Annotated in this window: 50 protein-coding genes and 1 riboswitch (1 of these 51 running past the window's edge); of the genes, 15 read left to right on the top strand and 35 right to left on the bottom strand. The window is 69.2% G+C overall.

Annotated features, from left to right (window positions below; translation table 11 throughout):
* A protein-coding gene (gene dnaE / locus ABZ345_RS39485; protein WP_359860075.1) for a DNA polymerase III subunit alpha crosses the window boundary here: on the bottom strand, positions 1 to 3414 show its 5' portion. Its footprint begins 144 nt before the window's first position; the window shows 3414 of its 3558 coding nt (coding positions 1-3414); its start codon is at positions 3412 to 3414; the stop codon falls past the left edge of the window.
* A 199-nt stretch (positions 3415 to 3613) separates the two neighbouring features.
* Between dnaE and ABZ345_RS39480 the strand changes: the two genes are divergently transcribed.
* Positions 3614 to 4447, top strand: a complete 834-nt coding sequence (locus ABZ345_RS39480) for an AsnC family protein (RefSeq protein ID WP_359860074.1) — start codon at positions 3614 to 3616, stop codon at positions 4445 to 4447.
* Here ABZ345_RS39480 and ABZ345_RS39475 read toward each other — a convergent pair.
* Complete coding sequence (locus ABZ345_RS39475; RefSeq protein WP_359860073.1) at positions 4444 to 5217, bottom strand: inositol monophosphatase family protein; 774 nt, start codon at positions 5215 to 5217, stop codon at positions 4444 to 4446. The two genes, ABZ345_RS39480 and ABZ345_RS39475, sit on opposite strands and share 4 nt — an antisense overlap.
* A 14-nt stretch (positions 5218 to 5231) precedes the next feature.
* Between ABZ345_RS39475 and ABZ345_RS39470 the strand changes: the two genes are divergently transcribed.
* Complete coding sequence (locus ABZ345_RS39470; RefSeq protein WP_359860072.1) at positions 5232 to 6131, top strand: LysR family transcriptional regulator; 900 nt, start codon at positions 5232 to 5234, stop codon at positions 6129 to 6131.
* Here ABZ345_RS39470 and ABZ345_RS39465 read toward each other — a convergent pair.
* The 5 genes from ABZ345_RS39465 to ABZ345_RS39445 form a co-directional block, all read right to left on the bottom strand.
* Positions 6120 to 6725, bottom strand: a complete 606-nt coding sequence (locus tag ABZ345_RS39465; RefSeq protein ID WP_359860071.1) for an NAD(P)H-binding protein — start codon at positions 6723 to 6725, stop codon at positions 6120 to 6122. The genes ABZ345_RS39470 and ABZ345_RS39465 overlap by 12 nt on opposite strands.
* Before the next feature lie 73 nt (positions 6726 to 6798).
* The gene (locus ABZ345_RS39460; RefSeq protein WP_359860109.1) at positions 6799 to 7683 is read right to left on the bottom strand and encodes an RluA family pseudouridine synthase; all 885 of its coding nucleotides are present in this window, start codon (positions 7681 to 7683) and stop codon (positions 6799 to 6801) included.
* 41 nt (positions 7684 to 7724) lie between these two features.
* Entirely contained in the window at positions 7725 to 8576 is an 852-nt protein-coding gene (gene lspA, locus ABZ345_RS39455; protein ID WP_359860070.1) for a signal peptidase II, read from the bottom strand.
* A gap of 23 nt (positions 8577 to 8599) precedes the next feature.
* Positions 8600 to 9931: an aminotransferase class V-fold PLP-dependent enzyme gene (locus tag ABZ345_RS39450; protein ID WP_359860069.1), complete on the bottom strand. Its 1332-nt coding sequence runs from the start codon at positions 9929 to 9931 to the stop codon at positions 8600 to 8602.
* A 37-nt stretch (positions 9932 to 9968) separates the two neighbouring features.
* Positions 9969 to 10083: riboswitch (SAM riboswitch) on the bottom strand.
* 74 nt (positions 10084 to 10157) lie between these two features.
* Complete coding sequence (locus tag ABZ345_RS39445; RefSeq protein WP_359860068.1) at positions 10158 to 11636, bottom strand: potassium/proton antiporter; 1479 nt, start codon at positions 11634 to 11636, stop codon at positions 10158 to 10160.
* A 139-nt stretch (positions 11637 to 11775) separates the two neighbouring features.
* On the opposite strand from ABZ345_RS39445, the gene ABZ345_RS39440 reads away from it, so the two are divergent.
* On the top strand, positions 11776 to 12711 hold the full coding sequence (locus ABZ345_RS39440; protein ID WP_359860067.1) for a M28 family metallopeptidase: 936 nt from the start codon (positions 11776 to 11778) through the stop codon (positions 12709 to 12711).
* On the opposite strand, the gene ABZ345_RS39435 is transcribed toward ABZ345_RS39440, so the two are convergent.
* Entirely contained in the window at positions 12712 to 13245 is a 534-nt protein-coding gene (locus ABZ345_RS39435) for a TetR/AcrR family transcriptional regulator (protein WP_359860066.1), read from the bottom strand.
* Positions 13246 to 13302: 57 nt separating this feature from the next.
* On the opposite strand from ABZ345_RS39435, the gene ABZ345_RS39430 reads away from it, so the two are divergent.
* A complete protein-coding gene (locus tag ABZ345_RS39430) occupies positions 13303 to 13761 on the top strand; it encodes an SRPBCC family protein (protein WP_359860065.1) in 459 nt (152 codons plus the stop codon).
* Here the strand turns inward: ABZ345_RS39430 and ABZ345_RS39425 are convergent, their stop codons facing one another.
* The 3 genes from ABZ345_RS39425 to ileS all read right to left on the bottom strand — a co-directional run bounded on the left by ABZ345_RS39425 (position 13762) and on the right by ileS (position 18607).
* Positions 13762 to 14391, bottom strand: a complete 630-nt coding sequence (locus tag ABZ345_RS39425; RefSeq protein WP_359860064.1) for a class I SAM-dependent methyltransferase — start codon at positions 14389 to 14391, stop codon at positions 13762 to 13764. It lies immediately after the preceding gene.
* Positions 14392 to 14632: 241 nt separating this feature from the next.
* The gene (locus tag ABZ345_RS39420) at positions 14633 to 15382 is read right to left on the bottom strand and encodes a hypothetical protein (protein ID WP_359860063.1); all 750 of its coding nucleotides are present in this window, start codon (positions 15380 to 15382) and stop codon (positions 14633 to 14635) included.
* Between the two features lie 120 nt (positions 15383 to 15502).
* On the bottom strand, positions 15503 to 18607 hold the full coding sequence (gene ileS / locus ABZ345_RS39415; RefSeq protein WP_359860062.1) for an isoleucine--tRNA ligase: 3105 nt from the start codon (positions 18605 to 18607) through the stop codon (positions 15503 to 15505).
* A gap of 387 nt (positions 18608 to 18994) precedes the next feature.
* On the opposite strand from ileS, the gene ABZ345_RS39410 reads away from it, so the two are divergent.
* From ABZ345_RS39410 to ABZ345_RS39395, 4 genes are all read left to right on the top strand, one after another.
* Positions 18995 to 19339 (top strand): DoxX family protein, encoded by a 345-nt coding sequence (locus tag ABZ345_RS39410; protein ID WP_359860061.1) that lies wholly within the window; start codon positions 18995 to 18997, stop codon positions 19337 to 19339.
* Positions 19336 to 20487, top strand: a complete 1152-nt coding sequence (locus ABZ345_RS39405; protein ID WP_359860060.1) for a transcriptional regulator — start codon at positions 19336 to 19338, stop codon at positions 20485 to 20487. Before ABZ345_RS39410 ends, ABZ345_RS39405 begins: the two co-directional genes overlap by 4 nt.
* A 69-nt stretch (positions 20488 to 20556) precedes the next feature.
* Positions 20557 to 21003: a hypothetical protein gene (locus ABZ345_RS39400; RefSeq protein ID WP_359860059.1), complete on the top strand. Its 447-nt coding sequence runs from the start codon at positions 20557 to 20559 to the stop codon at positions 21001 to 21003.
* A gap of 12 nt (positions 21004 to 21015) precedes the next feature.
* Positions 21016 to 21480 carry a hypothetical protein gene (locus ABZ345_RS39395; RefSeq protein WP_359860058.1) on the top strand — a complete coding sequence of 155 codons (465 nt, stop codon included), beginning with the start codon at positions 21016 to 21018 and terminating at the stop codon, positions 21478 to 21480.
* A 13-nt stretch (positions 21481 to 21493) separates the two neighbouring features.
* Here the strand turns inward: ABZ345_RS39395 and ABZ345_RS39390 are convergent, their stop codons facing one another.
* The 7 genes from ABZ345_RS39390 to ftsZ form a co-directional block, all read right to left on the bottom strand.
* Positions 21494 to 22006: a hypothetical protein gene (locus ABZ345_RS39390; RefSeq protein WP_359860057.1), complete on the bottom strand. Its 513-nt coding sequence runs from the start codon at positions 22004 to 22006 to the stop codon at positions 21494 to 21496.
* 15 nt (positions 22007 to 22021) lie between these two features.
* Positions 22022 to 22840, bottom strand: coding sequence for a DivIVA domain-containing protein (locus ABZ345_RS39385; RefSeq protein WP_359860056.1), 819 nt, complete (start codon positions 22838 to 22840; stop codon positions 22022 to 22024).
* 47 nt (positions 22841 to 22887) lie between these two features.
* Positions 22888 to 23172 carry a YggT family protein gene (locus ABZ345_RS39380; RefSeq protein ID WP_359860055.1) on the bottom strand — a complete coding sequence of 95 codons (285 nt, stop codon included), beginning with the start codon at positions 23170 to 23172 and terminating at the stop codon, positions 22888 to 22890.
* A 9-nt stretch (positions 23173 to 23181) separates the two neighbouring features.
* Positions 23182 to 23838 (bottom strand): cell division protein SepF, encoded by a 657-nt coding sequence (locus ABZ345_RS39375; protein WP_359860054.1) that lies wholly within the window; start codon positions 23836 to 23838, stop codon positions 23182 to 23184.
* Positions 23839 to 23905: 67 nt separating this feature from the next.
* Positions 23906 to 24619 carry a YggS family pyridoxal phosphate-dependent enzyme gene (locus ABZ345_RS39370; protein ID WP_359860053.1) on the bottom strand — a complete coding sequence of 238 codons (714 nt, stop codon included), beginning with the start codon at positions 24617 to 24619 and terminating at the stop codon, positions 23906 to 23908.
* The gene (gene pgeF, locus ABZ345_RS39365; protein ID WP_359860052.1) at positions 24604 to 25308 is read right to left on the bottom strand and encodes a peptidoglycan editing factor PgeF; all 705 of its coding nucleotides are present in this window, start codon (positions 25306 to 25308) and stop codon (positions 24604 to 24606) included. Before pgeF ends, ABZ345_RS39370 begins: the two co-directional genes overlap by 16 nt.
* A 79-nt stretch (positions 25309 to 25387) precedes the next feature.
* Positions 25388 to 26695 carry a cell division protein FtsZ gene (gene ftsZ, locus ABZ345_RS39360; protein WP_359860051.1) on the bottom strand — a complete coding sequence of 436 codons (1308 nt, stop codon included), beginning with the start codon at positions 26693 to 26695 and terminating at the stop codon, positions 25388 to 25390.
* A 331-nt stretch (positions 26696 to 27026) separates the two neighbouring features.
* Between ftsZ and ABZ345_RS39355 the strand changes: the two genes are divergently transcribed.
* Positions 27027 to 27917, top strand: coding sequence for a hypothetical protein (locus tag ABZ345_RS39355; protein WP_359860050.1), 891 nt, complete (start codon positions 27027 to 27029; stop codon positions 27915 to 27917).
* Here ABZ345_RS39355 and ABZ345_RS39350 read toward each other — a convergent pair.
* Together ABZ345_RS39350 and crtI are read right to left on the bottom strand one after the other, a co-directional pair.
* The gene (locus ABZ345_RS39350) at positions 27914 to 28402 is read right to left on the bottom strand and encodes a DinB family protein (RefSeq protein WP_359860049.1); all 489 of its coding nucleotides are present in this window, start codon (positions 28400 to 28402) and stop codon (positions 27914 to 27916) included. The genes ABZ345_RS39355 and ABZ345_RS39350 overlap by 4 nt on opposite strands.
* Positions 28403 to 28429: 27 nt before the next feature.
* Positions 28430 to 29845, bottom strand: a complete 1416-nt coding sequence (crtI, locus tag ABZ345_RS39345) for a phytoene desaturase family protein (RefSeq protein ID WP_359860048.1) — start codon at positions 29843 to 29845, stop codon at positions 28430 to 28432.
* Positions 29846 to 29939: 94 nt separating this feature from the next.
* On the opposite strand from crtI, the gene ABZ345_RS39340 reads away from it, so the two are divergent.
* Entirely contained in the window at positions 29940 to 30062 is a 123-nt protein-coding gene (locus tag ABZ345_RS39340) for a hypothetical protein (RefSeq protein WP_359860047.1), read from the top strand.
* Positions 30063 to 30283: 221 nt separating this feature from the next.
* On the opposite strand, the gene ABZ345_RS39335 is transcribed toward ABZ345_RS39340, so the two are convergent.
* The 8 genes from ABZ345_RS39335 to ABZ345_RS39300 all read right to left on the bottom strand — a co-directional run bounded on the left by ABZ345_RS39335 (position 30284) and on the right by ABZ345_RS39300 (position 40697).
* On the bottom strand, positions 30284 to 31039 hold the full coding sequence (locus ABZ345_RS39335) for an FtsQ-type POTRA domain-containing protein (RefSeq protein WP_359860046.1): 756 nt from the start codon (positions 31037 to 31039) through the stop codon (positions 30284 to 30286).
* On the bottom strand, positions 31036 to 32418 hold the full coding sequence (gene murC, locus ABZ345_RS39330) for a UDP-N-acetylmuramate--L-alanine ligase (RefSeq protein ID WP_359860045.1): 1383 nt from the start codon (positions 32416 to 32418) through the stop codon (positions 31036 to 31038). The genes ABZ345_RS39335 and murC overlap by 4 nt, the downstream gene beginning before the upstream one ends.
* Positions 32415 to 33533: an undecaprenyldiphospho-muramoylpentapeptide beta-N-acetylglucosaminyltransferase gene (murG, locus tag ABZ345_RS39325; RefSeq protein WP_359860108.1), complete on the bottom strand. Its 1119-nt coding sequence runs from the start codon at positions 33531 to 33533 to the stop codon at positions 32415 to 32417. Before murG ends, murC begins: the two co-directional genes overlap by 4 nt.
* A gap of 17 nt (positions 33534 to 33550) precedes the next feature.
* Entirely contained in the window at positions 33551 to 35017 is a 1467-nt protein-coding gene (gene ftsW, locus ABZ345_RS39320; protein ID WP_359860044.1) for a putative lipid II flippase FtsW, read from the bottom strand.
* 247 nt (positions 35018 to 35264) lie between these two features.
* Complete coding sequence (murD, locus tag ABZ345_RS39315) at positions 35265 to 36632, bottom strand: UDP-N-acetylmuramoyl-L-alanine--D-glutamate ligase (protein WP_359860043.1); 1368 nt, start codon at positions 36630 to 36632, stop codon at positions 35265 to 35267.
* A complete protein-coding gene (mraY, locus tag ABZ345_RS39310; RefSeq protein ID WP_359860042.1) occupies positions 36632 to 37717 on the bottom strand; it encodes a phospho-N-acetylmuramoyl-pentapeptide-transferase in 1086 nt (361 codons plus the stop codon). Before mraY ends, murD begins: the two co-directional genes overlap by 1 nt.
* Complete coding sequence (gene murF / locus ABZ345_RS39305; RefSeq protein ID WP_359860041.1) at positions 37714 to 39174, bottom strand: UDP-N-acetylmuramoyl-tripeptide--D-alanyl-D-alanine ligase; 1461 nt, start codon at positions 39172 to 39174, stop codon at positions 37714 to 37716. Before murF ends, mraY begins: the two co-directional genes overlap by 4 nt.
* Positions 39171 to 40697: a UDP-N-acetylmuramoyl-L-alanyl-D-glutamate--2,6-diaminopimelate ligase gene (locus ABZ345_RS39300; RefSeq protein WP_359860040.1), complete on the bottom strand. Its 1527-nt coding sequence runs from the start codon at positions 40695 to 40697 to the stop codon at positions 39171 to 39173. The genes murF and ABZ345_RS39300 overlap by 4 nt, the downstream gene beginning before the upstream one ends.
* Positions 40698 to 40973: 276 nt before the next feature.
* On the opposite strand from ABZ345_RS39300, the gene ABZ345_RS39295 reads away from it, so the two are divergent.
* Positions 40974 to 41723 (top strand): universal stress protein, encoded by a 750-nt coding sequence (locus ABZ345_RS39295; protein ID WP_359860039.1) that lies wholly within the window; start codon positions 40974 to 40976, stop codon positions 41721 to 41723.
* Positions 41724 to 41735: 12 nt separating this feature from the next.
* On the opposite strand, the gene ABZ345_RS39290 is transcribed toward ABZ345_RS39295, so the two are convergent.
* Positions 41736 to 42890, bottom strand: a complete 1155-nt coding sequence (locus ABZ345_RS39290; RefSeq protein WP_359860038.1) for a putative glycoside hydrolase — start codon at positions 42888 to 42890, stop codon at positions 41736 to 41738.
* 258 nt (positions 42891 to 43148) lie between these two features.
* On the opposite strand from ABZ345_RS39290, the gene ABZ345_RS39285 reads away from it, so the two are divergent.
* On the top strand, positions 43149 to 43508 hold the full coding sequence (locus ABZ345_RS39285) for a pentapeptide repeat-containing protein (RefSeq protein ID WP_359860037.1): 360 nt from the start codon (positions 43149 to 43151) through the stop codon (positions 43506 to 43508).
* 1 nt (position 43509) lies between these two features.
* On the opposite strand, the gene ABZ345_RS39280 is transcribed toward ABZ345_RS39285, so the two are convergent.
* The 4 genes from ABZ345_RS39280 to mraZ form a co-directional block, all read right to left on the bottom strand.
* Positions 43510 to 45420 (bottom strand): penicillin-binding protein 2, encoded by a 1911-nt coding sequence (locus ABZ345_RS39280; RefSeq protein ID WP_359860036.1) that lies wholly within the window; start codon positions 45418 to 45420, stop codon positions 43510 to 43512.
* Positions 45420 to 46013: a hypothetical protein gene (locus ABZ345_RS39275; protein WP_359860035.1), complete on the bottom strand. Its 594-nt coding sequence runs from the start codon at positions 46011 to 46013 to the stop codon at positions 45420 to 45422. Before ABZ345_RS39275 ends, ABZ345_RS39280 begins: the two co-directional genes overlap by 1 nt.
* Entirely contained in the window at positions 46010 to 46963 is a 954-nt protein-coding gene (rsmH, locus tag ABZ345_RS39270; RefSeq protein ID WP_359860034.1) for a 16S rRNA (cytosine(1402)-N(4))-methyltransferase RsmH, read from the bottom strand. The genes ABZ345_RS39275 and rsmH overlap by 4 nt, the downstream gene beginning before the upstream one ends.
* Before the next feature lie 165 nt (positions 46964 to 47128).
* A complete protein-coding gene (gene mraZ / locus ABZ345_RS39265; RefSeq protein WP_086664612.1) occupies positions 47129 to 47560 on the bottom strand; it encodes a division/cell wall cluster transcriptional repressor MraZ in 432 nt (143 codons plus the stop codon).
* 456 nt (positions 47561 to 48016) lie between these two features.
* Between mraZ and ABZ345_RS39260 the strand changes: the two genes are divergently transcribed.
* Genes ABZ345_RS39260 through ABZ345_RS39250 form a run of 3 tightly spaced genes read left to right on the top strand, consistent with a single transcriptional unit; the run spans position 48017 to position 52760 of the window.
* Positions 48017 to 49015 carry a MoxR family ATPase gene (locus tag ABZ345_RS39260; protein ID WP_359860107.1) on the top strand — a complete coding sequence of 333 codons (999 nt, stop codon included), beginning with the start codon at positions 48017 to 48019 and terminating at the stop codon, positions 49013 to 49015.
* A 2-nt stretch (positions 49016 to 49017) separates the two neighbouring features.
* Complete coding sequence (locus ABZ345_RS39255; RefSeq protein WP_359860033.1) at positions 49018 to 50283, top strand: DUF58 domain-containing protein; 1266 nt, start codon at positions 49018 to 49020, stop codon at positions 50281 to 50283.
* 2 nt (positions 50284 to 50285) lie between these two features.
* Positions 50286 to 52760, top strand: a complete 2475-nt coding sequence (locus ABZ345_RS39250) for a DUF3488 and transglutaminase-like domain-containing protein (RefSeq protein ID WP_359860032.1) — start codon at positions 50286 to 50288, stop codon at positions 52758 to 52760.
* A gap of 78 nt (positions 52761 to 52838) precedes the next feature.
* On the opposite strand, the gene ABZ345_RS39245 is transcribed toward ABZ345_RS39250, so the two are convergent.
* Complete coding sequence (locus tag ABZ345_RS39245) at positions 52839 to 53234, bottom strand: DUF3040 domain-containing protein (RefSeq protein ID WP_359860031.1); 396 nt, start codon at positions 53232 to 53234, stop codon at positions 52839 to 52841.
* Between the two features lie 899 nt (positions 53235 to 54133).
* A complete protein-coding gene (locus tag ABZ345_RS39240; RefSeq protein ID WP_359860030.1) occupies positions 54134 to 57292 on the bottom strand; it encodes a S8 family serine peptidase in 3159 nt (1052 codons plus the stop codon).
* Positions 57293 to 57671: the final 379 nt, after the last annotated feature.

Genomic DNA, 57671 nt, shown 5'->3' with positions numbered 1-57671 from the left:
GTGCGACTTGAGCGTGATCTTCAGTTCCTCGATCAGCTCGGGCGTCAGCGTCTTGGTGTGCAGACCGAGGACGAGCGGCGGATCCGCGTCCGGGTTCATCTCCGCGTCGCTGATGTCGAGCGGGACGACACCGTCACCGAAGATCGCCATCTTGTCCTCGCGCCAGTTCACCCGGCCCTTCACGCACACGGCGGAGTCGAGCTCCAGGTCGTCGCGCAGCACCTCGTAGGACTTCGGGAAGAACAGCACCTCGATGGAGGCGTCCAGGTCCTCGATGACGGTGATCGCCCACGGCAGGCCGTTCTTGTTCACCCGGCGCTCGATCGACGAGATCATGCCCGAGACGATCAGCTCGCCTTCCTTGGGCGGATCGTCGAGCACGACCGCGATCGGCCTGGGCGCGAACTTCCGCAGGATCCGTTCGGCACCGTCGAGCGGGTGCGACGACACGTACAGCCCGAGCATTTCCTTCTCGAGGCTGAGCATCTGCTTGCGCTGGTACTCGTCGGCGCCGAACTTGAGGTGCGCCAGCGGGGAGGTGCTGTTGTCCGGTTCGTCGCCGCTGTCGGCGCCGAACAGGTCGAACTGGCCTTCTGCTTCTTTGCGCTTGATCGGGACGACGGCGTCGACCGCGTCCTCGTGGACCTGGATGAGCGACAGGCGGGTGTGGCCGAACGAGTCGAACGCGCCCGCCTTGATCAGCGACTCGATCACGCGCTTGTTGCACGCGACGAGCTCGGACTTGTCCATGAAGTCCGTGAAGGACGTGTAAGCGCCCTTCTCCTTGCGGGTCTTGATGATCGACTCGACGACGTTCGCGCCGACGTTGCGGACCGCGCCAAGACCGAAGCGGATGTCCGTGCCGACCGCACCGAAGCGCAGCGCCGACTCGTTGACGTCCGGCGGGAGGACCTTGATGCCCAGGCGGCGGCACTCGGCGAGGTAGACCGCGGACTTGTCCTTGTTGTCGCCGACCGACGTGAGCAGCGCGGCCATGTACTCGGCGCGGAAGTTCGCCTTGAGGTACGCCGTCCAGTACGAGATCAGGCCGTACGCGGCCGCGTGCGACTTGTTGAACGCGTAGCCGGCGAACGGGAGGATCGTGTCCCACAGCGCCTTGATCGCGTCGTCGGAGAACCCGCGCGGGTCGTTGCGCATGCCCTGCTGGAAGCCCTCGAACTCCTTGGCCAGAACCTCGGCCTTCTTCTTGCCCATGGCCTTGCGGAGCACGTCCGCTCGACCCATCGAGTAGCCCGCGACCTCCTGGGCGATGAACATGATCTGCTCTTGGTAGACGATCAGACCGTGCGTCTCGCCGAGGATCTCCTTGAGCGGTTCCTCGAGCTGCGGGTGGATCGGCTTGACTTCCTGGCGGCCGTTCTTGCGGTCCGCGTAGTCGTTGTGCGCGTTCACACCCATCGGGCCGGGGCGGTACAGCGCGCCGACCGCGACGATGTCCTCGAACGACGTCGGCTGCATGCGGCGCAGCAGGTCGCGCATCGGCCCGCCGTCCAGCTGGAACACGCCGAGCGTGTCACCGCGGCCGAGCAGCGCGTAGGTCTCCGGGTCGTCCATCGGGAGCGTGTCGAAGTCCGGGACCGCGTCCTTGCCGCGGTTGGCCTCGATGTTCTCGATCGCGTCGCCCATCACCGTGAGGTTGCGCAGCCCGAGGAAGTCCATCTTCAGCAGGCCGATGTTCTCGCACGACGGGTAGTCCCAGCCGGTGATGAACGAGCCGTCGTCGCGGTACCACAGCGGGATGGACTCGGTGAGCGGGTCCTTCGACATGATCACCGCGCAGGCGTGCACGCCGGCGTTGCGGATCAGGCCCTCGAGACCGAGCGCGGTGTCGAAGATCTCCTTCACCTGCGCGTCGGACTCCAGCAGCGAGCGGACCTCGGCGGCCTCGCCGTAGCGCGGGTGGCTCTTGTTGACGATGCCGTTGAGCGGGATGTCCTTCGCCATGATCGGCGGCGGCAGCGCCTTCGAGATCTTGTCGGCGATCGCGAAGCCCGGCTGACCGTGGTGCACGCGCGCCGAGTCCTTCAGCGCGGCCTTGGTCTTAATGGTGCCGAACGTGATCACCTGGGCGACCTTGTCGGCGCCGTACTTCTCGCTGGCGTACCGGATCATCTCGCCACGACGGCGGTCGTCGAAGTCGATGTCGATGTCGGGCATGGCGGTGCGCTCGGGGTTCAGGAACCGCTCGAACAGCAGACCGTGCGGGATCGGGTCGATGTTCGTGATGCCCATCGCCCACGACACGGCGGCGCCCGCGGCCGAACCGCGGCCGGGACCGACGCGGATGCCCACGCTGCGGGCGTAGTTGATCAGGTCGGCGACGATCAGGAAGTACGCCGGGAAGCCCTTGTCGATGATGACCTGGGCCTCGAAGTCACAGCGCTTGATGTACTCCTCCGGGACCTCCTGGCCCCGGAACCGCCGCTCGAGACCGCGCCTGATCTCCTTGCGGAACCACGAGGCCTGGTCCTCGCCCTCGGGCACCTCGAAGTTCGGGATCCGGTCCTTGACGCTCCAGATGTCGTCGTAGGACTCGACCATCGACGCGACGAGCAGCGTGTTGTCGCACGCCTCCGGCAGGTCCTTCCAGATCTGCCGCATCTCCTCGGACGACTTCAGGTAGTAACCGTCGCCGTCGAACTTGAACCGGTTCGGGTCCGTCAGCATCTTGCCGGACTGCACGCAGAGCAACGCGGAGTGCGTGTCCGCCTGGTCCTTGGTGACGTAGTGGCTGTCGTTGGTCGCGAGCGGCGGGATGCCGAGCTTCTTGCTGATCTCCAGCAGGCCCTCGCGGACCCGGCGCTCGATGTCGAGGCCGTGGTCCATCAGCTCCAGGAAGAAGTTCTCCTTGCCGAAGATGTCCTGGTAGTCCGACGCGGCCTGGAACGCCTCGTCGACCTGCCCGAGCCGCAGCCGGGTCTGCACCTCGCCGGACGGGCAGCCGGTCGTCGCGATGATGCCGTCGGCGTGCTGCGCGACGAGCTCGCGGTCCATACGGGGCTTGTAGTAGTAGCCCGTCTTGCTCGCCTCGGTGTGCAGCCGGAACAGGTTGCGCAACCCGTCGGCGTTGCGCGCCCACATCGTCATGTGCGTGTACGCGCCGGCACCGGAGATGTCGTCGCCGCGCTGGCCGGGATCGCCCCAGAACACCGGCTTCTTGTGCAGGCGGTTGTGCGGTGCGAGGTAGGCCTCGATGCCGATGATCGGCTTGATGCCGGTCCTCGTGGCCGTTTGGTAGAACTCGTCGGACCCGTACATGTTGCCGTGGTCGCTCATACCGACAGCGGTCATGCCGAGCCGCTCGGCCTCCTCGAACAGCGGGGCCACCTTGGCCGCGCCGTCGAGCATCGAGTACTCGGTGTGCACGTGGAGATGCACAAACGAGTCCGACACCGGCAACCCCCTTGTGTAGCAAGCGTTTTAGCGCGAACAAGGGACTGTCACGTCCTGCGCCGGTCAACCCTACAGGCCCTGCGGTCCGCTGGTGCACACCGCCACGCGAGAGTTGCCAAACCACCTGGTGGCACACACGGTGATCTCGATCAGGTACGCAGTGACGCGCCCCCTCCGAACGCCAGGTAGCGTTCAATTCGTGGTGGTCCCTGATCCCGTAGACGCACGCCTGCTCGCCGTCCTAGCCGAGTCGGGCCGCGCCGCCGTGCACGAGATCGCCCAGCGCCTGGGCATGGATCCCCGCGAGGCCGCCATGCGCCTGATCACGCTGTCGGGCAGCGGCCTTCCCCTGCTGGTCGGCGTCGAATGCGACCCCAACGGCGTCCGCCGGGCCCTGGCCAACGCCGCCGCCTACGGCAACTACATGGGCGGTCCCCCGAGCGGCCCCTACTCCGTGCACCAGAGCGGCCCCCACCAGGTCCCGTACGGCCAGCAGCCGCCGATCAGCCAGCCGTTCCCGGCCCAGCCCCAGGCCGCCCCGCAGGCCACCTGGGGCCCGCCGCAGTCGGCGGGCTGGGTCCGCGCGGACCAGCCGCAGCCCAAGCCGTTCTCGCGCACCGGCAAGATCGGCTCTGCCCTGGACGCCGACAGCCTCGAAGGCGCGCGCCTGTCCATCCAGCTGGTCGAGTTCGTCGACCCGGCCGACTTCCTCTTCACCGCGGCGGGCTACAAGCTGGCCGAGGGCGAACGGGCCGTGGTCGTCCACACCGAGATCACCAACACCTCGCAGGTGCCCTACACCTCGTTGCCGGACATGTACCTGGTCCTCGTCACCAAGACGGGCGAGACCGTGACCAAGGCCCCGGTCTCGCTCTCCTCGCGCCCGGCGCACAAGCTGGGCGTGCAGCCGGGCGAGACCGCCGGTGGCCACACCGTCTTCGTCCTGCCGGACACCACCGACGTGATCCAGGTCCGCTGGAGCGTCCGCCCCGAGGTGGACATGAACACGCTCGTGTGGACCGTCGAGGACTAGTGGCCTAGGACCTTCATCGCCGCGGCGTGCACACCAGGTGCGGCGGCGAGGTACTCACGGGTCGTCAGCTCCCACGGCTTGCCGTCGAGATCGGTGACGACACCGCCCGCTTCCTGAACGAGCAACACACCGGACGCGTGTGCGCGCACGTTGTCGTACTGCCAGTGCACGTCCATCCGGCCCGCGGCGACCTGGGCGAGCTGATGGGTCACCGGCACGGAGATCCTGACGTAGAGGGCCTCCTTCGCCATCGCGCTGTAGGAGGCGCCCACCCGGTCCGCCATCTCCGGCCCCTGACCCGGCTGGGCCTGACCGGTGCCCGCGAGCGCGCCGTCCAGCGAGGTCTTGCCGGAAGCCTGCAGCCGCACGCCGTTCAGGAACGCGCCACCGCCCTCGGTCGCGGTGAACATCTCGTCGAACAGCGGGAAGTAGACGACCGCGAGCACCGGGCGGCCGTCGCGGACGAGGCTGACGCCGATGTTCCAGTCGGTCATGCCGTGGACGGCGTTCATGTTGCCGCCGACCGGGTCGACGAGCCACCACTCGCCGGCTTCCAGCGGACCGGAACCGTGTTCGTCGTCGAGCCAGCGCGCGCCCGGACGGATCTCGGCCAGCTCCGGCCGCAGCAGATCGGCGACGGCCGCGTCGTTGGCGTGGACGGCCGCGACGATCTCGGCCAGGCCCGCCGCGCGGGACTCCGTCGAGTACCTCCGGAGCATGCGCTCTCCGGCGCGGCGAACGGCAGCGGTGGTAGCGGTGAGCAACTCCATGATGTTCTCCATTCATGCAAGCGGATCTGAACCTGCTGACAGTGCTGGACGCCCTGCTCGAGGAGGGCAGCGTGATGGGGGCGGCGCAACGGCTGCACCTGTCGTCCCCCGCGGTCAGCCGGACGCTGGGACGGATCAGGAAGGTGACCGGCGACGACATCCTGGTGCGGACGGGCCACTCCATGACGCCGACGCCGTACGCGCTGGAGATCAGGGAGGAGGTGCACCGGCTGGTGCGGGAGGCCAACGCCGTGCTCGCGCCGAGCCGTGAGCTGGACCTCTCCGAACTGGACCGCGTCTTCACCGTCCAATGCCACGACGCGCTGGCCTCGTCGCTGGTGCCCGCGCTGGTCGGCAGGATCGCGGAGCGGGCGCCCGGCGTGCGGCTGCGGGTGCTCGCCGAGCACTCCGCCGACACCGACGACCTGCGGCACGGCCGGATCGACCTGGAGCTCGGCGGCGGCCGTCCGGACCTGCCGGAGTTCCGCTCCGAGACGCTCGGCACCGACCCGCTCGCCGTGGTCATGCGCGCGAACCATCCGTGCGCCGATCACCTCGACCTGCCGGCTTACGCGGCACAACCGCACGTGCTGGTGTCCCGGCGCGGCCGCCTCACGGCACCGATCGACGACGTGCTCGCGGCGGAAGGCTTGCACCGCAAGGTGATCGCGGCTGTCGCGACTGTCCACACCGCCCTGCAGATCGCGGCGGCGAGCGACGCGCTGGTCACCACCACGACGATCCTCTGCCGTCCGTTGATCGAGGCGTTCGGGCTGATCACCCGGCCGCTGCCGGTCGAGTCACCGGAGGCCGCGATCAGCTGCAACTGGCACCAGCGCTACGACTCCGACCTCGCCCACGCCTGGCTGCGTGACCAGGTGCGGGCGACGTTCACCGAGTTGCTAGTGCGCTAGCGGCAGTGCGACGGCGCCGGGAAAGCGCGGGTTCTCGGCCTCGTCCAGCATGGCCGCGGCGACGGTCTCCCGGCTGACCTGCGCACCGAGATCGAACGGCGGCCCGGCGTCCAGGCCGGCCGTGCGCCGGTCGGGGCTCTCCGGTTCGTCGCTGAGCACCCCGGCGTGGAAGACGGTGCCCCCGGCGGCGAGGACGGCGTTGTCGGCCGCGATCTTGTCCGGGAGCCGGTCGCCCAGGAACTTCCCGAGCACGGCGGCACCCTCGCCCGCCACCTCCGCCGACGCACCGGTGCCGTACGCGCCGAGCCAGATGATCCGCTTCGGCGCCGCGGCGACCACGGCCTTGGCGCCGTCGGACAGCACTCCGGCCACGTCCGTGCCGAGACCGGAGAGGACGACGGAGTCCGCGTCGACAACCGCGGCGATGCTCGCCGGGTCGGTCACGTCGCCCGCCACCTTGCGCAGGTTCGGGTGGTCGAGGGCGATGCGCTCCGGGTCGCGGGCGATCGCGGTGACGGTGTGGCCCCGCCGCAACGCCTGCGTGGCGAGTGCGAGGCCGGTCCTGCCGGAGGCCGCGAGAACGATGAGGTTCATGCCGATAACGCTAGGCAGGCCATCGATTAACATCAAATGAAAGCTCGTCAACCGATGATTTACCCAGACGCAATCAGCCCTCTTCGCGCAGCTTCTCCAGCGCTGCGGACAGGTCCTCGGGGTACTCCGAGGTGAACGTGACCCACTGCCCGTCCGCCGGGTGGTGGAACCCGAGCTGGCGCGCGTGCAGCCACTGCCGCGAGACCCCGAGCCGCTTGGACAACGTCGGGTCGGCCCCGTACGTCAGGTCGCCCACACACGGGTGGTGCAGCGCCGAGAAGTGCACACGGATCTGGTGCGTGCGTCCGGTCTCGAGGTGCACCTCGACCAGCGACGCCGCCCGGAACGCTTCCATCACCTCGTAGTGCGTGATGGACGGCTTGCCGGAGTTCATCACCGCGAACTTGTAGTCGTGCTTGGGATGCCGGTCGATCGGAGCGTCGATGGTGCCCTTGATCGGGTCCGGATGCCCCTGGACGATCGCGTGGTAGACCTTGTCGACCGTGCGCTCCTTGAAGGCGTGCTTCAGAGCCGAGTACGCGGACTCGGACTTCGCCACCACCATCACACCCGTGGTGCCGACATCGAGCCGATGCACGACGCCCTGCCGTTCCGCGGCACCAGACGTCGCGACCCGGTGACCAGAGGCGGCGAGCCCGCCGACCACGGTCGGGCCGGTCCAGCCCGGCGACGGGTGCACGGCGACGCCGACAGGCTTGTCGACGACGATGATGTCGTCGTCCTCGTGCAGGATGACCAGGCCCTCGACGGGGATCGCCTGGACGGTGATCGGCTGCGGCGGGGCGGGCAGCGTGATCTCCAGCATCGCGCCGGCCACCAGCCGGTCCGACTTGCCGACGACCCGCCCGTCGATCAGCACGTCGTCGGCGTCGGCGATCGACGCCACAACAGTCCGCGACAACCCGAGCAGCTTCGCGAGGCCCGCGTCGACACGCATGCCCTCGAGCCCATCGGGAATCGGCAGCGTTCGATATCCGCTCACGCGTCGACCTTCTTCTCTTCTTTGTGGACCGTCCCGTCGTAGTCGTGCTGCATGAGCGCCAGCACCACGATCGTCGCGCCACCGCAGACGATCGCCATGTCGGCGACGTTGAACACCGGCCACACACGGCCGAACGGGTCGAAAAGCGACAGGAAGTCCACCACGTGGCCGCGCATCGGCCCCGGCTCCCGGAACAGGCGGTCGGCGAGATTGCCGACGGCACCGCCCAGAACGAGCCCCAGGCCGATAGCCCAGGGCTGGGAGCGCAGGTTGCGCGAGATCCAGAGGATGAACCCGGCGACGCCCAGCGCGATGAGCGCGAGGATCCACGTCATCCCCTCGGCCATGCCGAACGCGGCACCGGGGTTGCGGACGAACGTCAGGTAGAGCACGCCCCCGAACAGCTTGATCGGGTCGGCACCCTCGAGGAACGCCACGGACAGGACTTTGGTGAGGACGTCCAGGGCCAGCACCCCGGCGGCCAGGACGGCGAGGATCTTGGTCCGCGGCTCCGGCAGCGACCCGGTGATCGAGAATTCCGGCTCGATGACGTCGTCCTCGGACACGACGCGCTCGGCGGGCTTCTCGTCGTCGGTCGCCGCGTCCGTCGCCGCGTCCGTCGCCGTGTCCGTTTTTGGGGCCGGCTTCTCCTCGACCACGACCACGGCGACAGCCTCGGTGGCGGTGTCGGTGCCGGCCTCAGAACCGGTGTCGTCGTCATCGTCATCGGCCAGGTCGAGCCCGACGAACTCGTTCGACTTCCGTCCCTCGACCGGCTTCGGCTCGCTGACCTGCTCTTCCGCAGGCTTCTCAGCGGCCTTCTCGGCGGCCTTGGACTCGTCACTCACCAGGTCATTGTCCACTACCGGGACTACGCGAGGAACGGCGGCAGGGTTCGGCAGTCGTCCTCTGGCACCCAGCGGCCGTCGCGCTGCGTGTAGGTCCACTTCGGACCCTCGGTGACGAGAGTGCGCAGCGCCGCCACCAAACGGTCCACGTGCTCGGCCGTCGTACCCAGGCCGATCGACGCGCGGACCGCGCGGTCCTCGTGCGATCCGGCCTGCTTGACGAGCCGTCCGACGATCACGTGCGCGCAGAACGCCCCGTCACGGACGCCGATGCCGTACTCGGCGGACAGCGCCGCCGCGAGGAAGCCCGCGTCGAAGCCGGAGATCGTGAAGCTCACGACGCCCACCTTGTCGGCGTCGGTCAGGATCGACAGCTCGCGGAAGCCGGGGATCGTGCGCAGACCGTCGTACAGGCGCGTGAGCAGCTCCTGCTCGTGCGCGACCGTCTGCTCCCAGTGCCGCGACAGGATCTCGCAGGCCGCCGCCAGTGCGTGCACGCCGACGACGTTCGGGCTGCCGGCCTCGTGCCGCTCGGGCACCGCGGACCAGGCCACGCCCAGCCGGTCGCCGTGGTCGGTCACCTTGGCCGTCGCACCGCCGCCCACCAGGTACGGCTGGGCCTGCTGCAGCCAGTCCGCGCGGCCCACGAGCACACCGGCACCGAACGGCGCGTAGATCTTGTGGCCGGAGAACGCGATGTAGTCGACGCCCAGCTCACGGGCGTCGATCGGGCGGTGCGGGGCGAGCTGCGCGGCGTCGAGGGCGATGCGCGCGCCGTGCCGGCGGGCGACCTTCGCGAGCTCCTCGACCGGCCACAGCTCCCCCGTGACGTTGGACGCCCCGGTGACGATCACGAGCCGTGGGCCGACCGGGGCGGCGGCCAACGCCCGGTCCAGTGCGACCACTGCGGCACCGGACGAAGACGGGGCGGGAATGCGCTGAACGTTGGGCCCGCGCCACGGCAGCAGAGCCGCGTGGTGCTCGCTGTCGAACAGAACGACGGCGGTGTTCTTGGGAACGCTGCGCGCCAACAGGTTAAGCGAATCGGTGGTGTTGCGGGTGAAGACGACAGCGTCGGAGGAACGCGCGCCCACGAACTTGCGGATGCGGTCACGCGCCTGCTCGTAGACGCGGGTCGAGACCTGGGAGGCGAACCCGGCGCCGCGGTGCACGCTGGCGTACCAGGGCAGCAGCTCGTCGACGGCGTCGCGCACCTCCTGCAGACACGGCGCCGAAGCCGCGTGGTCGAGGTTCGCATACGTCACGCGCTCTCCGGTGACGAGCGGAACTCGCAGGTCAGAGCCGACGACAGCAGGAACCGTGGTGACCGTGCCAGGGGTGATCGCGAGCGTCATCGAGCTGCCTCCGAGGCCAGGGGCCCCGTTGTGCGAAGGCCCGCGCTTGACCGGCGCCCCACGCGCCGGACCAGGTCCTCACCAAGGGCACCCCACCGCGGTTGGAGGGTTGCCGGCCAGCAAGCTTGGGCTTGACGCTGGCTCTCATGACCTGCCGATGACGTTAGCGGAGCCCCCAGCGGTGAGTCGACCACCGATCACATGCTGAGAAGCCTCGGAAACCGAGCTAGTCTCCGGTCTCGCCCTTCCACCGTGCGTAGCGACCCGCCCTGTCGACCGCACGTACGCGCCGCTCAGCGGCATCGCGCGCCTCTTCGGTGGTGACGATGAGCAACTGGTCGTCGGTCTGCAGCCGGGTCGTCGGCTGTGGCGTGAAACTCTTTCCCGACCGCACCACGAGGCTCACCGTGGCGCCGCTCGGCAGCCGCAGCTCGGTCATGTAGACGCCGTGCAGCTTCGACCCGCGCTGGATGTGCACCTGCAGCAGCTCGGCGCCCAGCTCGTCCAGCGGCGACGAGTCGACCTGCACCTCCTGCGCCTCCCCCGCACGCACCAGCCCGAGTCGTCGTGCGAGGAACGGCAGCGTCGTGCCCTGCACCACCGTCAGCACGATGACCAGCACGAACACCGCGTCGACCAGCTCGCGCGCACCCTCGACGCCCTGGATCAACGGGATCAGCGCGAACACGATCGGCACCGCGCCGCGCAGCCCCGACCAGGACAGGAACGCCTGTTCCCGCCACGGCACCTTGAACGGCAGCGAGGCGAGCACGACGGACAGCGGCCGGGCAACGAACGTCAGCACCACGCCCGCGATCAGCGCGGGCACCAGCGCGTCCAGCAACCGCCCCGGCGAGGCGTAGAGGCCGAGCAGGACGAACAGCCCGATCTGGGCGAGCCACCCCAGCCCCTCGGCGAACGAGAGCGTGTCGGCGCGGTGCGGCAGGCGGGCGTTGCCCAGTGCGAGCGCGGCGACGTAGGTGGCGAGGAACCCGGACGCGTGCGCCAGATCGCCCGCGGTGTAGGCGATCACGCACACCGCCACGGTGGCGAGCGGGTAGAGACCGGTGGACGGCAACGCCGCGCGTCTCAACGCCGCCGCACCGAACACGCCGAGCAATGCGCCGATGAGCGCGCCCGCGCCCAGTTCGTAGAGCACGAGCAGCGGTGCGGTCCACGAGATCTTGTCCGAGGAGGCCAGCAGCACGACGGCGATGTAGACCGGCGCGTCGTTGAGCCCGGATTCGAGCTCGAGCGCGCCCGTGAGGCGCGCCCCCACGCCTAATGACCGCAGAACGCTGAACACGGCGGCCGCGTCCGTGGACGACAGCACCGCGCCCCAGAGCAGCGCCATCCGCCAGTCGAGGCCGAGCAGGAAGTGCAACGCCGTGCCGGTGACCGCGACACTCACCACAACGGCCACTGTGGACAGTGCCACGCCCAACCACAGCGAGGTTTTCACGGCTTGCCAACGGGTCGTGAGCCCGCCCTCGGTCAGGATCAGCACGAGTGCCGCGATGCCGAGCGACTGCGTCAGGTCCGCGTCGTCGAACTTGATGCCGAACACCGACTCGCCCAGGACCACGCCGATGCCCAGGTACAGCAGCAACGAGGGCAGGCCGAGCCGAGTCGACACCCGCACCGCGATCACGGAGATCAGCAGAACGGCTGCGCCGATGCCCAGCACGACCGTGATGTCACCCACCTGGACCATTCTGGTTGATCACCACCGAATTGGACGAATCAGACGCGTTAACAACACCAGCCGTTCGCACCTACTGAGCGCATGCGCGCTGGAGCATGTTGATCAGTGGCTCAATCCCCACCCTGCACGGAGTTGAACCATGAGGATCCTGATCGCGCTGGCGGCCGCCTTGATGGTGACCGGAACCACAGCAGCGCAAGCGGCGGCTCCGGCCGTCGCGGCGGCACCGAACATCAACGTCGCGAACGTCCAGGCGCACCTCGCCCAGTTCCAGTCGATCGCGAACTCGAACGGCGGCAACCGCGCCCACGGTCGTCCTGGCTTCAAAGCCTCGATCGACTGGGTGAAGGGCAAGCTGGACGCGGCGGGCTTCACCACGCGCGTGCAGTCGTTCACCTACGGCGGCGCCACCGGCTACAACGTGATCGCCGACTACCCCGGCGGCGACGCGAACAACGTCGTCATGCTCGGAGCCCACCTGGACAGCGTCACCAGGGGCCCCGGCATCAACGACAACGGCAGCGGCTCCGCTTCGATCCTGGAGGTCGCCCTCCAGATGAAGGCCACCGGCTTCAAGCCCACCAAGCACGTGCGGTTCGGCTGGTGGGGCGCGGAGGAGCTCGGCCTGATCGGCTCGAAGGCCTACGTCAGGTCCCTGCCCGCCGCCGACAAGACGAAGATCAAGTCATACCTGAACTTCGACATGACCGGCTCACCCAACCCCGGTTACTTCGTCTACAACGGCCGGGAACAGGGGATTCCGCCCGGCTCGGTGGCACTCCAGCAGCGACTGGAGGCGGCCTTCACGTCGTTCGGCATCAAGAGCGACCTGACGAACGTCGACGGCCGGTCCGACCACGCGGCGTTCGCGGCCGCCGGGATCCCGACCAGCGGCACCTACGCCGGCGGCGACGAGCCCAAGTCCGCGGCACAGGCGGCGAAATGGGGTGGCACGGCCGGCCAGTTCGACCGCTGCTACCACCAGTCCTGCGACACCACGGCGAACATCAACGCCACGGTGCTCGACAAGCACGCGGACGTGATCGCCTCCACGGTGTGGGGGCTGGCTGCCTGATCATCGCCTGGTGAGCACCTGCACGGCCTCGTCGAGCACCGGTTCGACGAGGCCGGGCAGGGTCACGTACATCTGCGCCTGACCCAGGTAGAGGCTGAACGCGATCAACGCGCGCTTCTTCGCGTGCTCGTGGTCGAACCCGAGCTGCTCGAACAGCTTCGTCAGGTACCCCAGCCGCCGCTCGGTGACGCGCTTGAGGACCGGCGCGATCACCTCGTTCTCGGCGTTGGCCTGCAACGCCATCTCCACCGAGCCGTTGCGCTGCCGGCCCAGCACCGTCGCGAACAACGTCCTGAGCTTGTCCTGCGGGGTCTTCTCCGACTCCACCAGCTCGATGACCCGCTCGGTGTGCTCCCGTTCCCACCGCTCGACCGTCGCCTTCAGCAGCGCGTCGCGGTTCGGGAAGTGGTGGTAGACGCTCCCCTTCGTCGCCCCGGCCCTGGCCGCGAGCGGCTCGACGGCGACGGCCTGCAGCCCTCCCTCCGCCAACGCTCTCAGCGCTATCTCAGTCCAGTCTTCACGGGTGCGGCGCATTTCCGTACGCTAGCGTATGCTTCGCCAACATACGGTGCCGTATGGAAGGAGCGTGTCATGGTCCGCAACGTGCACGAGCGGGAGTTACCGGTCCCAGCAGGACCGTTCGTCGATCGCATCCAGGAGCTGTGGCCGGTGCAGGGATGGCCGGCGATGAAGTTCGACCGGCCGCTGGGAGCCGGAGCGGACGGCGGGCACGGCCCGATCCGCTACCGGTGCGTGGCTTTCACACCGGGTTCGTCGATCACCTTCGAGTTCACCAACGTCTCAGGAACTCACACGTTGTCCGCGGACGGCAATGTCCTGCGCCACGAGCTCGCCGCCTCGTTCGACCTGGCGGGCCGGCTCCGCTGGGCACTCGTGACGCGATGGCTGCACGACGCCCTGCTGGAAGACTTCCTCGACAACTGCGAACGCGCGGCAGGCGGCTCACCCACACCAGCCCGCTGGTCCCCGTGGGTCCGCTTGCTGCGGCGGACGTTCAGCGCGATCAGCCCTCAGCCGTCCCGCACCTGATCACACCTTGCGCACCAGCAACTGGGCCTGCTGGAACCGCTCACCTTCGTTCGGCTCACGCAACAACCGCGCCCGCTCCTCGAACCCGGCCTGACACAACAACTCCGCAAGGCCGTCTGCCGACCACCGGTAAGCGAGCGTCACCTTGTGGTCGAACTCCCGCGGCCGCGGATCGTCACCGGCGAAGAACCCGAGCATCAGATGCCCGCCCGGTTTCAGCACCCGCGCGAACTCCGCGAACACCGCGGGCACGTGCGGCGGCGGCGTGTGGATCACCGAGTAGAACGCGAGGATGCCGCCGAGGGTCTCGTCCTCGACCTCCAGCTCGGTCATCGTTCCCTCGGTGAAGCGGAGGTCCGGACGTGCTTGGCGCGCAAGGGCGATCATCTCGGACGACAGGTCGACGCCGAACACGTCCAGCCCGAGGTCGTGCAGGTGCGCGGTCAGGTGGCCGGGCCCGCAGCCGAGATCGGCGACAGGCCCGGCATCCCGCACGAGCTCGGCGAACGCCTGAAGCAGGGCACGTTCCAGCGGCAGCCTCTCGAGGACGTCGCTGAACAGTTCGGCGTAGAGGGTCGCGACGCCGTCGTAAGCAACCTTGGTGTCGTGCAAGGACAACTGATCGGTCACGACCCGAACCGTAGTGCCTCAACGATGTGAAGCGAGCCGCCCGCCGTCACAGTCGAGCACGACCGGATAGGCGTTCCACGGGTCGAGCACCCGCGTCCCGTACAGATCGCTTTCATCAGTGAGGACACCGATGCTCGCGCCGCTGTTCACCCCCACCGGCTGCCGCTCGGCATCCGGCCAGAACGCGGTGACCCCACCGTCGTCCCGTTGTCCACAGTGCCCAAGACCTGCCCGAGCGAGTTCACCCCAGCACGTCCACCGCTGCGGCGAAACCGCCGAGAGCCTGCCCCTGCCGATCCCACCGCACGATCTCCTGACCGGACCGGCCCACCGCGTACGAGCCCCGCGCGGCCGTCACCCTCACGTCCGCGCCTCCGCTGAGCTGCACGGCCCCCGACTCGCCGAGCCAGTAGGCGCCCGTGCTCGACGCGGCCAGAACCGTGCCGTCGTCAGCGAGAGCGATCGCCGACCAGGACGCGTCGGTGCCCGGCACGAGCTGGGCGTCGCCGGATCCCGCCGGCCACACGACCGGCTTGCCGCCGGACTCCCCGAGCACGTCACCGCGCTCGTTCACGTCGATCGTCTTCACGTCGTACTCGCCCTGCCACCCGCGCAGGGTCGTGTACTCGCCCGCCTGCCAGCGCGATGCCGCCGGGAAGGTGGTGGAGCCGGTCAGGGCCACCACACCGGACGAGTTCACGTCGGTGGCGTAGGCACCGCGTCTGAAGAACGACAGCTGGTCGACCAGCTGCCGGTCCTTCCAGATCAGGACCGCCGCGCCGGACACCCAGCGGTAGGAGCCGTTGCCGACGGCGTACGCCCCGGCCGAGGCGACCACGCCGCTCGACCCCACCCCGTCGGGCACCGGTAACTGGGACTCGGTCCACGTGTCGCAGGAAACCGGATCGGCCGACGCGGTGGCGGGTGCCACCGCGGAAGCCGAAAGGACCAGTGCGCCCAGCAGGACGCGCCATCCCCCAGAGAAGACCATTGCGAATTCCCCCTTGCTGATTGGCCTGGTTCGACCGTAGCGAGGGGGTCCGACAGTTTTTTCCGGCCGGCGCTCGGCACGGGGCCGCGGTCCGAAGACAGCGGCCCCGTACGACTGCGATCACACTCGGGCGACAGCCACCCGAACCTTCAGGCCGTCACCCACGGTGCCCTCGGAGGCACCCGAGCCGAACACCACCGACGACGTCAGCGTCTCCGCCTGCACGAACTCCAGGTGCGGCTCCACCGCCGACCGGACCTCGGCCGGAAGCTCCAGCGTCAGCGTGATCCGGTCGGACACGTCGAGCTGGGCGTCCTTGCGCGCCTGCTGCACCACGCGCACCAGGTCGCGTGCGAGACCTTCGGCCTCCAGCTCCGGCGTCAGCGCCGTGTCGAGCACGACGACGCCGGCACCGCCCGGCAGCGCGGCCGTGGCAGCAGGATCCGTTGCCACCAGACGCTGTTCGTACTCACCTTCGAACAGCTCGACACCGGCGGCGACGATCCGACCGTCCACTTCGGACCAGTCACCGGCCTTCACGGCCTTGATGACCTTCTGCACGTTCGGCCCGAGCCGCGGCCCGGCGGCACGCGCGTTGACGACGAGCTGGAACTGCCCGTACGCGTCGACGTCCGTGGACAGCGCCACGTCCTTGACGTTGACCTCGTCGCGCACGATCTCCGCGAAGTCCGCCAGCGAACCGGCCACCGGAGACGCCACCGTCAAGCGCGCCAACGGAAGCCGCACGCGCAGCTTGTTCGCCTTGCGCAACGACAGCGCCGTCGAGCACACGTCCCGGACCTCGTCCATCGCCGCCACGAGAGCGTCATCGGCCGGCACGTCGGACACCGACGGGAAGTCCGTCAGGTGCACCGAACGCCCGCCGGTCAGCCCCCGCCACACGACCTCGGTCGTGTACGGCAGCAACGGCGCCGCCACGCGCGTGACGACCTCCAGCACGGTGTGCAGGGTGTCGATCGCGTCCTGCTCGCCGTCCCAGAACCGCTGCCGCGACCGCCGCACGTACCAGTTCGTCAGCACCTCCAGGTACTCGCGCACCAGCTGGCATGCACCGGAGATGTCGTAGACGTCCATCGCCGCCTGAACATCGCGCACCAGGTCGTGCGTCTTCGCCAGCGCGTACCGGTCGAGCACGTGCGTCGAGTCCACACGCCACGTGCCCTCCTTCCCGGAAGCGTTGGCGTACAACGCGAGGAAGTACCACGAGTTCCACAACGGCAGCACCGCCTGGCGCACCGCGTCCCTGATGCCGCGCTCGGTCACCACCAGATCGCCACCGCGAAGGATCGGCGACGCCATGAGGAACCAGCGCATGGCGTCCGAGCCGTCGCGGTCGAAGACCTCGTTGACGTCCGGGTAGTTCTTCAGCGACTTGGACATCTTCTGGCCGTCGTCACCGAGCACGATCCCGTGCGCCACGCAGTCGCGGAACGCGGGCCGGTCGAACAACGCCGTCGCGAGCACGTGCAGCGTGTAGAACCAGCCGCGCGTCTGCCCGTTGTACTCGACGATGAAGTCGCCGGGGTAGTGGTTCTCGAACCACTCCGCGTTCTCGAACGGGTAGTGCACCTGCGCGAACGACATCGAGCCCGACTCGAACCAGCAGTCGAGCACGTCCGGGATGCGGCGCATGACCGACTGACCGCTCGGGTCGTCCGGGTTCGGCCGCGTCAGCTCGTCGATGAACGGCCTGTGCAGGTTGTCCGGACGCACGCCGAAGTCGCGCTCCAGCTCGTCCAGCGACCCGTACACGTCCGTGCGCGGGAACTCGGGGTTGTCCGAGGTCCACACGGGCAGCGGCGAGCCCCAGTACCGGTTGCGCGAGATGTTCCAGTCGCGCGCGTTCTCGAGCCACTTGCCGAACTGGCCGTCCTTGATGTGGCCGGGCACCCAGTTGATCTGCTGGTTGAGCTCGACCATCCGGTCCTTGAACTGCGTGACCGCGACGAACCACGCCGACAGCGCGCGCTGGATCAGCGGGTTCTGGCAACGCCAGCAGTGCGGGTACGGGTGGTCGTAGGTCTCGTGACGCAGCAGCAGGCCCGCTTCCTTGAGGTCGCGGATGATCAGCTTGTTCGCCTCGAACACGTGCACGCCCTGGTAGGGCGCCACCTCCGCGGTGAACTTGCCGTCCGGCCCGACCGGCACGACGACCTCGATGCCCGCCGCGTCCGTCACGACCTTGTCGTCCTCACCGAACGCCGGTGCGATGTGGACGATGCCCGTGCCGTCGTCGGTGGTCACGTAGTCCGCGGTCAGCACCTGGTGCGCGTTCTCGCGGCCCACGAAGAAGTCGAACGGCGGCAGGTACTTCTTGCCGACCAGGTCCGAGCCCTTGTAGCGCGCCACGACCTCGGGCTCCTCGCCCAGCTCACGCGCGTACGCCGCGACACGCGCCTCGGCGAGCAGGTACTTGTCGCCGTCGGAGCCCACCACGGTCACGTAGTCGACGTCCGGGTGCACGGCGGCGGCCAGGTTGCTCGGCAGCGTCCACGGCGTCGTCGTCCAGACCAGGGCCTTCTCACCGGACTCGAGGCGCAGCGCCACCGTGACGGCCGGGTCCTGCCGGTCGCGGTACGCGTCGTCCATCTTGGTCTCGGTGTTGGACAGCGGCGTCTGGCAACGCCAGCAGTACCAGAGCACCCGGAAGCCCTCGTAGATCAAGCCCTTGTCCCACAAGGCCTTGAACGCCCACATGACGCTTTCCATGTAGTCGAGGTCGAGCGTCTTGTAGTCGTTGTCGAAGTCGACCCAGCGAGCCTGGCGCGTCACGTACTCGCGCCACTGGTCCGTGTACTGCAACACGGACGTGCGGCACGCCTCGTTGAACTTCTCGATGCCGAGCTCGTCGATCTCGTGCTTCTGCGTGATGCCCAGCTGCTTCTCGGCCTCGTACTCGGCCGGCATGCCGTGCGTGTCCCAGCCGAACCGGCGCTCGACGTGCTTGCCGCGCATCGTCTGGTAGCGCGGCACGACGTCCTTGACGTAGCCGGTCAGCAGGTGCCCGTAGTGCGGCAGACCGTTCGCGAACGGCGGGCCGTCGTAGAAGACGAACTCGTTCGCGCCGTCGTCGCCCACCGGGTTGCGGTCGATGCTCGCCTGGAAGGTCTCGTCGTCCTTCCAGTACCCGAGCACGTCCTGCTCGAGGTTCGGAAAGGACGGCTGCGCCGGGACCTCGTTCTGTCCGGCCCTGGGGTAGGCCATCTCCACTGCTCCTCGCGGTCACGTAGGACGCGCGAGGACGACACGCCGATGTGGCTCGGCCTGCCGCGGTACCACCCCGCTTGCTCGCCTGGTGCTCGCGAGCCTCTCGTTCTTCGGCTGTGACGGGCCGGTCCCGTCCGGTTCTACTGAGGTTCGCCGAACCCGTTCTTCCGGAGGCTCCCCGGTGATGGCCGGATCGGTGCCTGTAGGTACAGCGTAACGCGTGAGCGCAAACCGAATGCTGCAGCGGTACGCACGGCACCTCGTCGAGGAAAGCCGACTCCCCGACACGGTTCCCATCCCAGAACCCTCCATGCGGACCCGAATGACCAACGTTGCACGGCGAGGGGCGGCGGTTCCTCCTCCGCCAAGCCATATGCTGCCCCGATGACGTTGACCATCGCGTTGTCGATCGTGCTGGCCCTGCTCTTCGTCGCCACCGGCGCGGGCAAGGTGCTGGGCGCGAAGAAGTCGATCGAGGCCCGGGACCACTTCCGGATGAGCGGCGCGCTGTGGCGGACCATCGGCGCGCTGGAGTGGGCGGGTGCGGTGGGCCTGATCGTCGGCCTGGTCACGTGGGAGTGGGTGGCGCACGCGGCCACCGTCGGGCTCGGGCTGCTGATGGTCGGCGCCACGATCACGCGGTTGAGGTATGACTCGAAGCCGACCGGCGTCGTCGTGGACCTGGTGCTGCTCGCGTTGCTGATCACGCTGCTGTTCCTGGACCGGTGAGCTACGAGTTCAACGTCCTCGGCACTGCGGAGGTCCGGCGCGACGGCGTGCCGGTCGAGGTGGGACACGCCCGGCAGCTGAGCGTGCTGGCCGTGCTGCTCGTGGACGTCAACCAGGTGGTCAGCGTCGACAAGCTGCTCGCGCGGGTGTGGGGTGAGGCGCCGCCGCGGCAGGCCAAGTCCGCGCTCTACAGCTACATGTCCCGGCTGCGGACCGCGCTGGACGGCCTGCCGATCGTGCGCCGCTCCGGGGGTTACGTGCTGGAGGCCGACCCCGAGTCCATCGACCTGCACCGCTTCCGTTCGCTGACCGCTCGAGGCGAGCACGGCGAGGCTGTGGCACTGGTGCGCGGCGTGCCGTTCGAGGGGCTGCACGGCGAGTGGTTCGACAGTCTGCGCGAGACGCTCGCCGGCGAGATCACGGCCGCCGAACTGGACCACACGGACTCGAGGCTCGCCGCGGGTGAGCATCGTGCGTTGGTCGCCGAGCTGACCGCACGCACCAATGAACGCCCACTCGACGAACGGCTCGCGGGACAGCTGATGCGCGCGTTGATCGGCGCCGACCGACGGCCCGACGCGCTGGCCTACTACTCGCGGCTGAAGCACCGGCTCGCGGACGAGCTGGGCCTCGACCCCGGCCCCGCGCTGCGCGACCTGCACGCCTCGCTGACCCAACGTCCACAGTGGAGCGCGCACCAACTTTCTCCCGCGCCACAGGGTTTCACGGGCCGGGAGGCCGAGCTCGCGGCACTCGAGGACGGCCCGATCGTCACGATCACCGGCCCGGCGGGCACCGGCAAGACCTGGCTCGCACTGCACTGGGCACACGCACACGCCGCCGACTACCCGGACGGCCAGCTGTTCGTGGACCTGAACGGCAGCGACCCCGCCGACGTCGTCCGCGCGTTCATCACCGCGTTGGGCACCGCACCTGACGGCATCCCACCGGAGCCGCACGCGCAGACAGCGCTCTACCGCACGTTGCTGGCAGACAGGCGCATGCTGATCGTCCTCGACAACGCCGCCGACACCGCGCAGGTCGTGCCACTGCTGCCGGGAACGCCACGGTGCCGCGTGATCGTGACGAGCCGCGAACGCCTGCCGGGCCTGGTCACGGCACACGGCGCGCGCCCGGTCGTGCTCTGAGTAGATCCACTCATGGCGCGCTCAGTGCCGCCTCCCCCAGACTTTCGAGCGAGGTGATTGGGGGATCACGTGAAAATTCTGGCACTCGCCGCCTTGCTCAGCTCCACCGTCACACCGGTGCAGGACTTCTCCTTCGAGGCCGAAGCCAACGCCTGGCCGGTGCACGGCCGGTCCGCGCACTGGTCGGCTCCGGCCGAGGAGATCCGAGTCGGACTGCGGCGGTCCGACAACGCCATCAGGGTCCACGCCGAGCACAACGGCCTGGACGACTACGTCCTGGTCGAGCTGTCCCGGCACGACGGACAACTGATCACGCCCGGCTCGTACCACGACGAGAAGGTCCTGGTCGTGAACGGCGGGTACGCCTGCAGGGACGACACGGCCGACTTCACCGTCGACCGCGTCGAGTACAACGCCGACGGGTGGACCGACGTGTTCCAGGCGTCGATCATCCACACCTGCCGGGACGACCTGCCCTCGAACGCGTTCCGCGTCCGAGTCGACTTCAACCGCTGACCTGGGGGATTCATGATTCGCTCTGTGCTGGCCGCGGCCGCATTAGTGCTCGCCACCGCCACTCCGGCCTCGGCCGAACCGACCGGCTACCTCATCTGGGACTCCGACAAGGACTCGTCGCCCACCCACGGCAGTTCGGGCAGCTGGACGCCGCCGAGCCTGTTCTCCGTGCGGGAGGACCCGGAGAAGGGCAACCTGATCCGGATCAAGGGCGAGTCCCCGGACGAGCGGGACTACATCATGATCGAGCTCGCCCGCCACGACGGGCAGCGCATCGGCGAGGGCGACTTCGCGGATGAGAGGGTGCACGTCGTCTACCACGGGCTGGGCTCGTGGGACGAGGGCGGCGACTTCGCCGTCGAGCACATCGCGTTCAACGCCGAGGGCCTGATCTCGGAGTTCGACGGCGCTGCCGAGCACCACAACGGGGACCGACCGGACAGCACGTTCCGCGCGAAGGTCAGCTACCGCCGCTGACGGCACCCCGCCGTCAGGCGTGGTCGTCGGAGACCTCCTGGCGGGCCGCGCGGTGACGGGACACCAATGTCGCGTCAGGCCGGCACACGGCGCACGGCGTGAACTGCAGTTGCCGTGCTTCCTGCGCCGGGAGGCCCAGCGTGGGCCTCCCGGCGAGCCAGGAACACGAGCTCAGGTGGTATCGGGGCCGCTCGTCCAGCACCCGCACCTCGTCCACCAGATCGGCCACCGCGAGCAGGTCTGCCGCGTCGGTGTCCTCTTCCGGTGGTTCCTCGTCAGCGGGCGGCATGTCGGCTTCTGCCGGCACCACCACCCGTTGATCATCAGCGACAGCTAGTTGATCTACACTCTGCGCGGCGGCTGCGGGGTCCCCCGGACGTCGTCGCCACCAGTCCCAGATCAGAACCACGGCGGCGAGCACGCTCGCGCCCACGGACGACCACGCCCAGATCGTGTCGGACGTGGTCAGTGCGGGCACGAGCAACCCGAGGGCAGCCAGCACCAGAAGTAGAACTACGAAGAGCACCTAGTGGACAGTAGTTCAGCCCGCTTCGGCGCGTGCGCCGAAGGAGTAGCCCTGGGAACGGCCCTCGGACGGAGCGGCCGGGCCGCGGTCCTGCAGGTCGCGCAGGGACGACTCGAGCATCGTCTTCAGTCGCGTGCGGTACTCGCGCTCGAACGTCTGCAGCTTGTCGATCTGCTTCTCGAGCGTGTTCTTCTCCTGGGTGATGTTGCCCATCACCTCGGCGTGCTTGCGCTGCGCGTCGCGGTCGAGCGCCGTGGCCTTCTCACGGGCCTGCCGCTCGAGCGTCTCGGAACGCGTGCGCGCGTCGTTCAGCATGGTCTCGGCACGCGTGCGCGCCTCGTTGACCATCGTGTCGGCCTTGGCACGGGCCTCGGACAGCAACTGCTCCGACTTCGTGCGGGCCTCGGACAGCATGCCGTCGGCTTCGGCCTTGGCCTCGCCGGTCAGCCTGTCCGCCATCTCCTGGGCGAGACCCAGGACCTTGGCAGCCTGCACGTGGTGGTCGCCGCCCCCGCCAGGGGACGTCTGCTCCATGACCGTGGGCGGCGGGACCGGCGCCAGGCGGCGCGGCTCCTCGACCGGCATACGGCTCGTCATGGGGCCGGAGGAAGAAGCCTTCGCCCGCGCGTCGTCGAGGTCGGCACGCGCGGTCTCGAGCTGCTGGTCGAGCTGCTCGACCTGCTGACGGAGGTCGTTGTTCTCCTCGATCAAGCGGGCCAGCTCGCCCTCAACCAGGTCGAGGAACGCGTCCACCTCGTCCTCGTTGTAGCCCCGCTTGCCAATCGGCGGCTTGCTGAATGCAACGTTGTGCACGTCAGCGGGGGTCAACGGCATCGGATCACCTCTCGCACTCCTGGGCTGCGGTCATCCCCGGTTCCCCGTCACCTGGGATCTGCGAATCGCATCAGAATGATAACGACCAGCCACAGCACAATAATCGATAGGTCCAGCCCGACGCCCCCGATCCGCACAGTCGGGATGATCCGACGGACGACGCGGACCGGTGGGTCGGTCACGGTGTAAACGGTCTCCAGCGTCACGGCCACGCCGCCCGCGGGGCGCCACTCCCTCGCAAAGGTCCTCACCATCTCGACCACGACACGCGCGGTCAGGAACAGGGAGAACGCGAAGAGGACGTAGAAGATGACGAGACGGATCGGGTCCACGGGTCAACTCTAACCGTGGTTCCCGAACCCACCCTCCGCCAGCTTCCGCCGATCCTCCGCCGTCACGTCGACGTTGGGCGGTGAGAGAAGGAACACCCTGCTGGTGATCTTGTCCATGGACCCGCGAAGAGCGAACGCGAGACCGGCCGAGAAGTCGACGAGACGCTTGGCGTCCGCGTCGTCCATGTCGGTCAGGTTCAAGATCACTGGAGTGCCGTCGCGGTAGTGCTCCCCGATCGTGCGCGCCTCGCTGTAGTTACGGGGGTGCAGCGTGGTGATGCGCGCCAACGGGTTGCCTGCCGGCTCGGCGACTGGACGCAGCCTGCTCACGGGCTCGCGCTGCGGCTCGACCGCGAGTGCGCCGTGCACCGGGGGTGCATCGGCGGTCCAGCGCCGCGTGCTCGAGGGGCTGCCCCCGCGCCGCGACTCCGGCTCGTAGTCGTCCGACTCGTCGATGTCGGCCCGGTATCCGGAGCCCGAGAGCTCCGACCGGCCCGGTGTGAACACGCGGTTGCGCCGCGGGTAGGGGTCGTAGTCGTCGGCCTCGGCCGCGTACTCGGACCGGTAGTCGCCGTAGCGGCCGCGGTCGTCGTCGTAGCCGGGGTCGTCTGCGTACTCGGCGGGGACCATCCCGAAGTAGGCCTTCAGCTTGTGCAAAGCGCTCATTCCAGCCCCTCCTCGGCGGTTCCCCACTAATAGGGACGGTGCGGACGGTCCCGAGGTTCCCGACAACCTACGGCAACGTTAGCCGCCTGCTCCCGAGCAACGCCGTTCCGACACGCACACAGGTCGATCCGTGCGAGATGGCATCTTCCAGGTCTCCGCTCATCCCCGCTGACACCCGGGTGGCAGTGGGATGATCATCACGTAGGCCTGATACCACTGACGCCAACGCCTCAAACGCCTGCGATGGCTTCATCGTCCGCGGTGCGACAGTCATCGCACCTCGGAGAATAAGATCACCCGAACGAGTGATCACGCCAGCCAGTTCCGCGACATCCGGGACGGCACAACCACCTCGTGACGTGTCGCCGTCGATGCTCACCTGCAGCAACACGTCGAGCTTCACGCCCTTCGCGTGCGCCGCCCTCGCCAGTGCCTCGGCCAGCCTCACGCTGTCCACCGAGTCGACCTGGTCGGCCCACTCGACGACGGACTTCGCCTTGTTCCGCTGCAACCGGCCGACCATGTGCCATCTCGCGCCGTCGAGATGTCTCAACTGGCCGACTTTCTCGCTGGCTTCCTGATCCCTGTTTTCCGCGAAATTCCGCAAGCCGAGCTCGTACAGGAGCTCGACATCGCTCGCGGGCCAGGTTTTCGTCACCGCGAGCAACATCACTTCGGAACGATCACGGCCCGCCGCTTTGCAGGCGTTGGCGATGCGCTCTTCTACCTCCGCGAGGTTCGCGGCGAGCTCTTCTCTCCTGCCTGTCACGGCTCGATCCAAATGACCGACGCGAGCCGTCCGGTCGGGGCCTGGCGGCGGTGGCTGAAGAGGTCCTTCTCCTCGAACGTGCAGCGCGGGTCGACGCCGATCTTGCCGACGCCGGCGCTGCCCAGCTGGTTCCAGAGCCCTGCCCGCAGATCGAGCGCGGGCGTGCCCTTGCGCGACTTCGAGGCGCTGCCGGGCAGGTGCTTCTCGACGTCCCGCTGCATGTCGGCGGGCACCTCGTAGCACTCGCCGCACACCGCTGGGCCGAGCAGCACCTCGATGCGTTCGAGCTCGGCACCCTGCGCCATCATCGCTTTCAAGGTCTCGACGACGACCCCGACACGCGCGCCGACACGCCCGGCGTGGACCGCGCCGATCACGCCGGCCTCCTCGTCGCCGAGCAGCACCGGGACGCAATCGGCCGTGAGCACCACGAGCCCGAGGCCAGGCTGTTTCGTCACGACGCCGTCGGTCGCCTCCAGCGGCTCGGCCTGCGGACCGTCGACCACCCCGACGGTCCGGCCGTGCACCTGCTCCATCCAGACCAGACGGTCCGGCGTGAGACCGATGCCCTCGGCGAGTCGGGCGCGGTTTGCCTCGACGGCCTTCTCGTCGTCCCCCACGTGGTCGCCGAGGTTGAACGAGTCGTACGGAGCCTTGGACACGCCACCAGCACGAGTGGTGACAACACGACGAATGCGCACGCTCACACCCTAGTTCGACATAGAAAGAACCCCCTGAGAACCAAAGGTACTCAGGGGGTCCGACAAGATCATCCAGCAGTTATCGCCGCATGAACGGCGGCACGTCCACCTCGTCGTCCGGGTCCTCGGTGACCGGCACCGGACGCGACGGGAGCGAGCCGTTCTGCGACAGCGACCGCGGCACGCTCGGCACGTACCCGTTGCCCTGCACCGGCGAAGGCTGCGGCGGCACGGTGGCGGGCGGCTGCGTCACGGGCGGCGCCTGACGGACCTCGGGCTGAGGAACGGGCGGCGCCACCGGCGGAGGAGGCGTGTGCGTCTGAGCGAACGGCTGCGGCACAGGTGCGTGCGTGGGCGCGGCCGACGCCGTGGCGATCGGGCCGGTGGCCGTGCGAGGCGCCGAGGACAACGCCGTCGGCTCCAGCTTCTTGTGCGTGGGCCCGCCGCTGTCGAACCCGGCGGCGATCACCGTGACCCGCACCTCGTCGCCGAGGGAGTCGTCGATGACCGTACCGAAGATGATGTTCGCGTCCGGGTGCGCGGCCTCCTGGACCAGCGACGCGGACTCGTTGATCTCGAACAGGCCCAGGTCGGAGCCACCCGCGATCGAGAGCAGCACGCCGTGCGCGCCCTCCATCGAGGCCTCCAGCAGCGGCGAGTTGATCGCCTTCTGCGCGGCCTGGACGGCGCGGCCCTCACCGCGCGCGGAACCGATGCCCATCAACGCCGAGCCCGCGCCGGACATGACCGACTTGACGTCGGCGAAGTCCAGGTTGATCAGACCGGGGGTCGTGATCAGGTCGGTGATGCCCTGGACACCGGAGAGGAGCACCTCGTCGGCCGAGCGGAACGCGTCCATCAGGCTGACACCGATGTCACCCAGCTGGAGCAGCCGGTCGTTGGGGATGACGATCAGCGTGTCGCACTCGTTGCGCAGCGCCTGGATGCCGTCTTCCGCCTGCTTGGCACGGCGCTTGCCCTCGAAGGAGAACGGCCGCGTGACGACACCGATGGTCAGTGCGCCGAGCTTGCGGGCGATCGAGGCCACCACCGGCGCGCCGCCGGTGCCGGTGCCGCCGCCCTCGCCGGCGGTCACGAAGACCATGTCGGCCCCCTTGAGGACCTCCTCGATCTCCTCGCGGTGGTCTTCGGCGGCCCTGTGCCCGACCTCCGGGTTCGCGCCGGCACCGAGACCGCGGGTCAACTCGCGGCCGATGTCGAGCTTGACGTCGGCATCAGACATCAGCAAGGCCTGTGCGTCGGTGTTCACCGCGATGAACTCGACGCCCTTGAGCCCGACCTCGATCATGCGGTTGACGGCGTTGACGCCGCCACCACCGATGCCGACGACCTTGATCACCGCGAGGTAGTTGTGCGGGGGCGTCATCGGATCCGCCTTCCTGATCGTGGTCCGTGCTGTGGTGCTGGGTGGTGATGCACCCGGATTGAAACCCTCAACCTCTCGTCGAGATCATGAGTTATGTCAACCCCGTATGTTCCTGCTGGACGGTAAGCACCGGCGGTGCGTCGGTCCAGCAGCCACGCCGTAGGGTCCCAACACTGTGCGCTACTACTCCCCGGTCGTGCCGTCAAGTAGCGCGCACGGCCCTGAGGACGACGCACCACAAGCGTAGTCGGACGTCGAATCAGAGATCGTCTCGCCCACACCTACGCCGCTTCCACCTCATTTTCCGGTGACCGGTCGCTACTGTCAGTAGATGGGGACGAAGATGCTGAGCGTCGCGCTGGCCGCGATCGCTCTGGGGGCAGTGACGGTCGCACCCGCCAGTGCGGCAGAAGGAAATCCGATCATCGAGATCACCAGCGTGGCTCGGGGCACGTGCCTGCAGATCGAGGTCGACCCCGCGCCCGACCGTCCGAGGGTGGTGCTCGCCGACTGCACAGGAGCTCCTGACCAGCGCTGGGAACAGATCCCGGTCGGCGACGGCAGGGTCATCCTGCGCAACACCACGATGCGCGACTGCGTCGAGGCCAACTTCAGCCTGACGAACTTCTGGTGCGACGAGAAGTCGGACTACCAGCACGCGGAACTGGTCGCGGACCGGGACGGCACAGTGCGGATCAAGTACGGCGACGACTACGTCGACAGCTCGTCCAACGACGTCAACGTGTACGCGGAGCCGATGGTCGCCGACTCCGACCACCAGCGGTGGCGGGTGCGGCAGACCGGGACCACGGCTCCACCGGCCGACACCGCGGGCCAGGTCGTGCGGCTCGAGGCCGTGGCGCTGGACTACGGGTGTCTCGGTGTCGACGGTTCGTCCACTCCCAAGTCGCTGCCCTGCGCCGACGTGGCAGGACAGAGGTTCCAGCGGGTCGAGCTGGCCGGCGGCGGCACCGCGCTGCGCAGCCTGGCGAACGACAAGTGCCTCAACGCCGAGGCCGGTGCCGAAGCCGTGGTCGACGCGCTGAGCGAATGCGACATCGCCGACACCGGCCAGCACTGGAGGTTCGACCGCACCGCCGTCGGCACCTACCGCGTCTGGTCGGGCGAGCGGCTCCTCACTCCCGGCGACGACCACGCGTGGGCGGTTCCCGAGTACCCGCCCTTCATCCCCGTCCAGACCTGGCACGTCACCGCCGCCTAGTCGCCGACCGTTCCGTCCAGCAACTCCCTGACCACGTCCAGCTGACCGGCGTGCCGGGCGGTCTCCTCGATGACGTGCGCGAGCACCCATCGGGCCGAGACCGTCCGGTCGCCCCGCAACGGCACGACCTGGTCCAGGTCGGCCAGAATCGCGCGGCTGGTCTCGCACTGGTCCCGGTACTCGCCGAGCAACCGGGCGAGCGTCTCGCCTTCTTCGACGCGCCAGTCCGCGTCGGGGTCCTCCATCGTGTACGGCGCGCGCGACTCGCGTCCGGCCAGCACCACCTCGAACCAGTGGTGCTCCACCCACCGCACGTGCTTCACCAGACCTGCGGCCGTCGTCAGCTTCGACGGCAGCACCGCGCGCGTTGCGTCGTCGTCGGCCAGACCGTCGACCTTCAGCTCGATCGTGGCGCGCAGGTAGTCCAACAGGGCCGTGTAGGTCGCGCGCTCGTCGGCGACCAGTGGTGGTGCGGTACGTGTCATGCGGCGCAGCGTGCAGGAGCGCCGTTGTCACCGCACCGCATTTATCCGCTGGGCCGCGAGACGTCCGGAGATCAGCACCGGAGGCACCCCGACGCCCGGTGTGGTGCCCGCGCCCGCCAACGCCACGTTCTCGGCGCCCTTGACGACGTTGCGCGGCCTGAACGGCCCGGTCTGGGCGAAGGTGTGGGCGAGCCCGAACGGCGTGCCCGCGGCGTTGCCCCAGTCCGGTGGCGTGACGAGGTGCTCGTCCTGGATCGCCGCGCCGAAGCCGTCGAGGCCGCGCTTCTCGAGCGTGGCTACCAGCTCGTCGCGGTACCTGGGTGCGATTCGCGGCCAGTCGATCGGGCCTGTCTCGAGGTTCGGGCACGGCGCCAGCACGTAATGCAGGCCGTTCTGCGCGTGCGTGACGAGCAGCGACGGGTCCGACATCAACTGTCCCTTGTGGACGACCTCGTCGAACGTGTCGCGCCAGGCCGCGCCGAACAGGATGTTGTGGTGGCCGAGGTCCCACGTGCGATCCGTCGCGGCGTGCAGCACCACGGCCGATGGCGACCAACGGTGCTTGACCAGCCGTCGCGGGCGTTTACCGAGCAACCGGTACGCGTCGGGGAGCTCACACGCCAGCACCACGGCGTCACACTCGATGCGCTCTTCGGCGGTATGGACGGCTTTGACCCGTGCGCCACTCCACTCCAGACGCGTGACCGTTGTGCCGTAACGGAACTCTGCGCCGTGCTTCTCCGCCGCCTTGCTGAGCGCTTGCGGCACGGCGTGCATCCCGCCGCGTGGGTAGTACACGCCCGCGATGGTGTCCATGTACGCGATGACCGCGTACGCCGCGAGGGCTTGCTGCGGCGGCACTCCCGCGTACAGCGCCTGGAACGAGAACAGCCGGATCAGCCGCTCGTCCTTGATGAACCGCCGCAGCTGAGACTCCAGCCGCCCGAACCCGCCGAGGCTCGCCAGCCTGAGCAGTTCCGGCCGGAGCAGGTCGAGCGGCGAGTCGAAGTTGGCACCGATGAAGCGCTCCCGCTGCACCGCGTACAGCTCGCCCAGCCACCGCCGCAGCTCCCGGTACCCGGCCGCCTCCCTTGCGCCGCAGACGGTGCGGACCTCGTCCTCCATCGCGGAACCGTCGGTGTGCACGGCGAGGGAAGACCCGTCCGCGAACCGTGCGCGATAGGCGGGGTCGACCCGGTCGAGCGTCAGCCAGTCCGCGAGCCGCTCTCCCACCGCGCCGAACGCCTCGTCCAGGTACTCGGGCATCGTCAGCACCGTGGGACCGCTGTCGGCGGTGAACCCGCCCACCTGGACGGTCCCGGCGCGACCTCCTGGCACGTCAGCCTTTTCGAGCACGGTGACCCGCCGGCCGGTGCCCTGCAGGTGCAACGCGGCGGACAGTCCGGCAAGACCGGCGCCCACCACCACGACGTGTCCTGCCATGCGTACTTCCTTCGGGTGACAACGACCAATACGGCTAATGCCGCGCGGAGCAGTCCGATGAGCACGGTAGTCGTTCACTACGAGGAGGCCCGTCTTGGCACCCGCACCCGCGTCCGTGCGTTCGCTCGTCATCGAGGCGATCGTGTTGGAACTCGTGACCAGCAGGCTGGGCGGCCTGCTCGTGCGGGTCGCGACAGCGCTCAGGGTGAACGGCTGACGGGAGCGGATGTCCGTGTGCTCCCAGCCGACTCCTCGGTCCCCGTACCGGCGTCCGCGCCGATTTCCGACACCATCACGGCCACCGGCACCACAGCCGTGACTCACGCTCGCCGGCACCAGGGTCGTTGGCGCGCTGAAGGCTGACAGCGGGTGGGATCGGATCGGACCGGGCAGGGCCGCCGATCCCACCCCTGTCGAAGAATCAGGACTGTCGAAGAATCAGGAAACCGTGGCCAGTTCCGGGGACGACACGTCGTACGTCGTGCCCTCCCGCGAGAGCAGCACCAGCAGCACAGCCGCCTTGCGCGGGGTGTCGTCGGAGCTGCCCCACTTCACCACGCGGTTGCCGGACAGCGTCACCTTCACGTCGGCACCGGACGTGGCCGCCACCGCGATCACGTCGGGCCGCAGCTTCTCCGGCAGCTCGTTCACGACCCCGACCACGGCGCGAGTGGCCGGGTCCGCGGACGACGGAGCGGCGAGCACCAGTTCGGGTACGCCCGGTGCCGCCGCGGGGAGGACCGCGTAGTCCTTGCCGGTGGAGTCGACCAGGTGGAAGCCGTCGGGCAGCTTCACCGAACCGACGGGGACGCGTTCGGTGATCAGCAGCCGCACGGTGCCCGGCAGCTGGCGTTCCACCTCGATGCGGGCAACGCGGGGCACGGCGGCCACGCGCTCGCGGATGCCGGCGAGATCCAGGCGCACCAACGGAGAGCCGGGCTCGATGGCGGCGGCACGGCGGACCTCGTCGTCTGTCAGCACCACGGCGCCGTGGACGTCCACGCTGCGAACACCCAGCAACGGCGTGAAGAACACGCTGTAAGACAAACCCACGATGGAGAGCAACGTCAGCACCGCGACCAGGCGGCGGCGCAGGATCACCCTGCGCCGCGCCCGGTACTCGGCACTCATCTTCGGCCGCCGGTTCGAGGCGGGGCGTACTCGCGTGGACCTGCCGCGAACCGGGGCGCTCATGCCTGCACTTGCTCCGACAGTGCGCTGACGATCTCGGGCCCGAGCATCGTCACGTCACCCGCGCCCATGGTCACCACCAGGTCGCCGTCGCGGACCAGCGACGCCACCAGAGCGGGCACCCGGTCGAACGACGGCTCGTAGTGCACGGAAGCCGTTACCTGGTCGGCGATCAGCCCACCGGTCACGCCCGGCTCCGGCTCCTCGCGGGCGCCGTACACGTCCAGCACGACCACTTCGTCGGCCAGCGACAGAGCGGCGGCGAACTCGGTGGCGAACGTGCGGGTGCGCGAGTACAGGTGCGGCTGGAACACCACGATGACACGGCCCGCCCCAGCGACTGGACGTGCCGCACGCAGCTGTGCGTCGACCTCGGTCGGGTGGTGCGCGTAGTCGTCGTAGACCGACACGCCGTTGGCGCGGCCCTTGAACTCGAACCGCCGCCGCACGCCACCGAAGGCAGCGAGACCCTCGAGCATCCCGGCCTGGTCGGCACCGAGCTCGAGACCGGCGAGCAGAGCGGCAACGGCGTTCAACGCCATGTGCTCACCCGGCACCGCGACCTTGACCTCCACGGCCACACCGTCGATCTCGACCGACGCCAGGCCACCGGACTCGGCGGGCTTGTAGTCGACGATGCGCGCGTCGGCAGCGCCACGGCCGTACTCACGCACACGGATGCCACGAGCACGAGCCTCGGTGATCAACCGCGCCGCGCCCGGATCGTCCACACAGGACACCAGCACGCCACCCGGCACGATCCGGTCCAGGAACGAGTCGAACACGGCCGTGTACGCCTCAACGGTTCCGTGGTGGTCGAGGTGGTCCGCTTCGACGTTCGTCACGACGGCGACCGACGGCGAGAAGAACAGGAACGAGCCGTCAGACTCGTCCGCCTCGGCCACGAACACACCGCCGGTGCCCTGGTGAGCGTTCGCACCGGACTCGTTCAGGTCACCACCGATGGCGAACGACGGGTCCAACCGGCAGTGCTGCAAGGCGACGGTCAACATCGAGGTGGTCGACGTCTTGCCGTGCGTGCCGGCAACACACACGACCCGATGGTCTTCCATCAACGCGGCCAACGCTTCCGCGCGGCGCAGCACCGTGATGCCGCGCTCGCGAGCCGCCGAGTACTCCGGGTTCGACGCCTTGATCGCGGTCGACACCACGACCTCGGTCGGACCTCCGTCGAGCTGGTCGAGGTTCGAGGAGTCGTGGCCCACGGCGATCCGCGCACCCTGGGCACGCAGAGCCAGGACGGTCCGCGAGTCCTTGGCGTCCGAACCGGACACCTGCACGCCACGCGCCAGCAGAATGCGGGCGATGCCGCTCATTCCGGCACCACCGATGCCCACGAGGTGAACGCGTTCGAGGCTCACTTCTTGATCACCTCCAGGACGGCGCGGGCCAGGATCTCGTCGGCTTCACGACGACCGGTGCCCAAAGTCGCCTGGGACATGGCGGCCAGCCGCGCGCGGTCGGCCATCAGCGGCACCACCAGCGAGGCGACCTTCTCGGGCGTGAGCTCCGCGTCCGGCACCAGCAGGCCACCACCGGCGGAGACGACAGGGCCCGCGTTCAGCGCTTGCTCGCCGTTGCCGTGGGGCAGCGGCACGAACACCGCGGGCAGACCGACGGCCGAGACCTCGGCGACGGTCATCGCGCCCGAGCGGCACAGCACGGCGTCCGCGGCGGCGTACGCCAGGTCCATGCGCTCCAGGTACGGCACCGGCACGTACGCGGGCGCGCCCGGAACCTGTTGCACCGCAACGCTGTTCTTCGGACCGTACGCGTGCAGCACGCCGACGCCCGCCTGGGCGAACGCCGCCGCCGCGGGTGCGACGGCCTCGTTGATCGACCGCGCGCCCTGCGAGCCACCGAACACGAGCAGGACCGGCGCGTGCGGGTCGAGACCGAAGAAGCGGCGGCCCTCGTCGCGCAACGCCGCGCGGTTGAGCGTCGTGATCGACTGGCGCAGCGGGATGCCGATGATCTGCGCGTCCGTGAGGCCCGAGTCCGGCACGGCGGCCGCGACGTGCGCGGCGAACTTGGCGCCGACCTTGTTCGCGAGACCGGCCTTGGCGTTCGCCTCGTGCACCACGATCGGCACCCGGCCACGCGCGGCCAGGTACGCGGGCAGCGCCACGTAGCCGCCGAAGCCGACGACGACGTCCGCGCCGACGCGTTCCAGCACCTCGCGGGTCTGCTTCACCGCGCCGCGCACGTTCAGCGGCAGCTTGAGCAGGTCCAGCGTGGGCTTGCGCGGCATCGGCACCGGCGGGATCAGCTCCAGCGGGTAGCCGCGGGCCGGCACGATCTTGGTCTCCAGGCCGCGCTCGGTGCCGAGCGCGACGACGCGTGCGTCCGGTCGCAGTCGCATGACCGCGTCGGCCAGCGCCAGTGCCGGCTCGATGTGTCCCGCGGTGCCACCACCTGCGACCACGACGCACGGACCACTGGGGGCAGGGTGCCCGGTCAAGACTTGCCTCCGGATATTGGTTTTGACTCGAATCAGTTGTATCGCCCGCGGCCGCGGGTCGACCGTCCCTGTTCGGAACGGCTCTGGTTCACCCGCCGCGTTTCGCGGCGACGGTACTCCGACGGCGGAGCGGACCTTCCGGCCATACGACGTTCGTCGACGACCGGAAGTTGCGCGGTGCGCCTGCCCGGCGCGCGGGGAGGCGTGGACGGGCGGACCGGCTTGCGCTTGGGCGGCGGCCGGTACGCCTCGGGCGCGGGCAGCTTGAGCAGCCAGCCGACCCGGCCGGGACCGAGCGACCGCAGCGCCGCCACGGCTTCGGGCTCGTGCCGGGCGCAGTTCGCGAGGATGCCGAACACGATCATGGTCATCACGACGGACGTGCCGCCGGAGGAGATCATCGGCAGCGTGATGCCGGTGACGGGCAGCAGCCGCACGACGTAGCCGATGTTGATCGCGGCCTGCGCGACCAGCCACACCGTGAGCGTCGCGGACACGATCCGGATCCACGGGTCGGTGTTGCGCCACGCCACCCGCAGCCCGACCCACGCGAGGCCGCCGAACAGCGCCAGCACCAGCGCGCACCCGACGAACCCGAGCTCCTCGCCGATGACGGCGAAGATGAAGTCCGACTCGACGTTGGGCAGGTACCGCCACTGCGAGCTGCCCTGCGCGAGCCCCTTGCCGAACAGGCCGCCCTCGGCGAGCGCGAACATCGCCTGACGGGCCTGCAGACCCGCGCCCTGCGGATCGGCGTCGGGGTTGAGGAACGTCGACACGCGCTGCAACCGGTACGCGGCACCGATCGCGAGCACGACGGCACCGGCCACCGCGCCACCGGCGATCACGCCGAACAACCGCATCGGCGCGCCCACGAACCACAGCAGGCTGATCAGCACCACGCCGAGCGTGATCGTGCCGCCGAGGTCGGGCTGCAGCATGACCAGCGCGAACACCAGCATCGCGACCGGTACGACGGGTACCAGCAGATGCCGGTACTGCGACAGCAACGCCCGTTTGGTGACGAGCACGTGCGCGCCCCACAACGCCAGCGCGAGCTTGACCGCCTCGATCGGCTGGAACGAGATCGGCCCGACGGTGAACCACGACCGTGCGCCACCGCGGACATCGCCCAGCGGCGTCAGCACCAGAACCAGCAGCAGCACGCCGATGCCCATCGCGGCCGTCGACAGATGTCGCAGGCGCCGCAACGGAAACCGCAGCACCAGCCAGAACAGCACGGCGCCGATGCAGACGTAGATCAGCTGCTTCTGGAACACGCTGTACGCCGACACACCCGACGCGACCTGTCCCGGCGCCGAGGCCGACAGCACCATCACCAGACCGAGCACCGTGAGCATGCCGAAGATCGCGAGCAACAGGTGGAAGTCCGCGAGCGGGCGACTCAGCCACGAGGTCAGACCGCCGCGCAACGACGCGACACGGCCCGTGGTCCGAACCTTCCGCTTGCTTCTCGGCTTGTCGGCGACGACGGTCACCAGATCATCGTCTCCTGTGTCAAGCGCTCGAACGGGGATTCCTGTGGCGTGTCGCTGCATGGTGTTGTGGCCGCCGGCCTTTGCCCCGTGTTTCGACGGTCAGACGGGTGCATCGTGGTGCCGGCCCCGCGTCCTCATATCGGGCATATGGGGGCGCGGGGCCGGTACCGCGAGGCGCCCTGCTGAGCGCCGAAAGACGCGGTGAAGGCCGGCGGTCACGACACCACCACCCTACCGGTCACGGCTTTCAGCCCGACGTCAACCGCCGGACGGCCTCCGCGAACGACTGCCCGCGATGGGCGTAGTCGGTGAACATGTCCATCGACGCCGCCGCCGGGGCGAGCAGCACCGTGTCGCCGGGCTGTGCCAGTTCCTGCGCGGCCCGCACCACGGCGACCATCGGCTCGTCGTCGTCGGCGACGTCGAGCACGCGCACCGGCACGTCCGGAGCGTGACGAGCCATCGCTTCGGCGATCACCGCACGGTCGGCGCCGATCAGCACCGCACCCCGCAACCGGTGGGCTTCCGCACGCACCATCTCGTCGACCGAGGCGCCCTTGAGCAGGCCGCCCGCGATCCAGACGACGCTGTCGAACGCCCTTAGCGACGCCACGGCAGCGTGCGGGTTCGTCGCCTTCGAGTCGTTGATATATTGGATATCAGCGGCGACCGTAACGAGGACAGCGCGATGAGCTGCCGGTTCGAACGCCTCCAGGCCCTCGCGCACGGCCTCGGACGGCACACCGTATGCACGCGCCAGAGCCGTTGCGGCCAGTGCGTCCGCGATGCCGGGAGGACCGGCCGGGCGGATCTTCGAGACCTCGATCAGCGGTTCGTCGTCGGCGAACGCGCGGTCGACCAGCCAGCCGTCGCGCACGCCGAGCTGGCCGTCCGAGGGCTCGTCCAGCGTGAAACCGATGCGGTCACGGGCCGGCGACTCTTCCAGCAGATCCACGACGAGGTCGTCGTCGAGCCAGCCGATCGCCACGTCACCGGTGAGGATCCGGGCCTTGGCCTGCGCGTACGGCTCCATGCCGCCGTGCCAGTCGAGGTGGTCCTCGGCGAGGTTGAGCAGCGCGCCCGCCTGCGGCCGCACCGACGGCGCCCAGTGCAGCTGGAAGCTCGACAGCTCCACGGCGAGCACCCGGCGTCCGGCCAGCAGCGCGTCCACGACAGGAAGCCCGACGTTTCCGCAGGCCACGGCATCCGCACCGGCGGCGTGCAGGATCGACTCCAGCATGCCGACCGTGGTGGTCTTGCCGTTCGTGCCGGTGACCGCCAGCCACACCGGCGGGTCGGCCAGCTCGGAGGCCATCCGCCAGGCCAGCTCGACCTCGCCGATCACCTCGATGCCCGCCGACGACGCCGCGGCCAGCAACGGGCTCGACGGCTGCCACCCCGGCGAGGTGACGACCAGCGACGTCCCGGCGGGCGGCTCGGTCAGGCCGGGCACGAGCTCGACGCCGTCCAGCAGCGTCTCGAGCGCCATCAGCCGTTCCGGCGACGAGTCCGTCACCACGACCTCAGCGCCCGCCGCGAGCAACGCCTCGGCGGCGGACCGGCCGGTCACACCGGCACCGGCGACCAGTACCCGTGAACCGGCCAGCTTCGTCATCAGATCCCGCCTGTCAGCCACTCGCTGTAGAACACGCCAAGACCGAACATGCAGCAGATGCCCGCCATCAGCCAGAACCGGATGATGACAGTGGTTTCCGCCCACCCGGCGAGTTCGAAGTGGTGGTGGAACGGTGCCATGCGGAACAGGCGCCGTCGTGAGGTGCGGAAGACCGCGACCTGCAACGCCACCGACAGCGCCTCGACCACGAACAGACCACCGATGACGATCATCAGCAGCTCGGTGCGAGTCGCGATCGCGAGACCGGCGACCAGACCACCCAGCGCGAGCGAACCGGTGTCACCCATGAAGATCTTGGCCGGGGCGGCGTTCCACCAGAGGAAGCCGATGCAGCCCGCCATCGCGGCGGCCGCGATCACCGCCAGGTCCAGCGGGTCGCGCACGTCGTAGCACCCGGCGACGGCGTAGCTGGAGCAGTTGTAGCGGAACTGCCAGAACGAGATCACCACGTACGTGCCGAACACCATCGCCGACGAGCCACCGGCCAGGCCGTCGAGACCGTCGGTCAGGTTCACGGCGTTGGACCACGCGGCGACCATGCCGTAGCAGAAGACGATGAACCCGACGACACCGAACGAGACCACGGTGATGTCGCGGACGAACGACAGGTTGACCGACGCGGGCGTCAGGCCGTCCTTGTTCGGGAACTGCAGCACCAGGATCGCGAACGTGATCGTCGCGATGAACTGGCCCACCAGCTTCGCGGTCTTGTTCAGGCCCAGGTTGCGGGCCTTGCGGATCTTGATGAAGTCGTCGAGGAAGCCGACGAGCCCCAGCGACGTCGTCAGCATCAGCACGAGCAGGCCGGACGCCGTCGGGGTCTGCCCCGACGCCGAGGCCGACATCGAGTTCACGAGGTGCGTGCCGAGGTAGCCGGCCCACATGGCGACCAGGATGGCGAGGCCACCCATGGTCGGCGTGCCGCGCTTGGTCTTGTGGTGCTGCGGACCGTCCTCGCGGATCTCCTGGCCGAAGCCCTGCCGGGAGAAGACCTTGATCAGGTAGGGCGTCAGCAGGATCGACACCGTGAGTGCGATCGCTGCCGCGATCAGGATGCTCTTCACTTGGTTCCTGCCTCCAGCAGGGCCTCGGCGATGCGCCACAGGCGGTAGGCGTTGGATGCCTTGACCAGCACGACGTCACCGGGCCGGATGTCCGCGCGCAGCAACGCGATCGCCGCGTCCGCGTCCGGCACCAGAACGGACTCTTCCCCCCAAGATCCTTCCAGGTGCGCACCTTGGTGCATCGCGCGGGCCGCGTCACCGATGACGACCAGCTTGCTGATGTCGAGACGGACCACGAGGCGGCCGATCTCGTCGTGCTCGCGCACCGCGTCGTCACCCAGTTCGGCCATCGGGCCGAGCACGGCCCAGCTGCGGCGGGCGGGCGTGGTGGCGCGCGAGATCGTCGCGAGCGCCTTCAACGCCGCCCGCACCGAGTCCGGGTTCGCGTTGTACGCGTCGTCGATGACGGTGACGCCGTCCTCCCGGTCGGTGATCACCATGCGGTGCGCGGAAACCCGTTCGGCGGCGCCCAGTCGTTCGGCGACCTCCTGCGGGGTGGCGCCCAGCTCCAGTGCGATCGCGGCGGCGACCAGCGCGTTGCCCACCTGGTGCGGGCCGTTCAACGCCAGCTTGACCCGTGCGTCGCCCTTCGCGGTCTTGAGCGTGAAGCTCGCGCGGGCCTGCTCGTCCAGCTCGATGTCCTCCGCGCGGACGTCGGCGTTCTTGTTCTCGCCGACGAGGACGACCTTGGCCTTCGTGCGGCTCGCCATGCCCGCGACCAGCGGGTCGTCGGCGTTGAGGATCGCGACGCCGTCCTCCGGCAGGGCCTCGACGAGCTCGCCCTTGCCCTGCGCGATGCCTTCCCTGGAACCGAACTCGGACAGGTGCGCGGTGCCGACGTTCAGCACGGCACCGAAGCGCGGCGGCGCGATCTCGCACAGGTTCGCGATGTGGCCGATCCCGCGCGCGGACAGCTCCAGCACGAGGAACCGGGTGTCCTCGGTGGACCGCAGCGCGGTCCAGGGGTGGCCGAGCTCGTTGTTGAACGAACCGGGCGGCGCGATGGTCTCGCCGACCGGGCTGAGCACCTGGGCGATGAGGTCCTTCGTGGACGTCTTGCCCGCCGAACCGGTGACCCCGACGATCGTGAGGTCCTTGAGCTGGTCCGTGACGTACCGGGCGAGCTTGGCCAGCGCCTCGAGCACCGCGGCGCCCTCGCCGTTCTTGTCGCCCGCGAGCACGTAGGCGTTGGCGTGCTTGGTCTCCACCGGCGGCGCGATCACCGCGGGCGCGTCGACCTCGCGTCCGGCCAGCACGCCGGCCGCGCCGCTCGCGACCGCCTGGGCGGCGAAGTCGTGGCCGTCCACGCGCTCACCGGGAAGGGCCAGGAAGAGGCCGCCCTCGGTGACCTTGCGGGTGTCGAACTCGATGGAGCCCGTCACGGTCTGGCTGCCATCGGTTGCGTGCAAGCGTCCGCCGACGATCTCTGCGATCTCGGCGAGCGTGAGTGCGATCAACGGTGCGCCTCTCTGATCGCGGCGGTCAGCGTCTCGACGTCCGAGAACGGGTGGATCACGCCGGCGATCTCTTGTCCCGTCTCGTGTCCCTTGCCCGCCACGACGACGACATCTCCCGGATCGGCCAGCTCGACGGCCTTGTCGATCGCGAGCTTCCGGTCACCGATCTCGAGCACCTCGCCGCGGTTCTCGGTGGCGAGAGCCCCTTCGAGCATGGCGGCCCGAATAGAGGACGCGTCTTCGCTCCTGGGGTTGTCATCGGTGATGATCAACACGTCGGATCGTTGTGCGGCGGCCTCGCCCATGAGCGGCCGCTTGGCCCGGTCGCGGTCACCGCCGCAGCCGAGCACGATGATCACCCGGCCGTCGGTCTTCGCACGGACGGCGTCCAGCGCGAGCGCGACGGCGGCGGGCTTGTGCGAGTAGTCGACGACCGCGGTGAACGCCTGACCCTCGTCGACGCGCTGCATGCGGCCGGGGACCTGGACGGTGCTCAGGCCTTCGGCGATGGCCTGCGCGGGGATGCCCTCCGCGTGCAGGCAGGCGATCGCGAGCAGGGCGTTCGCGATGTTGAAGCTGCCGGCCAGCTGCAGGTGGATCTCGATGTCGCCGTCGGGGCCGTGCGCGGTGAACGTCTGCTCACCGGTCTGGCTCACCTCGACGTTGCTCGCGGTCCAGGTGGCGGGCTTGGTCGTGGCGACGGTGATCGTGGTGTCCTTGACCAGCCGGGGACCCCACTCGCCGTCGGCGCAGACGACCTCCTTGCGCGCGCGGCCGTCGAACAGCTGCGCCTTGACCTCGAAGTACTCCTCCATCGAGGCGTGGAAGTCGAGGTGGTCCTGGCTGAGGTTGGTGAACGCGCCGATCTCGAACTCGGTGGCGGCGACGCGGCCCAGCTCCAGCGCGTGGCTCGACACCTCCATGGCGACGTCGGTGATGCCGCGCTCGGCCATGACCGCGAACAGCGCCTGCAGGTCCGGCGCCTCGGGCGTGGTGTGCGAGCTGTCCAGCTGCTCGGTGCCGATGCGGGTGCCGACCGTGCCGATGAGGCCCGTGTTCCTCCCCGCGGCCCGGAGCGCGGACTCGATCATGTACGTGGTGGTGGTCTTGCCGGACGTGCCGGTCACACCCCACAGCCTGATCTTGGTCGACGGCCGGCCGTAGACGTGCGCGGCGAGCAGGCCCACCACCTCGCGCGGGCGCGGGTGGATCAGCACGGGCACGTCCTTGAGGGCCTCGCGCGCGGCACCGGCCTCGTCGGTGAGCACCGCGACGGCACCGTTGGCGATCGCCGTCTCGGCGAAGTCGGCACCGTGCACGCGGGCACCGGGCAGCGCGGCGTAGAGGTCGCCGGGGACCACGTGCTGTGCACGCAGCGTCACCCCCGTCACCTGGACGTCGGCATGTGCTGGCCTGGTCAGGTGCACGTCGGCGACCGCGGCGAGAGCAGCCGCGGAAGCAGGGCGAATGGCGTTGGGGCGGGGCGGGGCGGTCGCGACCTTGCCCTCGAGCTTGGCAGGCACGGGCAAGAGGCTACCGGCGTGCGCGGAGTGGCCGAGCGGCGCGTTGGCGTTCGGGTGATGATCTGCCCGGATGGGCCGTTCGAGTGGCCGTTCTCGCTGGGCTTCAGGAGTGAGCCCGTCCGGCCGAACAAGTTCCTGCCCGCTTTGTGACTTTGGGCCCTGTGGGCGCTGGGGCACGCGCGGTGAGGTAGAGAGCGGCAGGAGGCGGCGATGAGAACAACCACGGCGGTGGAACCCAGGAGATTCTCTTTCTGGGCACCGGATTTCAGTCGTTCCGTGACGGTCGGGGTGGACACTTCCGAGACCGCGTACCACGCGTTCGAATGGGCGGCGCGCCACGCGTGGGCGCTGCGAACAGACCTTCAGGTGTACTTGGCGGACCCCGGCGACACCACGGTCCAGCGGGTCCTCGAACGACTCCCCATGCTCACCGCCCACTTCCGCCCGAGCGGTGACGACCCGGTGGCCGCACTGGTGAGGGCGTCGGACTCCAGCGCGACCCTGGTCCTGGGGTGCAAGGGCGAACAGCACCGCAGCCTGGGTCTGGGCTCCCTCGTCCTCCCGGTGTTGCGCCGCGCGCGGTGCGGAGTCGTAGTGGTGCGCGGACGACCCCCGGCGATCCGTGGCGAGTACGGCTGGATCACCGCGGCCGTCGGCGGGTGCGAGGACCCGGTCGTGCTGCGGCGCGCGGTCGAGCTCTGCCGCACCCGCCGAGCGTCCCTGCGCCTGCTGCACGTCCACCCGCCGGCCCAGCACGGCGTTGCCGTCCCTCGTGACGAGGCCGCGGTCCGTGGCGCGGTGTTGTTCCTGCGCACGACGGCTCCCGAGCTCACGCCCGAGGTCATCGTCGAGTCCCGTCATCCGCACGAGGCGCTGGCTGCTCTCGACTCGGACCTCGTTGTCGTGGGGCGTGGCGGGCAGCACGACGGCGTCGGCCTGATCACGAGGGCAGCCCTCTACCACTCGTCCTGTCCGGTGCTCGTCGCCCGGCCGGAGCCCCTGCACGACGATCGGGTGGTGCCGTAAGAGCGGCTGGGTCTAGCAGGCCTTGCGCAGCACGGTTCCGGTCGTGCCGCGCAGCGACACCGAACGCACGGACGAGCCCTTTTCGTTCGTGTGCACCGATGGGAGCCGCACGGTGACGGCGGAGCTGCCGGTCTTGTTCGCGTTGACGATCACGGTGCCGCACGCGAAGTCGCGCCGGAACACGTTCGAGGCGACCTCGTAGTACGCCGCGGCCGGCTCGCCCAGGTCCCAGTCGTACTCGGCGCGCCACGGGGAGGCGTTGTCGTAGCGGTCGGTCTCCTGGATCTCGGAGAGCGCCGCGCGTGAGCCCGCCGCCAGCAGGTAGCTCGCGAAGGCGTAGCGGAACGGCTGCTCGGCGCCGCTGTGGTGCGGCTGCACCCAGGTGATCTTGCCCTTGGCCTCGTCTGCGGTGATCTGGGCCACCTGGCGGCTCCAGCCCTCCGGGTACTCCGAGAGGAGGTCCTTGTCGCCGAACGTCAGCCACCACTCGTCGAAGCCGCCGTCCAGGTATTCGACGTAGGAATCCCACGCGCCCTCGTGCAGGCGGGCGTTGGACATGTTGGCGACGGTCTTGAGACCGGCGTCGACGAACTTCTGCCGCGTGTTGGCGAACATCGAGCGGTACGCGTCGCGCATCGACTCGTCGGTGCGGTACGAAGCCGGGCAGACACCGTCGTGGTAGGTGTCGCACGCGAACAGCGCGTTGTCCATGAACACGCCGTCGAACACATCGCGCGACGACGCGATCACGTTGTCCGCCCAGGCGTTCTGGTAAGCGGGATTACCGACGTCCATCTGCCAGTGGCCCTCATAGCCGTCGTACTCGAACCGCTGACCGTTCTGGTCGAGCAGGAACCACGACGGGTCGGCCGCGCAGTAACCCACGCCGGTCGGCAGATCGGTGTCGTCCACGCCGTTCTGGCACGCGTAGCTGCGCGTGGAGGAGAGGTCCTTGTAGACGAAGGTCTGGATCTTCGGATTAGCCGCCTTGAACTTCTCGGCAAGATCGCTTTCCCAGGCGTTCAGCACGACGTAGGAACGACGCGACGCCTCGGCGGTGATCATTTCGTCGGTCGTCGGCGAGCTGTTCATGTGCAGCCAGTACGACTTCGCCGTCCTGCTTTCCTCCTCTGCCTGAGCTGCGGGAACGAATGACGCCGTCACCACGCTGACCAAGATCAAATATCCCCAGAAACGCACGCCAAACCCCATCTCGCCTTGCACTTCGGTTTCGAAGTATTAGACGTGATGAAATGCGTCTCATTACGATAATGTGCAGTGGGGATTTTCACTGTCAAACAATGAAATGCGTCATTGCCACGCGTGGGCGTGTCTCAAATCACTTGCCAAAACGACAAACGTCGCCAACAATGCGGACTCGTGACCGCGAGAAATCAACTTGCCACTCTCCGCAACTATGCCGGCGTGACGGCGGTGGACTTCAGCGGGCAGGACCTCACTTCGCTCCGCACGGCGCACCTGCGGTTCACGCGATGTTCGTTCGCCGGGGCCGACCTGCGGCACGCCACCCTGGACCAGTGCTCGTTCAAGATGTGCGACCTCAGCGGCGCGGACCTGCGCGGCGCCTCGCTGCGCGGGGTCAGCCTGGCCGGTTGCGACCTGCGGGGCGCCGATCTGCGTGACACCGACCTGACCGGCGCGAGGCTCGCCCACGTGAACACCGGAACGCCCCCGCACGGGCTGACCGACGTCACCGGTGCCCGGTTCGACGGAGCGACGCTGCACGAGGTCCACGCGGAGGACGTTGTCGGGTGGCCGTTCTGAGCTACATCTGCAGCTGCACGAATGGCGTCTGCTCCGCCGACATCGGCACCTGGAACCGCTGGGTCAGGTAGGTCGCGATGTCGTGGAACAACGGTGCCGCCGAGGCGCTGAACTGGGTGCCGTGCGGCGCGTCGAGCATGATGCCGACGACGTAGCGCGGGTTGTCGGCCGGGAGGATGCCGGCGAACGTGATCCAGTACTGCGACTGGGAGTAGCACTTGCAGTTCTGGTCGATCTGCTGGGCCGTGCCGGTCTTGCCCGCGATCTGGAAACCGGGCAGGGCCGCCTTGCCGCCGGTGCCGTTCTGGTTCGCGTCACGCGGGTCGACCTGGGTGACCGAGCGGAACATGTCGCGGACGGTCTTCGCGGTCTCCGGGGAGACGACGCGCACGCCTTCCGGACGCTGCTTCTCCGACCGCGCGCCCTGCTCGCCGATCTCGGCGCGGATCAGCCGCGGCGGCACGCGCACACCGTCGTTGGCGATGGTCTGGTACATGCCGGTCATCTGCAGCAACGTCATCGAGAGGCCCTGGCCGATGGGCAGGTTGCCGAAGGTCGAGCCGGACCACTGGTTCAGCGGCGGCACGACACCGGACTCCTCGCCGGGGACACCGGAGTTGAGGCGTCGGCCCAGGCCGAACTTCTGCAGCATCTCGGCGTAGCGCTCCTTGCCGACCTCCTGGGCGGCGAGCAGCGTGCCCACGTTGGACGACTTGGCGAAGACGCCGGTGAACGACATGGGCACGGTTCCGTGGCCCCACGCGTCCCTGATCGTGCGGTCGGCGACCTTGAGCGAACCGGGCACCTGCAGCACGTCGGAAGGCTTGAAGAGTCCGTACTCGACGGCCGCGGCGGCGGTGACGATCTTGTTCACCGATCCCGGTTCGAAGCTGGATGCGACCGCCGCGTTGCGCTTCTGGTCCTCGGAGGCCTTGCCGAAGTCGGTCGGGTCGTAGGTCTTGTCGTTGGCCATCGCGACGATCTCGCCGGTGCGGCTGTCCAGCACGACGGCGGAAGCGTTGGCAGCGCCCGACTTCTTCGCGTACTCGGTGACCATCCTCTGGACCGCGTACTGGGTGTCGATGTCGATCGTCAGCTCGAGGCTCTTGCCGGGCAACGGTTGCACGAGCTCGCGTTCGGTGTTCGGGATGACGAGCGTGTCGTCGCCGGACATCGTGTCGACGACGCGGCGGCCCATGCGGCCGGCCAGCACGTTGTCCTGCGCGCTCTCCAGGCCGAGGATGCCCTGCGTGGTCGGCGGCTTCTCCTCCTGGCGCCAGTTCGCGGCGCCGATGATGTTCGACGCCAGCTCGCCGTTGGGGTAGATGCGCTTCGAGCGGTACTCGGAACCGATCTCCGCCGGGTACTTCGCGACGATCTTCGCCGCCTTAGCTGGCTCGGCCTCGTTGACCAGGACCTCGTAGCTGATGTCCTCGACGAGCTGCTTGTAGACGGCTTCCTCGTCGGTCTTCTCGCCGTTGACCTCGGGGCCGAGCGTGCCGGAGATGAACTTGGCGACCTCGCGCGCGTGGTCGTCGTAGCTCAGCGGGTACTGCTCGGGGTCCTTCGCGCGCGCCTCGTCCCACGTCTTGCGGGCGCGCTGCGGGAGGATGTAGAGCGCGCGGACCTCGATCGAGAACGCGAGCTGGTTGCCGTTGCGGTCGAGGATCGAGCCGCGTTCGGCCGGGATGTTCTGCCGCGTCGTGCGCTGTTTCTGCGCCTGCAACGACAGCTCGTCGGCCTGGATGCCCTGCACCTGCACGAGCTTGACGCCCGCGATCAGCAGCGCGCCGATCAGCAGGATGCGGCCGACCGCGATGCGCAGCTTGCTGTTGCCGCCCGTGCGCGAGGCAGGGCGGGAGCCGCGCACCGACAACGGGCGACGCGGCCCCCGCTGCTGAGGACCGGGCATCAGTTACCCGCCGGAGGAGTCGGGTTTCCGGCAGGCGGGGTCTGGCCGGCAGGCGGGGCCTGACCCGCGGGCGGCGCCGGCGTCTCGGACGACGGCGGTGGCGGAGGCGTCGACTTGGTCGGCGCGCTCGGCTTGCCGAACTCCTCGATCGTGCCGTCCGGGTTCTGCCTCAGCCGGGCCGGGTTCGACGGTTCGACGAGGCCCATCTCGCCCGCCCGGCGAGCAAGATCCGTCGGCGACTCGAGCAGCGCCACCTCACGGCGCAGCTGCTCCATCCGCAACGTCAGCTTCTCCGCCTCGGACCGGGCTTCCTGCAGGCGGTAGGTGTCGGCGGCGGCCTGGGTCGAGAAGTACATGATCCCGGCGACGCCCGCGCCGAGCACGAGCATCACCAGCACGACGAACGGAGCCTTCGACACGGGCTTCTGCTGCGGCACGGCGGCGCCGCTGCGCAGGTTCTGGGCACGCTGAGCACGGCGGGCGTAGGCGCGCTCGGCACCAGCGGTCCGCCGGCGAGCCTTGTCCTGCTCCTCGGCCTTGCCCTGGGAGGGGTCGCGGGGCGACGGCCCACCGACCCTCGCGGGTGCCGTCATCTCGGTTCTCCGATCCGTTCCGCCGCACGCAGCCGCACCGGCGCCGCACGCGGGTTGTCCTCGATCTCCTGCTCCGACGCGAGCTCCGCGCCCTTCGTGAGCAACTTGACCTCCGGCCCGTGGCCCGGCAGCTCGACCGGCAGCCCCGGCGGGGTCTTCGACTTCGCCAGCTCCGCGAACGCCTGTTTCACCATCCGGTCCTCGAGGGACTGGTAGGACTCCACGACGATCCGCCCGCCCATGCCGAGCACGCCGAGCGCGGCGGGCAGCGCGAGTCGCAACGACTCCAGCTCGCCGTTGACCTCGATCCGCAACGCCTGGAACGTGCGCTTCGCCGGATGCCCGCCGGTGCGCCGGGACGCCGCGGGGACAACGTTGTAGAGCAGCTCGACGAGCCGCCCGGAGTTGGTGAACGGCTCCTTCTCGCGTTCCCGCAGCACCGCCGACGCGATCTTGCCCGCGAATCGCTCCTCGCCGTAGGTGGAGAGGATGCGCGCGAGGTCGCCGTGCGAGTAGGTGTTGAGCACGTCCGCCGCCGTCATGCCGGTGCCCTTGGACATCCGCATGTCGAGCGGCGCGTCCTTCGAGTACGCGAACCCGCGCTCCTCCTCGTCCAGTTGCAACGAGGAGACGCCGAGGTCCATCAGCACACCGTCCACATGCGAGTAGCCGAGGTCTTCAACGGCCTCGTCGATGTGGTCGTAGGTGACGTTGACGAGCTTCACGCGGTCGCCGTGCTTCGCCAGCCGCTTGCCGGCCATCTCGATGGCCTGCGGGTCCCGGTCGAGCCCGATGAGCGTCAGTTCGGGGTGGGCGCTCAACAACGCGTCGGAGTGGCCGCCCATGCCGAGCGTCGTGTCGACGACGACGGCGGGCTTGCCGGAGAGCGCTGGAGCGAAGAGTTCCAGGACGCGGTCCAGCAGCACCGGAACGTGCCGCGGCTGATCCATCGTCCCTCTACTCCCCTGATGCGCGTTCGGGTGACGTCAGGTCCCCGCCCGCCCGTCGAACCTGGCGCCGGGGAAGGTGCGCCAGGGCCGATAGTCGAGCGGACCGAGGCCTCACGGCACCCGAATCGCGTTTGAACATCCGGCCTGTTGCTCGGCTGACCGCCATCAGAAGACGCCCGGTATGACCTCCTCGCGAGCCTCGGCGTAGCCGTCCTCGTGCTCTTCGAGATAGGTCTGCCAGGCGGTCGCGTCCCAGATCTCCATCCTGGTGAACGCGCCGACGACCACGCACTCCTTGGTCAGCCCGGCATACCGGCGCAGTTCCGGTGCGATCAGAACGCGGCCCTGACCGTCCGGACGCTGCTCGTCCGTACCCGCGAACAGATACCGCTGATAGGCGCGTACGGCGTCGTTGGTGAACGGCGCCTCGGCGACCTTCCTCGCCATCTGCTCGAACTCAGCCCGGGGAAACACGTACAGGCAGTGGTCCTGGCCCTTGGTGACCATGAGACCTCCCGCCAGTTCGTCCCGGAACTTCGCAGGCAGTGTCAGCCGACCTTTGTCGTCCAAGCGCGGGTAGTGAGTGCCGAGGAACACGGCATCCACCTCCCTTGCCGGGCGACGAGACCGGCAGTGGAGCCCCCGTCTGCCCCACCGGCCGCCACAGTACCCCACTTTTCACCACAGTCAACGCTGAAACAGGTGTTTATACACCAACTCGTGACCCGTTTTCCCAGGTAGACGCAGTGGGGAGGCGTGGGGGGAGGGTGGGGGACCTGGTCAGCCACCACCGTGCCGAGTGAGTGTTCAGCCCCGGTTCAGCACTCGAACGGCCTAGAAATTTCCGCCAAAACATGGGGCTGAGACGCGTTGGTGGGGGAAGGTGGAAACTGTTGGTGCGAACCCGGTGTAGCCCGCAGGTGTAGGTCACTTAGCCGTGGTTTGACACACTGCGTGAAACGCTCACACGTCCGTGTTCCGGACACGGCTGCTGGAGGTTTAGTGACACCGGGAAGCCCAAGCGCGAACAGTCACGCGCCGGTCGATCAGGTCCTGGGTGAGTTGCACGGCGCCGTACAGCGGATCGCCGCGAACGTCGAACGGGTGCTCGTCGGCAAACCCGACGTGGTCCGTCTCGCCCTCGTGACGCTGCTCGCCGAGGGGCACCTGCTCGTGGAGGACGTGCCGGGGGTCGGCAAGACCTCCCTCGCGAAAGCGCTTGCCCGTTCCATCGACTGCACCGTGAGCCGCGTGCAGTTCACCCCCGACCTGTTGCCCAGCGACATCACTGGGTCGTCGATCTACAACCGGCAGGAGAACGACTTCGAGTTCCGGCCGGGACCGATCTTCGCGAACATCGTGGTCGGTGACGAGATCAACCGCGCCTCCCCCAAGACGCAGTCCGCGATGCTGGAGTGCATGGAGGAGCACCAGGTCACGGTCGACGCGCACACGTACCCGCTGGGGTCGCCGTTCATGGTGATCGCGACGCAGAACCCGATCGAGATGGAGGGCACCTACGCCCTTCCGGAGGCGCAGCGCGACAGGTTCACCGCGCGCGTGTCGATCGGGTATCCGGACCCGGCGGCCGAGCTGGCGATGGTCGACGAGCACGCGGGCCACAACCCGCTCGACGACCTGCGGCCAGTCTCGGACGCGGCCCAGGTGCTGCGGCTGATCGAGACCGTGCGCCGGGTGCACCTCTCCCCCGAGGTCCGCCGGTACGCCGTGGAGCTGGTGTCGGCCACGCGCCGCCTGCCGGAGCTGCGGCTGGGCGCGTCGCCGCGGTCCACGTTGCATCTCGTGCGTGCCGCACGAGCGCAAGCCGCGCTGGCGGGCCGTGACTTCGTGGTGCCGGACGACATCCACGCGATCGCGATCCCCGTGCTCGCGCACCGGCTCGTGATGACCGCGGAGGCCCAGGCCGCCCGCCGGTCGCCCGCCGAGCTGATCAGGGCCCTGTTGCAGCGGGTGCCGGTGCCGACTGCCGCTCTCGACCCGAGTGCGGCCTTTGTTCGCAGCATCAACAACAACGCAGGGACGCCACGCTAACGATGCGAACCGCACTCTCCGGTCTGACCACACGCGGAAGATGCTTGCTGGCCGCGGGGTTCGCCGCCGGAATGTGCGCCGCGGTGCTGAACGAACGCGACCTGCTCAGGGTCGCGGCGTTCGTGATCGCGCTGCCCCTGCTGGCGGCGTGGCTCGCGACGAGGGCCCGGGTCGGCCTGCACGCCGCCCGGTTCCTCGCGCCGAGCCGCGTGCCGGTCGGGGCCGCGTCCGAGGTGAAGCTCGACCTGCGCAGCACCGGCCGGTTGCCGACGGGTGGGCTGATGCTCGAGGACACCGTCCCGTACGCGCTGGGCGCGCGGCCGCGGTTCCTGGTGGAACGGTTGCCGCGCAACGCGCCCACGACGTTGCGCTACCCGCTCAAGCCGGTGATGCGCGGCATCCAGCAGGTCGGCCCGCTGATGGCGCGGATCACCGACCCGTTCGGCCTCGCGGAGTTCGACCGCGAGCTGGCGGGCCGGTCACGCCTGGTCGTGGTGCCCCGTGTCGTGCGGCTGTCGGGTCTGCCCGGCGGGTCCGGCATGGGTGCGGGCGACGACGGCTCGGTGCGGCTGCGGGCCGGTCAGGGCGAGGACGACGCGGTCGTGCGGCCGTACCGGCAGGGCGACGACCTGAGGAAGGTCCACTGGCGGTCGACGGCTCGGCGCGACGAACTGATGGTGCGCGTCGAGGAACGTCCGTGGCGCGGTGGCACCACGGTGCTGCTGGACCACCGCGTGCACGCGCACCGGGGCAGCGGTCCCACGGCGTCGCTCGAGTGGTCGATCTCGTTCGTGGCGTCGATCTGCCTGCACCTGCACCACTTCGGCCACCAGATCCGTCTGGTCTCCGAGGACGGGCGGGTGCTCGCGGGCGGGTCGTCCGACGGCGGGCACAGCGATCACGTGGTGCTGGACTCGCTGGCCGCGCTGCAGGGCTCGCACCGGCGTGAGCTCAGCGCCGGCATCGACCCCGGCGCGGGCCAGGAGGTCATCGCGGTGCTCGGCGGTGTGTCGCCGGCGTCCGTGGAAGAGCTGATCCGGTACCGGCCGCGCGGCATGCGCAGCCTGGCCGTGCTGCTGGACGTGAACGCGTGGGCCGGCGGAACGGATGCGACCGCGCCCGACCCCGAGGACGCGCGACGGTTGCTGACCGGCGCGGGCTGGGGCGTGACGATCGCGCGGCCGTCGTCGTCGATGCAGCAGGTGTGGCAGGAGTTGTGCGCCTCGGCGAGTAACCGGGGGCCGTCCATGCGCTCGGAGGTGGGCTGAAGATGGGGTCCCGTTCCGCTCCCTCGAAGGGCGCTGAGCCCGAGTGGTTCACCTCGGCCACGCCGTGGATCGCCGCGCTGGCGGTGCTGTGCGCGTCGACCGCGTTGTCGGGCGTCATCGAGGGTGACCTGTGGCTGGTGCGCATCGGCGTGGTGATCGTCGCGATCACCGTGACCGGCGCGTTCCTGCGGGCGACCCGGCTGACCCCGCCGCTGGTCGCGATCGCCCAGGTCTTCGTGCTGTTGTGCCTGCTCACGGCGTTGCACACGCGGTCGGGCATCTTCCTGTTCATCCCCGGCCCCGAAGCGCTGGGCGAACTCGGCGACGTGCTCGAGGAGTCCGTCGCGCAGGTGCAGACCGGGGTGCCGCCGGTGCACGCGACGCCGGCGATCCAGGCGCTCGTGGTGCTGGCGATCGGCCTGGTCGCGGTGCTGGTGGACACGCTGGCGGTGGCCGCGGCGGCTCCCGCGGCGTCCGGGCTGGTGCTGCTGTGCGTGTTCGCGGTGCCCGCGTCGCTGGCCGACGAGATGCTGCCGTTCTGGACGTTCATCCTGGGCGCCGCGGCGTTCGCGATGCTGCTCGCGGTCGACGGCCAGCACCGGCACGAGGCGTGGCGCGGGAGGCTCGGTTCAGGCTCGGCGAGCGGTTCTGGCGGGTCGGCGACGACGGTGGCGTCGATCGCGATGGTGATCGCGCTGATCGTTGGTGCGGGGTTCACGATCGTCGGCACGGTCGGGCGGCTGCCGATGGGCGGCAGCGGTGGCGGTGGCAAGGGCGGCATCGGGCTGAGCGAGATGACGTCGTTGCGCGGCATGCTCAACCGCGGCCGGACCACCGAGGTGTTCTACGTGCGCGGCCTGCCCGAGGCGACCTATCTGCGCGCGACCACGCTGGCCAAGTACGTGCCGGACAAGGGCTGGGAACGCGGCACGGACCCCGGCGGCGAGCCCGCTCGCGGCGACCTGCCGCCCCAGGCCGGTGACCGCGGCGAGGGCAAGTCGACGCGCATCGACATCGAGCCGCGCGACTGGCGGAGCTTCTGGCTGCCGACCTACGGCGCCGTCCGCAGCATCAACACCCCGGACGACGACTACCGCTTCGACGTGAAGAAGGGCGTGATCTTCAGTCAGCGGGAACGGGAGCCCGAGCCGTACACGATCGACACGGTGCTCTCGACGCCGTCCAAGTCGGCGCTGCGCCTGACCTCGGACGCGAAGAAGGAGGTCGACGCCGAGTACTTCAAGTACGACGGCGTCGAGCAGCAGGTGATCGACCTCGCGAACAAGGTCGTCGAGGGCGCCACCAACAACTTCGACAAGGCCGCCGCGCTGACCGCGTTCTTCAACGGCCCGACCAGCGGGTTCAAGTACGACCTCAAGACCCAGGGCGACGTCACCAAGGACGCGCTGACCGACTTCGTGACCAAGGGCAAGGTCGGCTACTGCGAGCAGTACGCCTCCGCGATGGCCGTGATGGCGCGCGTGGTCGGCCTGCCGTCCCGCGTGGCGATCGGCTTCACCGCCGGCATCTCGTCCGGCGACAACACCTACCGCACGATCAGCACCGACGACGCGCACGCGTGGGTCGAGATCTTCTTCCCGAACCACGGCTGGATGACCTTCGACCCGACCCCGATCAACGACGGTCGCGGGGTCGTGCCGCCGTACCTGCGCGAGACCTCGCCCGGTGCGGAGGACCAGCCGACGGCGGAAACGAAGACCGAGACGGTGACGACGTCGGTGTCCGGGTCGGCGCAGCAGTCCGCCTCGCCCGACGGCGAGCAGAACGCCGGCGACCAGCAGCAGGTCGCCGACACGGGCACGCCCACGTGGCTGATCTGGGCGCTGGGCATCGTGCTGGTGCTGGCGGCGCTGCTGACGGTGCTCCTGGTGCTCGCGCTGTTCGGCCTCCTCAGCGCGGGTCTGATGGGCGTGCCCTGGGCGCGCAAGCTGCTGATACCGACGGTGGGCGCGCTGTGGCTGATCGGCGTCGGCCTGGCGGCGGCGTTGATCTCCTGGTGGCTCGCTGCGGTGCTGGTGATCGCCGGGCTCGTGCTGACGCCTCTGCTCGTGCGCGTGGTGCGCCGCCGCAACCGCCTGCACACGGTGACAGCACTCGGTCCCGGGGCGGCGAGCGCTGCCTGGAGCGAGCTCATGGCCGAGTCGATCGACCGCGGCGCACCCGTGCCGGCGGCCGAGACGATCCGGACGGCCGCTCGCCGGTTGGCACGCGAGCACAACCTGGACGACGCGGGCAAGGAAGGCCTGCGCAAGGTGATCGGGGCGATCGAGCGGTCCTGGTACAGCGCGAGCCCGGCCGCCGACCCCGCCCTGCCCTCAGCGTTGGCCGCGGTGCGACAGTCGTTGCGACAGAACGCTCCGCTGTCGTTGCGGGCGCGGTTGTTCCCGAAGTCGGTGCTCAAGCCGGCGCCCGTGCCGATGGCCGAGACGCCGGAGCGCGAGACGGTTCCGGTCTAGGGCTTCCAGGGCATCCTTTAGGCCTTCCAACGCGAAGGGCCCGCTCCCCTGGTGCGGGCGGGCCCTTCGCGTAGAGGCTTACTGCTCCTCGTCGAAACGACGACGGAAGCGCTCTTCCATGCGTTCGGAGAACGAGCTGCGGCTGCGTGCGGGCTTGCCGTCTTCCTGCGTCCCCTCGGCGACCTGGTCACCTCGACGCAACGTCGTCAGGGTGATGAGCACGCCGAAGAACATGAGCAGGAAGCCGAAGACGCTCACGACGGGAATCCCGACGATCGCGAGCTTCGGGAAGATCACACCCGTGACGAGTGCCGCCACACCTGCCACGAACAACACGATGCCCTGTACACGGCGCCGCTTGGACGGCCGCCGCAACTTGGCGCCTCGTACGGTGGATGCGAACTTCGGGTCTTCGGCGTAGAGCGCGCGCTCGATCTGGTCGAGCAGTCGCTGCTCGTGCTCGGAGAGTGGCATCGTTCCTCCTCCGGCACAGCGGTCGCGGGCGCCGGGTGTTTTCGGTTTCCGCCGAACCCGGCGGACGACCCACCCTGGGGACGTCACCCTCCAGGATACGATCCGCGCGGCCCGGCGACTACCCAGTCGGCCTTCTCATACGGTCGGTTCTGTCACCATCATCCTTCTAGGGCAGTGGTGAGGCCGTCGTGAGGCCTCCACACGGCCCTTGTGGCCGTTCTTTCACGCCTGCCGCCCGCTCGTTTTGAGGTTCGCGCGGCCGGATCGGTTCCACGATCGCCTGGGTCGGCCCGGAGCAGGTCTGACCGGCTGGCCAGCGGTCGCGGGCACCTTCGCCGTCCTTCGGTACGACGCGGACGGGTGCCTGGGTCCGGTGATCGCGGGCCGGCGCAGGGCGGTGCATTTGCGTCCGGTGGCGGCTGCCCCGCTTCTGCGCGCCTCGCGACGGAGCGTGACATCGCGGCGTCGGCCGTCTCGTTTCGCGCTCTCACGCCGGCTGGGTGGCTACGCCTCGCAGCACTGGCGGCTGCGCTTTGCGGCACCGGGCGGCTGTGCCTCGCTCTGGGCGGTTGCGCCTCGCGGCACCGGGCGGCTACCTCTAGCGGTACCAGGCGGCTATGTCTCGCGGCACCAGGCGGCTATGTCTCGCGGCACCAGGCGGCTGCGTCTCGCAAGACTGGCGGCTGCGCCTCGCGGCCCGACGACGCTCAAAAAGTGTCAGACCCGCTGACTATGCTGGATTTTGGGGGTTCCCAGGCCCTGTGAGGCCGGAGCGTGGAGCCCCCGAATCCGATGCTAGTCAGCGGGTCTGACAGTTCTGGGGTCTGACAGTTCAGCGGGTCTAACCGTTCTGGTGGATCAAGCCGCGGCTCTGGTGGGTCAGCCGCAATTCCGGTGGATCAGGCCGCGATCTTGTAGGCGCGGATGATCGTCACCTCACCGGTGTTGCCCGCGGCGTCGGTCGTCTTGGCCCGCAGCGACGCGAACTTGGCGCCGTTGGGGTGCTTCACGATCGCCTTGTCGCCGGCGACCTGGACCTGCTTCCAGGTGGCGCCGTCGTCGAAGGAGACCTCGACGGTGACGCGCTTGACCTTCGGGGTGTTCTGCTGCTGCTCGACCTTCAGGGGCACGACGAGGACTCGGCCGTGAGCCGTGTCGTTGTCATCGAGCTTGGGCAGGAAGCGGACCACCGAGAGCGGCAGCTGCGTGACGTCGGTGGTGTGCTTGGCCTTGAAGGTCCAGGCGCCGCTGACCTTCGTGGACACCTCGGCGGTGCGGCTGTGTTCGATCTCGGCCCTGTACCGGCCTTCCGCGGCCGGGACGTCGAAGATCGCGCCCGGTTGCGGTTGCTCGCCCAGCTTGGTGCCGTTGTGGAACAGCGTGGTCTTCGCGGTTCCGGTGCCGACCCTGCCTTCGCCGCCGTTGCTGTCGGTGAAGAGCGGGACCCTGACGGCGATCTGGTCCTCGAGCCTCGCGAGGCCGAAGCCCGGATCTCCCGGGACGGACGGGCCTAGCACGGCCCTGCCGAACGCCTGCGAGTACTTCTTGCCGCCCTTGTAGGAGGCGGCGAGCGTTTCGGTCGAGTACTCGCGGGTGTTGTCCGGTGTGGTGCGGTCGTAGATCCAGCTCCACTTGCCGCCTGTGGTGTTGACCAGGTCGACCGCCCGGCCGTTGTCGGGCACCTGCGTGAACCAGCCGAAGCCGCCGCTGCCGTCGACCGGGTGCGGCATGGCCGCGACGGCGTGGCGGTAGCCCTCGCCCGCCGGGCGGAAGGTGCTCGTCATCTCGGCGAGCTCGGTCGGTTTGGCCGTGCGCTCGAAGCCCGTGGGCATGCCGCGCTCGGTCCACATCAGGCGGTAGCTGACCGGGGTCTTCTCGTCGCGGGGCGTGCCCTCGAACTGCTCGGCCAGCGTGGTCGTGAAGCCCGGCGCGTCCTGGCCGATCTGGGCGGTGAGGACGTGGTCCGCGAGGCCGTCGAAGAACGCCCAGCCCGAGCCGTACGGCCGGCCCGCCACCTTGGTGGAGTAGGAGATCGTGCCGATGATGCCCTTGGCCGCCGCGTCCGGGGGCTTGAGCGCGACCGGCTTGGCCTTGCGGGCGTCGACCGTGAGCGAGGCCTTGCCGGTCACCACGAACTTGGGCTGCACCAGGAACACGACCTTGCGGTCCGGCGTGAAGATCGGGCTGTCCACGATGTACTCGCCCTTGGGCAGCCGGATGTTCTTGGCCTGGGCCGGATAACCCTTGCCGGTCTTCGTGTTGACGAACGACGTGCCGTGGTCGGCCGTCGGGTTGCCGTCGACGCCCAGCACCGAGACGCCCACGTCGTAGCTCTCGACCTCGCGGTTGACGCTGATCAGCGTGCGCTGGCCGTTCGACGCGACGAGCGCGCCGCTGTAGGCGCCGTCGGCCGCGTTCACCTTGGTGTCAGCGGTGATCGCGGCCTTGGCCTCGCCGCCCGCGGGGACGGTGACCTTCGCCGGGGACACCGCGAACAGACCGGCGGGCGAGGGCTTGCCGTCCGGTCCGGTGACGTCGACGGTCAGGTCGAGCGTGACCGGGTCCTTGCCCGCGTTGCGATAGGTGACCTCGCGGACGACCTTCTGGTCGTCGCCGTGCGGCCACTGCTGCACCCCGAAGTTGATGTTGGCGGGCTCCGCGATCACCTGCTGCGCCAGCATCTTCGGCACGTCGACGCGACCGGTGCCCTGGTCGAACGGCTTGAGCGCCGGGTTTGCCTTGGCCGAAGCCATGATCGTCGCCTTGAGGCGCGTGCCGGTCCAGTCCGGGTGCTGTTGCTTGAGCAACGCGACCACACCCGCGACGTGCGGGGTGGCCATCGACGTGCCGGACATCGCCACGTGGCCCTGTATTCCGGCCTCGGCCGCCACGATGTCGACGCCGGGCGCCGTCACGTCCGGCTTGACCGCACCGTCCGCAGCGGGGCCACGGCTGGAGAAGGGCGCGATGCCGTCGTTGCGGTCCACCGCGCCAACGGTCAGCGCGGTCTCGGCGCTACCGGGTGACCCGATGGTCTCGGGGCGTCCGGAGTTGCCCGCCGCGATCACGAACAACGCACCGGTCTCGGCGGAGATGCGGTTGACGGCCTCCTCGATCGGGTCGATCTCCGGGGTGTCACCACCACCCAGACTCATGTTGATGACGTGCGCACCCTGCTCGGCCGCCCACTGCATGCCGCCGAGAATCGCCGACTCGGTGCAGCCGCCAGGCTGGCAGACCTTGCCGTCGAGGATCCCGGCGTCCGGCGCGACACCGCGGTACTTCTCGCCCTTGCTGGCGATCGTCGACGCGACGTGCGTACCGTGCCCGACCTCGTCGGTGTTGTCCGGCGAGTCGGTGAAGTTCTTCTCGGCGATCTGCTTGCCCTGCAGGTCCGGGTGCTTCTCGTCGACACCCGTGTCGAGCACGGCGACCTTCACACCCTTGCCCGTGACCCCTTGCCGCCACGCCTCGGGCGCGCCGATCTGCTTGGTGCTGCGGTCGAGCGCCACCTTGCGGACGCCGTCGAGCCACACCTTCTCGACCGCACCGCCGCGCAACGACTCCCAGGCACTACCCGACTTCTCGGCCACGCCCGTCACCAGATCGGCCACGGAAGCCTTGGCGTCAAGCGCGCCGATGCCCGATCGTGCGCCCGCCGCCGGCCGCACGATCACAGGGACGGTGTCACGACGCGCGTCGTCATAACCGAACTCCACCAACGACGTCACGTCGAACAGCCGCGGGTCGAGTTTTCCGTTGGCCACCAACTGAACCGCGTCCGCGGGCACGACGTGCTGGTGCCCGTCCTGCGTGTAGGTCCGCACGGCCAACTGACCGCGGCCCGGTCCCGGCACGTATCGCACGACCCGGTTGCCGGCCAGTTCGACCCGGTCACCGGTGATCAGCGTGACGCTCTGGCCGCGCTCTCCCGATGTCCACTCCCCCGGCGCCCGCTCCTGCGCGTGTGCGACAGCCGCCGTTGTCGTGGTGACAAGGCCTGCCGACAGCGCGAGCGCGGTGATCCCCCGACGGGCACCTCGCTGTCCTGATCTCACTGGACCTCCAGTGTTCGATGAGGTGTTGCTTCAGTGACCGTAGGGACACCGAGCGTCACCCCACCTCCTTCTGCAGGCCGGAGGTGCAGTCAGGGATCTCAGCCCGCAGAGGTACGGGGAGTAGCCGATCGACTGGTTGACAAGCGGGTTGTGCGTTGGCGGTGCCGGCCTTGAGGCTCCTTGGGCTTGTGGGGGGTTGCAGCCAAGGCGACGGTTCGAGGACGGGGAGTCGAGGCGCCTGTTCGGTGCGGGCTGAGGGTGCGGGCCGAGGGTGCGGGCCGAGCGTGCGGGCCGAGCGTGCGGGCCGAGCGTGCGGGCCGAGCGTGCGGGCCGAGCGTGCGGGCCGAGCGTGCGGGCCGAGCGTGCGGGCCGAGCGTGC

This window comes from Lentzea sp. NPDC005914, from assembly GCF_040629405.1.
GTDB lineage: Bacteria > Actinomycetota > Actinomycetes > Mycobacteriales > Pseudonocardiaceae > Lentzea.
Note: the sequence above shows the minus strand (reverse complement) of the source record. Positions and strands in the feature narration are given on the sequence as shown.

Coding starts and splice junctions, on each gene's coding strand:
- ABZ345_RS39475 (WP_359860073.1), bottom strand. CDS start 5,217: ATGGAGTTGCTCACCGCTACCACCGCTGCCGTTCGCCGCGCCGGAGAG.
- ABZ345_RS39470 (WP_359860072.1), top strand. CDS start 5,232: ATGCAAGCGGATCTGAACCTGCTGACAGTGCTGGACGCCCTGCTCGAG.
- ABZ345_RS39465 (WP_359860071.1), bottom strand. CDS start 6,725: ATGAACCTCATCGTTCTCGCGGCCTCCGGCAGGACCGGCCTCGCACTC.
- ABZ345_RS39460 (WP_359860109.1), bottom strand. CDS start 7,683: ATGCGTGTCGACGCGGGCCTCGCGAAGCTGCTCGGGTTGTCGCGGACT.
- ABZ345_RS39450 (WP_359860069.1), bottom strand. CDS start 9,931: ATGACGCTCGCGATCACCCCTGGCACGGTCACCACGGTTCCTGCTGTC.
- ABZ345_RS39440 (WP_359860067.1), top strand. CDS start 11,776: ATGAGGATCCTGATCGCGCTGGCGGCCGCCTTGATGGTGACCGGAACC.
- ABZ345_RS39435 (WP_359860066.1), bottom strand. CDS start 13,245: ATGCGCCGCACCCGTGAAGACTGGACTGAGATAGCGCTGAGAGCGTTG.
- ABZ345_RS39430 (WP_359860065.1), top strand. CDS start 13,303: ATGGTCCGCAACGTGCACGAGCGGGAGTTACCGGTCCCAGCAGGACCG.
- ABZ345_RS39420 (WP_359860063.1), bottom strand. CDS start 15,382: ATGGTCTTCTCTGGGGGATGGCGCGTCCTGCTGGGCGCACTGGTCCTT.
- ileS (WP_359860062.1), bottom strand. CDS start 18,607: ATGGCCTACCCCAGGGCCGGACAGAACGAGGTCCCGGCGCAGCCGTCC.
- ABZ345_RS39410 (WP_359860061.1), top strand. CDS start 18,995: ATGACGTTGACCATCGCGTTGTCGATCGTGCTGGCCCTGCTCTTCGTC.
- ABZ345_RS39395 (WP_359860058.1), top strand. CDS start 21,016: ATGATTCGCTCTGTGCTGGCCGCGGCCGCATTAGTGCTCGCCACCGCC.
- ABZ345_RS39385 (WP_359860056.1), bottom strand. CDS start 22,840: ATGCCGTTGACCCCCGCTGACGTGCACAACGTTGCATTCAGCAAGCCG.
- ABZ345_RS39375 (WP_359860054.1), bottom strand. CDS start 23,838: ATGAGCGCTTTGCACAAGCTGAAGGCCTACTTCGGGATGGTCCCCGCC.
- ftsZ (WP_359860051.1), bottom strand. CDS start 26,695: ATGACGCCCCCGCACAACTACCTCGCGGTGATCAAGGTCGTCGGCATC.
- ABZ345_RS39355 (WP_359860050.1), top strand. CDS start 27,027: ATGGGGACGAAGATGCTGAGCGTCGCGCTGGCCGCGATCGCTCTGGGG.
- ABZ345_RS39350 (WP_359860049.1), bottom strand. CDS start 28,402: ATGACACGTACCGCACCACCACTGGTCGCCGACGAGCGCGCGACCTAC.
- crtI (WP_359860048.1), bottom strand. CDS start 29,845: ATGGCAGGACACGTCGTGGTGGTGGGCGCCGGTCTTGCCGGACTGTCC.
- ABZ345_RS39335 (WP_359860046.1), bottom strand. CDS start 31,039: ATGAGCGCCCCGGTTCGCGGCAGGTCCACGCGAGTACGCCCCGCCTCG.
- murD (WP_359860043.1), bottom strand. CDS start 36,632: ATGACGAAGCTGGCCGGTTCACGGGTACTGGTCGCCGGTGCCGGTGTG.
- ABZ345_RS39280 (WP_359860036.1), bottom strand. CDS start 45,420: ATGCCCGGTCCTCAGCAGCGGGGGCCGCGTCGCCCGTTGTCGGTGCGC.
- ABZ345_RS39275 (WP_359860035.1), bottom strand. CDS start 46,013: ATGACGGCACCCGCGAGGGTCGGTGGGCCGTCGCCCCGCGACCCCTCC.
- rsmH (WP_359860034.1), bottom strand. CDS start 46,963: ATGGATCAGCCGCGGCACGTTCCGGTGCTGCTGGACCGCGTCCTGGAA.
- ABZ345_RS39255 (WP_359860033.1), top strand. CDS start 49,018: ATGCGAACCGCACTCTCCGGTCTGACCACACGCGGAAGATGCTTGCTG.
- ABZ345_RS39250 (WP_359860032.1), top strand. CDS start 50,286: ATGGGGTCCCGTTCCGCTCCCTCGAAGGGCGCTGAGCCCGAGTGGTTC.
- ABZ345_RS39245 (WP_359860031.1), bottom strand. CDS start 53,234: ATGCCACTCTCCGAGCACGAGCAGCGACTGCTCGACCAGATCGAGCGC.